The sequence below is a fragment of the Mesorhizobium silamurunense genome, assembly GCF_014843905.1.
GTDB lineage: Bacteria > Pseudomonadota > Alphaproteobacteria > Rhizobiales > Rhizobiaceae > Mesorhizobium > Mesorhizobium silamurunense.
The window spans coordinates 1-55061 of the sequence record NZ_LPVS01000082.1 but is presented as its reverse complement, the minus strand read 5'-3'; the positions used below and the strand labels follow the sequence as shown (position 1 = coordinate 55061).

56 protein-coding genes, 3 tRNA genes and 2 pseudogenes (1 of these 61 running past the window's edge) are annotated in these 55061 nt (G+C 62.9%); 31 read left to right on the top strand and 30 right to left on the bottom strand.

The features are described from left to right. Positions 1–3264 carry the 5' portion of a YhdP family protein gene (locus AU465_RS23985; protein ID WP_192253847.1) on the bottom strand. The gene continues 147 nt to the left of window position 1, outside the view, so only the first 3264 of its 3411 coding nucleotides appear in the window; its start codon is at positions 3262–3264; its stop codon lies beyond the left edge, outside the window. Between the two features lie 97 nt (positions 3265–3361). Between AU465_RS23985 and AU465_RS23980 the strand changes: the two genes are divergently transcribed. The 8 genes from AU465_RS23980 (at position 3362) to AU465_RS23945 (ending at position 10680) form a co-directional block, all read left to right on the top strand. Beyond that, positions 3362–3829 carry a peroxiredoxin gene (locus AU465_RS23980; protein ID WP_192254036.1) on the top strand — a complete coding sequence of 156 codons (468 nt, stop codon included), beginning with the start codon at positions 3362–3364 and terminating at the stop codon, positions 3827–3829. Between the two features lie 179 nt (positions 3830–4008). Beyond that, positions 4009–5289 (top strand): M23 family metallopeptidase, encoded by a 1281-nt coding sequence (locus AU465_RS23975; protein ID WP_192253845.1) that lies wholly within the window; start codon positions 4009–4011, stop codon positions 5287–5289. A gap of 140 nt (positions 5290–5429) precedes the next feature. Further along, the gene (locus tag AU465_RS23970) at positions 5430–6866 is read left to right on the top strand and encodes an FAD-binding oxidoreductase (protein WP_192253843.1); all 1437 of its coding nucleotides are present in this window, start codon (positions 5430–5432) and stop codon (positions 6864–6866) included. Continuing rightward, positions 6863–7597, top strand: coding sequence for a FadR/GntR family transcriptional regulator (locus tag AU465_RS23965; RefSeq protein WP_192253841.1), 735 nt, complete (start codon positions 6863–6865; stop codon positions 7595–7597). Before AU465_RS23970 ends, AU465_RS23965 begins: the two co-directional genes overlap by 4 nt. Positions 7598–7599: 2 nt before the next feature. After that, entirely contained in the window at positions 7600–8034 is a 435-nt protein-coding gene (locus tag AU465_RS23960) for a VOC family protein (protein ID WP_192253839.1), read from the top strand. A 68-nt stretch (positions 8035–8102) separates the two neighbouring features. Then, positions 8103–9155 carry an ABC transporter substrate-binding protein gene (locus AU465_RS23955; RefSeq protein WP_192253837.1) on the top strand — a complete coding sequence of 351 codons (1053 nt, stop codon included), beginning with the start codon at positions 8103–8105 and terminating at the stop codon, positions 9153–9155. Then, a complete protein-coding gene (locus tag AU465_RS23950; RefSeq protein ID WP_192253835.1) occupies positions 9155–9928 on the top strand; it encodes an ABC transporter ATP-binding protein in 774 nt (257 codons plus the stop codon). Before AU465_RS23955 ends, AU465_RS23950 begins: the two co-directional genes overlap by 1 nt. Further along, positions 9925–10680 (top strand): ABC transporter permease, encoded by a 756-nt coding sequence (locus AU465_RS23945; RefSeq protein WP_192253833.1) that lies wholly within the window; start codon positions 9925–9927, stop codon positions 10678–10680. Before AU465_RS23950 ends, AU465_RS23945 begins: the two co-directional genes overlap by 4 nt. A 322-nt stretch (positions 10681–11002) precedes the next feature. On the opposite strand, the pseudogene AU465_RS23940 reads toward AU465_RS23945, so the two are convergent. Next, positions 11003–12175: pseudogene (locus AU465_RS23940) on the bottom strand (M24 family metallopeptidase). Between the two features lie 209 nt (positions 12176–12384). On the opposite strand from AU465_RS23940, the gene AU465_RS23935 reads away from it, so the two are divergent. From AU465_RS23935 to AU465_RS23915, 5 genes are all read left to right on the top strand, one after another. Next, positions 12385–13551 carry an ROK family transcriptional regulator gene (locus AU465_RS23935; protein ID WP_192253831.1) on the top strand — a complete coding sequence of 389 codons (1167 nt, stop codon included), beginning with the start codon at positions 12385–12387 and terminating at the stop codon, positions 13549–13551. Further along, entirely contained in the window at positions 13548–14312 is a 765-nt protein-coding gene (locus tag AU465_RS23930) for an ATP-binding cassette domain-containing protein (protein WP_192253829.1), read from the top strand. Before AU465_RS23935 ends, AU465_RS23930 begins: the two co-directional genes overlap by 4 nt. Before the next feature lie 40 nt (positions 14313–14352). Next, positions 14353–15393: a sugar ABC transporter substrate-binding protein gene (locus AU465_RS23925; RefSeq protein WP_192253828.1), complete on the top strand. Its 1041-nt coding sequence runs from the start codon at positions 14353–14355 to the stop codon at positions 15391–15393. Positions 15394–15513: 120 nt separating this feature from the next. Continuing rightward, complete coding sequence (locus AU465_RS23920; protein WP_192253826.1) at positions 15514–16509, top strand: ABC transporter permease; 996 nt, start codon at positions 15514–15516, stop codon at positions 16507–16509. Between the two features lie 13 nt (positions 16510–16522). Continuing rightward, positions 16523–17293: an SDR family NAD(P)-dependent oxidoreductase gene (locus AU465_RS23915; protein WP_192253824.1), complete on the top strand. Its 771-nt coding sequence runs from the start codon at positions 16523–16525 to the stop codon at positions 17291–17293. A gap of 22 nt (positions 17294–17315) precedes the next feature. Here the strand turns inward: AU465_RS23915 and AU465_RS23910 are convergent. Beyond that, positions 17316–17391, bottom strand: a tRNA-Val gene (locus tag AU465_RS23910). 218 nt (positions 17392–17609) lie between these two features. On the opposite strand from AU465_RS23910, the gene AU465_RS23905 reads away from it, so the two are divergent. Beyond that, positions 17610–17686: transfer RNA gene (locus AU465_RS23905), tRNA-Asp, on the top strand. 15 nt (positions 17687–17701) lie between these two features. On the opposite strand, the gene AU465_RS23900 is transcribed toward AU465_RS23905, so the two are convergent. From AU465_RS23900 to AU465_RS23885, 4 genes are all read right to left on the bottom strand, one after another. Further along, complete coding sequence (locus AU465_RS23900) at positions 17702–17845, bottom strand: hypothetical protein (RefSeq protein ID WP_192253822.1); 144 nt, start codon at positions 17843–17845, stop codon at positions 17702–17704. Between the two features lie 241 nt (positions 17846–18086). Further along, positions 18087–19838, bottom strand: coding sequence for an adenylate/guanylate cyclase domain-containing protein (locus AU465_RS23895; protein ID WP_192253820.1), 1752 nt, complete (start codon positions 19836–19838; stop codon positions 18087–18089). Between the two features lie 57 nt (positions 19839–19895). Continuing rightward, on the bottom strand, positions 19896–20135 hold the full coding sequence (locus AU465_RS23890) for a hypothetical protein (protein WP_192253818.1): 240 nt from the start codon (positions 20133–20135) through the stop codon (positions 19896–19898). Further along, positions 20132–20605, bottom strand: coding sequence for a hypothetical protein (locus AU465_RS23885; RefSeq protein WP_192253816.1), 474 nt, complete (start codon positions 20603–20605; stop codon positions 20132–20134). The genes AU465_RS23890 and AU465_RS23885 overlap by 4 nt, the downstream gene beginning before the upstream one ends. A gap of 395 nt (positions 20606–21000) precedes the next feature. On the opposite strand from AU465_RS23885, the gene AU465_RS23880 reads away from it, so the two are divergent. Continuing rightward, a complete protein-coding gene (locus AU465_RS23880; RefSeq protein ID WP_192253814.1) occupies positions 21001–22347 on the top strand; it encodes an NAD(P)/FAD-dependent oxidoreductase in 1347 nt (448 codons plus the stop codon). Between the two features lie 222 nt (positions 22348–22569). After that, complete coding sequence (locus AU465_RS23875) at positions 22570–22773, top strand: hypothetical protein (RefSeq protein WP_192253812.1); 204 nt, start codon at positions 22570–22572, stop codon at positions 22771–22773. Between the two features lie 68 nt (positions 22774–22841). On the opposite strand, the gene AU465_RS23870 is transcribed toward AU465_RS23875, so the two are convergent. The 5 genes from AU465_RS23870 to AU465_RS23850 form a co-directional block, all read right to left on the bottom strand. Beyond that, on the bottom strand, positions 22842–22940 hold the full coding sequence (locus tag AU465_RS23870; RefSeq protein WP_192253810.1) for a putative RiPP precursor: 99 nt from the start codon (positions 22938–22940) through the stop codon (positions 22842–22844). A gap of 218 nt (positions 22941–23158) precedes the next feature. After that, positions 23159–23404, bottom strand: coding sequence for an exopolysaccharide production repressor protein (locus AU465_RS23865; RefSeq protein WP_192253808.1), 246 nt, complete (start codon positions 23402–23404; stop codon positions 23159–23161). Between the two features lie 340 nt (positions 23405–23744). Next, positions 23745–24674 carry a ribokinase gene (gene rbsK, locus AU465_RS23860; protein WP_192253806.1) on the bottom strand — a complete coding sequence of 310 codons (930 nt, stop codon included), beginning with the start codon at positions 24672–24674 and terminating at the stop codon, positions 23745–23747. 5 nt (positions 24675–24679) lie between these two features. After that, positions 24680–25132, bottom strand: coding sequence for an RbsD/FucU family protein (locus tag AU465_RS23855; protein WP_192253804.1), 453 nt, complete (start codon positions 25130–25132; stop codon positions 24680–24682). 27 nt (positions 25133–25159) lie between these two features. Beyond that, the gene (locus AU465_RS23850; protein ID WP_192253802.1) at positions 25160–26218 is read right to left on the bottom strand and encodes an ABC transporter ATP-binding protein; all 1059 of its coding nucleotides are present in this window, start codon (positions 26216–26218) and stop codon (positions 25160–25162) included. Between the two features lie 276 nt (positions 26219–26494). Between AU465_RS23850 and AU465_RS23845 the strand changes: the two genes are divergently transcribed. The 3 genes from AU465_RS23845 to AU465_RS23835 all read left to right on the top strand — a co-directional run bounded on the left by AU465_RS23845 (position 26495) and on the right by AU465_RS23835 (position 30314). Then, positions 26495–28171, top strand: coding sequence for an ABC transporter substrate-binding protein (locus AU465_RS23845; protein ID WP_192253799.1), 1677 nt, complete (start codon positions 26495–26497; stop codon positions 28169–28171). Between the two features lie 107 nt (positions 28172–28278). Further along, a complete protein-coding gene (locus tag AU465_RS23840; protein WP_376774894.1) occupies positions 28279–29388 on the top strand; it encodes a carbohydrate ABC transporter permease in 1110 nt (369 codons plus the stop codon). A gap of 8 nt (positions 29389–29396) precedes the next feature. Next, positions 29397–30314, top strand: a complete 918-nt coding sequence (locus tag AU465_RS23835; protein WP_192253795.1) for a carbohydrate ABC transporter permease — start codon at positions 29397–29399, stop codon at positions 30312–30314. Positions 30315–30404: 90 nt separating this feature from the next. Here AU465_RS23835 and AU465_RS23830 read toward each other — a convergent pair whose 3' ends face one another. The 3 genes from AU465_RS23830 to AU465_RS23820 all read right to left on the bottom strand — a co-directional run bounded on the left by AU465_RS23830 (position 30405) and on the right by AU465_RS23820 (position 32179). Next, a complete protein-coding gene (locus tag AU465_RS23830; protein WP_312891305.1) occupies positions 30405–30767 on the bottom strand; it encodes a hypothetical protein in 363 nt (120 codons plus the stop codon). Between the two features lie 99 nt (positions 30768–30866). Further along, positions 30867–31610: a creatininase family protein gene (locus AU465_RS23825; RefSeq protein ID WP_192253793.1), complete on the bottom strand. Its 744-nt coding sequence runs from the start codon at positions 31608–31610 to the stop codon at positions 30867–30869. Positions 31611–31615: 5 nt separating this feature from the next. Continuing rightward, positions 31616–32179, bottom strand: a complete 564-nt coding sequence (locus tag AU465_RS23820) for an SIS domain-containing protein (protein ID WP_192253791.1) — start codon at positions 32177–32179, stop codon at positions 31616–31618. A gap of 186 nt (positions 32180–32365) precedes the next feature. Between AU465_RS23820 and AU465_RS23815 the strand changes: the two genes are divergently transcribed. After that, entirely contained in the window at positions 32366–33388 is a 1023-nt protein-coding gene (locus AU465_RS23815; RefSeq protein WP_192253789.1) for an aldo/keto reductase, read from the top strand. An 84-nt stretch (positions 33389–33472) separates the two neighbouring features. On the opposite strand, the gene hupB is transcribed toward AU465_RS23815, so the two are convergent. The 4 genes from hupB to clpP form a co-directional block, all read right to left on the bottom strand. Next, complete coding sequence (gene hupB / locus AU465_RS23810; protein WP_027166452.1) at positions 33473–33745, bottom strand: DNA-binding protein HupB; 273 nt, start codon at positions 33743–33745, stop codon at positions 33473–33475. A gap of 196 nt (positions 33746–33941) precedes the next feature. Then, on the bottom strand, positions 33942–36353 hold the full coding sequence (gene lon / locus AU465_RS23805) for an endopeptidase La (protein ID WP_192253787.1): 2412 nt from the start codon (positions 36351–36353) through the stop codon (positions 33942–33944). A 276-nt stretch (positions 36354–36629) separates the two neighbouring features. Next, entirely contained in the window at positions 36630–37904 is a 1275-nt protein-coding gene (gene clpX / locus AU465_RS23800; RefSeq protein WP_059185169.1) for an ATP-dependent Clp protease ATP-binding subunit ClpX, read from the bottom strand. A 294-nt stretch (positions 37905–38198) separates the two neighbouring features. Further along, positions 38199–38828 carry an ATP-dependent Clp endopeptidase proteolytic subunit ClpP gene (gene clpP, locus AU465_RS23795; protein WP_192253785.1) on the bottom strand — a complete coding sequence of 210 codons (630 nt, stop codon included), beginning with the start codon at positions 38826–38828 and terminating at the stop codon, positions 38199–38201. 345 nt (positions 38829–39173) lie between these two features. Between clpP and AU465_RS23790 the strand changes: the two genes are divergently transcribed. Continuing rightward, the gene (locus tag AU465_RS23790) at positions 39174–39767 is read left to right on the top strand and encodes a hypothetical protein (protein ID WP_192253783.1); all 594 of its coding nucleotides are present in this window, start codon (positions 39174–39176) and stop codon (positions 39765–39767) included. A gap of 65 nt (positions 39768–39832) precedes the next feature. On the opposite strand, the gene AU465_RS23785 is transcribed toward AU465_RS23790, so the two are convergent. Then, complete coding sequence (locus tag AU465_RS23785; RefSeq protein WP_040969488.1) at positions 39833–40036, bottom strand: DUF3126 family protein; 204 nt, start codon at positions 40034–40036, stop codon at positions 39833–39835. A gap of 146 nt (positions 40037–40182) precedes the next feature. Beyond that, the gene (cysE, locus tag AU465_RS23780) at positions 40183–41031 is read right to left on the bottom strand and encodes a serine O-acetyltransferase (protein ID WP_192253781.1); all 849 of its coding nucleotides are present in this window, start codon (positions 41029–41031) and stop codon (positions 40183–40185) included. A gap of 119 nt (positions 41032–41150) precedes the next feature. Here cysE and AU465_RS23775 point away from each other — a divergent pair, with 119 nt between their 5' ends. Next, positions 41151–41753, top strand: a complete 603-nt coding sequence (locus AU465_RS23775) for an HD domain-containing protein (protein WP_192253779.1) — start codon at positions 41151–41153, stop codon at positions 41751–41753. A 6-nt stretch (positions 41754–41759) separates the two neighbouring features. Here AU465_RS23775 and AU465_RS23770 read toward each other — a convergent pair whose 3' ends face one another. The 3 genes from AU465_RS23770 to AU465_RS23760 all read right to left on the bottom strand — a co-directional run bounded on the left by AU465_RS23770 (position 41760) and on the right by AU465_RS23760 (position 43855). Then, entirely contained in the window at positions 41760–42527 is a 768-nt protein-coding gene (locus AU465_RS23770; protein ID WP_192253777.1) for an alpha/beta fold hydrolase, read from the bottom strand. 15 nt (positions 42528–42542) lie between these two features. Further along, positions 42543–43055 (bottom strand): DUF192 domain-containing protein, encoded by a 513-nt coding sequence (locus tag AU465_RS23765; protein ID WP_192253775.1) that lies wholly within the window; start codon positions 43053–43055, stop codon positions 42543–42545. Positions 43056–43261: 206 nt separating this feature from the next. Next, entirely contained in the window at positions 43262–43855 is a 594-nt protein-coding gene (locus AU465_RS23760; protein WP_192253773.1) for a cold-shock protein, read from the bottom strand. Positions 43856–44113: 258 nt separating this feature from the next. On the opposite strand from AU465_RS23760, the gene gloA reads away from it, so the two are divergent. Together gloA and AU465_RS23750 are read left to right on the top strand one after the other, a co-directional pair. Continuing rightward, the gene (gene gloA, locus AU465_RS23755) at positions 44114–44554 is read left to right on the top strand and encodes a lactoylglutathione lyase (protein ID WP_246506343.1); all 441 of its coding nucleotides are present in this window, start codon (positions 44114–44116) and stop codon (positions 44552–44554) included. A 105-nt stretch (positions 44555–44659) separates the two neighbouring features. After that, on the top strand, positions 44660–44947 hold the full coding sequence (locus AU465_RS23750) for a DUF2218 domain-containing protein (protein WP_192253769.1): 288 nt from the start codon (positions 44660–44662) through the stop codon (positions 44945–44947). A 64-nt stretch (positions 44948–45011) separates the two neighbouring features. On the opposite strand, the gene AU465_RS23745 is transcribed toward AU465_RS23750, so the two are convergent. Together AU465_RS23745 and ilvA are read right to left on the bottom strand one after the other, a co-directional pair. Beyond that, positions 45012–45584, bottom strand: a complete 573-nt coding sequence (locus AU465_RS23745; RefSeq protein ID WP_192253767.1) for a DUF1697 domain-containing protein — start codon at positions 45582–45584, stop codon at positions 45012–45014. Then, positions 45581–46837 carry a threonine ammonia-lyase IlvA gene (ilvA, locus tag AU465_RS23740; protein WP_192253765.1) on the bottom strand — a complete coding sequence of 419 codons (1257 nt, stop codon included), beginning with the start codon at positions 46835–46837 and terminating at the stop codon, positions 45581–45583. The genes AU465_RS23745 and ilvA overlap by 4 nt, the downstream gene beginning before the upstream one ends. A 234-nt stretch (positions 46838–47071) precedes the next feature. On the opposite strand from ilvA, the gene AU465_RS23735 reads away from it, so the two are divergent. Both AU465_RS23735 and AU465_RS23730 read left to right on the top strand, forming a co-directional pair. Beyond that, positions 47072–48157 (top strand): alpha/beta hydrolase, encoded by a 1086-nt coding sequence (locus AU465_RS23735; protein ID WP_210325227.1) that lies wholly within the window; start codon positions 47072–47074, stop codon positions 48155–48157. 106 nt (positions 48158–48263) lie between these two features. After that, the gene (locus tag AU465_RS23730; RefSeq protein ID WP_192253763.1) at positions 48264–49427 is read left to right on the top strand and encodes an alpha/beta hydrolase; all 1164 of its coding nucleotides are present in this window, start codon (positions 48264–48266) and stop codon (positions 49425–49427) included. A 19-nt stretch (positions 49428–49446) separates the two neighbouring features. On the opposite strand, the gene ade is transcribed toward AU465_RS23730, so the two are convergent. After that, positions 49447–51258 carry an adenine deaminase gene (gene ade / locus AU465_RS23725; RefSeq protein ID WP_192253761.1) on the bottom strand — a complete coding sequence of 604 codons (1812 nt, stop codon included), beginning with the start codon at positions 51256–51258 and terminating at the stop codon, positions 49447–49449. Positions 51259–51421: 163 nt separating this feature from the next. Between ade and AU465_RS23720 the strand changes: the two genes are divergently transcribed. From AU465_RS23720 to AU465_RS23710, 3 genes are all read left to right on the top strand, one after another. Next, positions 51422–51634 carry a hypothetical protein gene (locus AU465_RS23720; RefSeq protein WP_192253759.1) on the top strand — a complete coding sequence of 71 codons (213 nt, stop codon included), beginning with the start codon at positions 51422–51424 and terminating at the stop codon, positions 51632–51634. 91 nt (positions 51635–51725) lie between these two features. After that, the gene (locus tag AU465_RS23715) at positions 51726–52391 is read left to right on the top strand and encodes an outer membrane protein (RefSeq protein WP_192253757.1); all 666 of its coding nucleotides are present in this window, start codon (positions 51726–51728) and stop codon (positions 52389–52391) included. 408 nt (positions 52392–52799) lie between these two features. Then, positions 52800–52885 (top strand) — tRNA-Leu (locus AU465_RS23710). Positions 52886–53261: 376 nt separating this feature from the next. On the opposite strand, the gene AU465_RS23705 is transcribed toward AU465_RS23710, so the two are convergent. From AU465_RS23705 to AU465_RS23695, 3 genes are all read right to left on the bottom strand, one after another. Next, on the bottom strand, positions 53262–53447 hold the full coding sequence (locus AU465_RS23705) for a hypothetical protein (protein WP_192253755.1): 186 nt from the start codon (positions 53445–53447) through the stop codon (positions 53262–53264). Further along, positions 53444–53605, bottom strand: a complete 162-nt coding sequence (locus AU465_RS23700) for a hypothetical protein (protein ID WP_192253753.1) — start codon at positions 53603–53605, stop codon at positions 53444–53446. Before AU465_RS23700 ends, AU465_RS23705 begins: the two co-directional genes overlap by 4 nt. A 296-nt stretch (positions 53606–53901) precedes the next feature. Beyond that, the gene (locus tag AU465_RS23695; protein ID WP_192253751.1) at positions 53902–54300 is read right to left on the bottom strand and encodes a hypothetical protein; all 399 of its coding nucleotides are present in this window, start codon (positions 54298–54300) and stop codon (positions 53902–53904) included. Between the two features lie 123 nt (positions 54301–54423). Between AU465_RS23695 and AU465_RS23690 the strand changes: the two genes are divergently transcribed. After that, a complete protein-coding gene (locus tag AU465_RS23690) occupies positions 54424–54651 on the top strand; it encodes a helix-turn-helix domain-containing protein (protein ID WP_376774892.1) in 228 nt (75 codons plus the stop codon). Positions 54652–54867: 216 nt separating this feature from the next. Continuing rightward, a pseudogene (locus AU465_RS36715) lies at positions 54868–55061 on the top strand (hypothetical protein); the annotation flags it as partial.

Genomic DNA, 55061 nt, shown 5'->3' with positions numbered 1-55061 from the left:
GAACAGCGGCAATTCGCCAAAAATGCGGTTCAGCCCATAGACCGGCATGAAGGTGCCGGTCATGTCCATATTGTTGTTCTCGTCGTAAAGCGTGCCCTGGAAAGTGGTGCCGATGCGCGGACCGCGCAGCAGGCCGTTTGCCAGTCTGAGATAGCCGGATCCCTTGTCGATCTCGGCAAAGCCGCGCTCGAACTGCACCCTTGAGGTGTCGATGTCGGCCTTCACCGCCTGGTTGAGGCTGCGCGTGTCGCCGGCCGGCCTGGTTGACACGATCGAAGCGAGCTTCGGCTCGTTCACAACGTAGAAATTGCTGGCGTCGACCTGGCCCTTCATCGGCCCGTCGGCGGCGCCCGCGAGCGACAGCGTGATCGCCCCGCCCTCCATATGCTCATAGATGTTAAGGAAGCGCAGGATTGCTCCGGCATCGTCCGATTTCATCCTGAGCGACCGGCCGCTGTCGCCGGTTGTGTTCCTGATCGTGATCGCGGCGCCCGAACTCGCCGTCGCGCTGACATCGAGGCCATTCACCCGGGAACCAGCTGCGCTGTAATCCAGCTTCAGGTTCGACAAGACCTCGTCGTGGAAGCCTGCCAAGGACTTCACGTCGGCGCTGACCGAGATCGCGCCGGCGCCGGCGCCTTTTGTGGCCGTGTCGACGTCGGAGGTGAACTGCTTGATCAGCGAGCGGGCGTCGAGCGACTCGCCGCTGACATCGACCGCGTAGCCCTTGCCCGACCGCTTGACCGCGACGGCGACGTCGTCGCCCCTGTTCAGCGCGACCTTGCTGAAACGCGCCTGCGACAGCGCCCCGTTGACCAACGTTACGTCGCCGTCGACGGAAAAGCTCTTCCCTTCGAGGTTGAAATCCGACAGCGTGGTGGTGCTGCCCGACTTGGCCATGGTGAAGGTGGCCTTGGCGGGAATGCCCGCCCCCTTGCTCCACCCGACCCAAGGAATGTCGAGCCGGGCGTTGGTCAGGTCGGCCGAGACGTTCTGGCTGCCCTCGCCGCTCTTGTCGATCGACACCTTGATGGTCCCGGAAAGCAGCGGCGAGAGGCCCGGCATCGTCGCGTCGCGCGTCTTGTCGTCGAGCACGAGCGCCACCTTACGGCTGCGCGGCGGCCCGCTGTCCTCGAGCGGCTCGACCAGATCGAGCTCGGCCGGAATGCCGTTCAGCTTCGCCTTGGCCGATATCACCGCGCGGTCGGGGCTGACGGTGATCGACCCGTCGGCCTCGGTCACCGTCTGGTCCTCGAACGGCTTGGCTAAAGAAAGATCCTGGTAGTCCAGCGCCACCAGCCAATTGAGCTTCGAGGTGTCGACGCCGGAGGTCAGCGGGATGTCCGCCCGGACATGACCGGTAACGGTGCCCGTCAGGTCTTCCGGCACCAGGCCGACATGGCGCATGGCATTGATCGGCTCGTACGAGGCGAGCTCCGCAATCGCCGACGCCTCGCCCGCAACATCGATGTCGAGCGCGCCGATAACCGGCGAATGGTTTGCTTCCTTAACCGTCAGCGTGCCGCCGCTTGCCGCCACAGTGCGGCCGCTCGGCATATAGACGCTGCCCGAAGACAGTCTGATGTCGACGTCGTTGCCATGGAAGGCGACCACACCGACCGCGTCGCGGATCGGCGGAATGCGGCCTGCCGTGTCGAAGCGCGAGCCCTCGACCTGGAAGCGGCCGAACACCTCGTCGCCGGAAAGCGGTACGCCGTTGCCGAGCCGCCCCGGTACGACCTGGAACTGCAGGTTGGCGTCGACCACACGGCCGCCGAACAGATTGTCCAGCACCCAAAGCCGCGCGTTGCGGGCCGAGAACCATGGCCACAACTGCTTCACATGCGAGACCGGCATGTCGTGGACGTTAAGCGAAAGCGACACACCCGGCGGCCCGTTGTCGATAAAGGCGAGCGAGGCCGTGCCCAATACCTCGCTCGAACCGCCGGAGCGGACGCCGATCTGCTCGGCGACGAGCTTGCGGCTCTTGGTCTGATAGACGCCGGCGATGCGGGCGAGGAACTGAAGCGCCGGCTCCGGCGATTCCGACGGCGCGAGCGTCGAGCCGTCGCTGACCAGGTCGTAGCGATAGGACGGCTCTTCGCCCGCGACCGCCGGCTTCGGCCCGATCGAGCCGGAAAAATCGAAAGTCGAGCGACCGGTCTTGATCAGCAGCCTGTCGATCGAGATCTTGTTCGACCCGGCAACAAGCGTGGCATTGGCATCGACGTCGGCCGGCAGCAGCCCGCGCGAGCCGAGATCGAGCACCGAGCCGCCGAGCGACAGCGAGGCGGTCAGCCGCGACGGCGTTTCGCCGGACGCTTCGGCGCCCGAAAGCTTCAGCGCAATCGAACCGAGCTTGCCGCCCTGGGCAGCGGAGTTTCCGCCGCTGGAGCTTCCCTGAACCGGGGTTCCACCGGCTTCCGCCACCTCGAGGTTGGCGTCCAGCGATGCGATCCGCCTCACGCCCGGATCGCGTGCCGTGGAGGCGGTCAGGCTGACATGCCGGCCGTCGACGTTGGCATCGGACGAGAGTTCCATGCTGCCCGTGCCGGTCTGCGCAACCGTGGCCTCGGTGACGGTCACACGCTTGACCGATCCGCCCGCCGGCAATTCGAACTCGACGTTGCGCAGATCGACCTGCCGCATCGAATCCTCGCGGACCGCGTCTAAGGCTTCGTTGACGCCGGAAAACACCGCCGCCGACACTTTCTCCGGATCGACGAGACCGTCCTCGTTGCGCAGCGCCGCCGTCCAGTCGCCGCCGCCGGACGGCATCGCGGCGACCATGATGTGGGCATCGGAGAACCTGGCGCTGGTCAGCCGGACCTCGCCGGACAGCAGCGGCAGCAGGCGCATCCCGAAGCGGACGCGCCCGACTTCCGCCATCGGCTTGCCGTCGGCCGTCTTCAGGCTGACATCGCTCACCTGCAGCGCGACGAAGCTCGAACCGTCGAGCGTCAGCCGCGCCGGTCCGACCGCGACGTTGACATCGACGCCGGCGAGCTTCTCGATGGCCGTCTCGGCTTCGGCGCGAAGCCGCTCCGTGCCGATGCCCGACGAGCCGAGCACATAGATGCCGCCTGCGGCCAGAAGCACCAGCGCGCAGAGTCCGGCGAACACCCGGCCGATGACGCGAAAGCGGCGGCGCACCGAAGCACGGCCGAGCGGCGGCACGCTGCATGCGGACGGAAACGCTCCCAGGTCGGTGATCTCGTCACGCCTGAACCTGATCTTCTCGTGCTGCGGTTGCTCCTGGTCCAAGCAATATTCCGTTGTAAACGAACTCGTCGTGGACGAATCCCCGCCTCACGTTATATCGATGCTCGATGCGCGCGTAACCTCGGACAAGGGCATCGATATGGCTGATCTCGACGTGGGCGACGTTGCGCCGCAATTCGATCTTCCGCGCGACGGCGGCGGCTCCCTCAGCCTTGCCTCATTCCAGGGAAAGCCTGTCGTACTCTACTTCTATCCGCAGGACGACACCACAAGTTGCACCAATGAGGCGATCGGCTTCTCGCAGCTCAAGCCGGAATTCGAGAAGGCCGGCGCCGTGGTCATCGGGCTGTCCCCCGATAGCGTGAAGAAACACGACAAATTCAAGGCGAAATACGATCTCACCGTCGATCTTGTCGCCGACGAGGAGCGCAAGGTGATCGAGGCCTATCATCTGTGGGTCGAGAAGACGATGTATGGCCGCAAATACATGGGCGTCGAGCGCGCCACGTTCCTGATCGGCAAGGACGGCCGCATCGCCCGCATCTGGCGCCAGGTGCGCGTCAAGGGCCATGCCGAAGAAGTGCTGGCGGCGGTGCGCGCGCTCTAAAGCGGGAAAGCCAAGCTTTCGCGGCATCACCGAACGGTTTTTGCCGGCCTCTCCCTGCCGCAACCCGCCACCCGCATTGCGGGAATTGGTTACGCCGACATTGCGGCCAGCAAAGCTTTGTTAACCCTAATAATGTGTAATCGCGGCTGTCGTTGGAGTCGTAACGAAAGCTCGGTCCCGTGAATCCAAACGGTCAGTCAGCGGTATTCGGCAGGCGCAAGGAGCCCCATACGGTCATCATCGCCCGGGGCAGCGAGATCAGGCATTTCACCATCCGTCCCTGGCTTGCCGCGTTCATTGGATCGGCGCTCGCGGCGATCGCCATCGGCTATCTGCTCGCCACCTCCTACCTGGTGCTGCGCGACGACCTGATCGGCGCCACGACCGCCAGGCAGGCGCGCATGCAGCAGGCCTATGAGGATCGTATCTCCGCGCTTCGCGCCCAGGTCGACCGCATCACCAGCCGCCAGCTTCTCGACCAGCAGCTCATGGAGACCAAGGTCAGCGAGCTGCTGGCCAGGCAGACCCAGCTCAGCCAGCGTCATGGGCGGCTCGGACCGATCCTCGAACGCGCCGAAAACGAGGTCGGCGATGTGCCGGCCGCGGCCGATACCGCGACGAAACCCGACGAGCATGCCGACGCAACCGGCAGCCTTTCGCAGGCTCCGACCTACTCCGTCGCTAGCCTGAGCGCCGGCGACACCAGGCCCTTCTCGCTATGGTCGACACGGTCCGATCCACTCGACAACGAAACGGCCGCGGATCGCGCCGACAAGCTTTTCGTGTCGATCAACGCATCGCTCAAGGCCATCGAGAACCAGCAGCTTACCCGCATCACCACGCTCGCTGACAATGCCTATAGGAATGCCGATGCGATCTCGCAGGCATTGGAGGCTGCAGGCTTGCCGGTCGACGCCGAGCTCGACAAGAACGATGTCGGCGGACCGCTCGTCCCGCTCGACTCCTCGATGATCTTCGACAGCAAGGTCAAGGAGCTGGACGAAGCTCTTGATGCGCTAGATCAAGTCAAGAAAGAGGCGCGCAAGCTGCCGCTCACGAATCCTGCCCCCGGCCATACGGTGACCAGCCCGTTCGGCGTGCGCACCGATCCGATCCTCGGAACGGCGGCGTTGCATACGGGAATGGATTTCAGGGCTCCGATCGGCATGCCGGCCAAGGTCACGGCCGCCGGCGTCGTCACCAAGGCGGGCTGGAACGGCGGCTACGGTCGCATGGTCGAGGTCGACCACGGCAATGGTTTCGCCACGCGCTACGGACATCTCAGCGAAATCGACGTCACCGTCGGCCAGAAGCTCGCCGCCGGCGACGTGATCGGCAAGACCGGCAGCAGCGGCCGCTCGACTGGCCCGCACCTCCACTACGAAGTGCGCCACAACGGCGAAGCGGTCGACCCGTTGCGGTTTCTTGCCGTCGGCAAGAAGGTCGCGCAGTACCTTTAGCGCGCGCCGTTCGCCGCGCGCCGGAGATCTCCTTCAAATCCATCCACAGTTCGACTGGCAGCAGTTGCCCTGGATTGACTCGGCCCAAGTTGTAGGATGATATGTATCACCCTATCGCCTGACATCGATTTGAACCGCCGATGACCATTCACAGCCTCTCGCCGGACATTCTCAGCGCCTTCGAAGGCGCAGTCGGACGGAGCGGTCTCACCACAGACGCTGCCGGAATGGCGAAATACCTCGGCGATTGGGCGGGCGACTATCGTGGCGGCGCCCTCGCGGTGCTGCGCCCCGGTTCGGCCGCCGAGGTGCAAGCATTGATGCGGCTTTGCAGCGAGCTCGGGCTCGGCGTCATTCCGCAGGGCGGCAACACCGGGCTGGTTTCAGGAGCCATCGATACCAACTGCGCCGGCCTGGTCGTCGTCAGCCTGGAGCGGCTGAACGCCATCCGCCGGATCGATCCTGACAACTTCACGCTTCAGGCCGATGCCGGCTGCGTTCTCCAGACGATGAAGGACGCCAGCGAGGCCGAAGATTGCCTGTTTCCGCTGGCGCTCGGCGCGCAAGGCAGCTGCCAGATCGGCGGCAATGCCGCGACCAATGCCGGCGGCGTCAACGTGCTGCGCTACGGCATGGCGCGCGATCTGATTCTCGGCCTGGAAGTCGTTCTTGCCGATGGCGAGCTGTGGAACGGCTTCTCCGGCCTGCGCAAGAACAATAGCGGCTATGACCTGAAGCAGCTTTTCATCGGCTCGGAAGGCACACTCGGCATCATCACCGGTGTCGAGGTCAAGCTGTTCCCGAAGCCGGCCCAGGTCGAAACAGCCTATCTCGGTCTCTCCTCTTTCGAAGCGGCAATGACGCTCTTCAACCGGGCGCGCCGGGCCTGCTCCGATCTGATCTCCGCTTTCGAGATCATCGGCGCGGAATGCGTCGAGCTTGCCCGGCTGATCGAGCCTGGAATGACGGCGCCGGTCACGGCACCTGCCCAGGCTCTGATCGAATTGTCATCGGGGCCGACAATCGACCTAAACGGCATACTGGCCGGCTTCCTAGCAGATGCCATGGAAGAAGGTCTGGTAACCAACGCGGTCCTCGCGACCAGCGGCGCGCAGGCAAAGAGCTTCTGGGCGATCCGCGAAAAGCTGGTCGAAGGCCAGGCGAAGCGTGGCTATCATGTCCGCACCGATCTGTCGGTGCGTATCTCGGACATCCCTGCCCTGATCGAGCGCGCCCGCCGCTTTGTGGCGATCGAACATCCTGGTTGGATTGCCCTCGCCTATGGCCATGCCGGCGACGGCAACATCCATTTCAACGTGCTGCCGCCGCTCAGTCTCGGTGCGACCGAAGCTCGAGCGCGCGGCATAGCGGTCACGGCGGGACTATACGACATTGCAGTCGATCTCGGCGGCTCGATCAGCGCCGAGCACGGCATCGGCCGCAGCCGCCGGCGCGAATTCTGGGACGCGCTCTCGCCAACGCATCGCCGCATGGTCACCGCACTAAAGACCGCGCTCGATCCCAAGGGGCTTGTGAATCCCGGCTGCCTGCTGCCTTCGACGGAGACTTTTTCATGAAGCAAAGACTGGCCGCCATCGGCACCGTCGAAACTTTGCCGCACCGGGTCGCGGCCTTCCTCAGCCGCGAGATAGAATCCGGCGAATTGAACCCGGGCACGCGCCTGCCGACCGAACAGGAGCTTTCCGAGAAATTCGGAGTCAGCCGCAATGTGGTGCGCGAAGCGATCGCCCAGCTCAGGGCCGACGGCATCATCGAGGCCCGGCAAGGCATCGGCGCCTTCGTGCTGGCGCCCGAGCAAAGGGCCGCCATCCGCATCGACCGTGAGGCACTCAAGGACACGCACAATATGGAGCGGCTGTTCGAGCTGCGCTGCATCCTCGAAGCCGAATCCGCAGCGCTTGCCGCGGCGCGGCGCAAGCAGGAGCATCTCGACTCGATCAAGGCGGCGCTCGACCGCATGGGCGGCGAGGAGCGTTGGGAAGAAGGCAGCATCGACGCCGATCTCTTGTTCCACCGCGAGATCGCCCGCGCCACCGGCAACAGCTACATCCACACCTTCATTTCCTTCGTCTGCGAGCAGATACGCCACTCGATCCACTACGCCCGCCTCACCAACCCGCTGCACGACTTGGTCGAGGTCAATGTCGGTGAGCATGTGCGCATTTACGAGGCGCTGGTGGCGGGCGATCCGGCGGCGGCGGAAGCGGCGATGCGCGCCCACATCGTCGGCGCCGCCAACCGCGTCGGCGTGAAGCTGCCGACCCGTAAAATCAGCGGAGCGAAATAGCCATGCCGGCGAGCGTCACCCGCATCTCCGACGTCTGCCTGCTCGTCGAAAACATCGAGCGGACAGTCGACTTCTATGTCGGGAAACTCGGCTTTCGCCTGCGCCGCCGCGCCGAAGGCTTTGCCGATTTCCAAGGCGAGGGCGTGACGCTCGCCGCCTGGGAACTCGACCACATCAACCGTCACACCGGCGTATCCAACCTTAGATCGCCGCGTCACGCCCACAAGATCTGCGTCGCCGTCCAGCTCGATAGGCCGGACGATATCGACCGCCTGCATGGCGAGTTGAGCGCCAAGGGCGTGCCCTTCTACGGGCCGCCCGAAAACTACGTCTGGAACGCGCGCTGCGCTTATTTCACCGACCCGGACGACACGCTCTGGGAGCTCTACGCCTGGCTCGACGGCGGCCCTGGCGACTACCACCACGAACAGCCGTAGACGACGCCGAGCCGGAGGGGAGCGGCGCTTGGAAAGAAGAGACAAGAAGTCTGCAACAGGAGCGAAAAATGAGTGGGAACCGAGACTACGAACTGAACCGCCGCACTTTCGTGAAAAGCGGCTTCGCAGCTGTCGCGGCCGCCTCGGCCGGCATGCAACTGATGCTGACGCCGGGCGCCAGAGCCGCCGGCAAGGTGGTTATCCAGTATGACTGGCTAATGTCCAACGGCCAGATCGGCGACATCGCGGCCGTCGCCAACGGCTATTTCAAAGATGCCGGGCTGGAGGTCGAATTCAGCCCCGGCGGCCCCAACGCCTCGACGGTGCCGCCGGTGATCTCCGGCGCTGCGCAACTCGGCCAGTTTTCCGAAACGCCGCAGCTCTACTCAGCACGCGCCAGCGGCGTGCCGGTGAAGATCATCGCCTGCGGCTTCCGTACCGGCCCTTATGCCTTGACCTCGAAACCGGCGAAGCCGATCCGCAACGTGGCCGATCTCAAGGGCAAGAAGATCGGCATCCAGCCGACGGCGCGCTTCGTCATCGACGAGATCCTGGCCAAGAACGGGATCGACCCCTCCGAGGTCACCATCGTCAATGTCGGCTTCGACAAGGGCCCGTTGGTACGCGGCGATGTCGATGCCATCGGCGGCTGGATCACCAACACCCAGGCATTGAGCGTCGTCGGCGACGACCGCATCGACCTCCTGGTGCGCGACCTCGGGCTTAGTTCCTACGCCGACGTCTATTTCGCCACTGATGCGGCGATAGAGAAGGGTCCCGAGACGCTGGCGAAATTCATCGGCGCCGTCGGCAAGGGCTGGGGCTGGGTTCACGCCAACCCGCAGGAAGCGGTGAAGAAAATGGTCGCCGCCTATCCGGAAATGGATCTCGGCTGGGAGGAAAAGACCGTCAACCTGGTGCTCAAGCTCTCCTTCGACGGTGCGACCGCCAAGGATGGCTGGGGCACGTTCGACCCAGCCTCGATCGAGGAGCAATTGGCATTGCTCGACAAGGTTGGCCAATATCCGAACGGGCGCCCGGCCGCCAAGGATGTCTACACCACCAAGATCCTGGAACTTTCGGCCACCGACCGGCCCAAGCTCGACGCCCCTGCGGCCTGATGGCGAACGCGATCGAAGCCAACAAGCTCGATGTCGGCTATGGCGGCCGGCAGACGGCCGTCAAAGTGCTCGCCGGCCTCGACCTCACCGTCGCGGCCGGCTCATTCCTGTCGATCCTCGGCCCGTCCGGCTGCGGCAAGTCCACCCTACTCCGCGTGGTGGCGGATCTGCTCGATCCGCTCGGCGGCACGATCAGCGTGCTCGGCGGAACGCCGCACGCGGTGCGCTCGCGCCGCGACGTTGGCTTCATCTTCCAGGATTCCACTTTGCTCCCCTGGCGCACGGTGCGCGACAATGTGCGGCTGCCGCTCGGTGTCGGCCAGCGCAGCCTGACGCGCAGAATAGAGGACCGCAGCACGGAACTGATGGAACTGATGGGACTTGGCGGTCTCAGTGAACGCCTGCCGCATCAGCTTTCCGGCGGCCAGCGTCAGCGTGTTGCGATCGCCCGCGCACTGCTTGGCGAACCAAAACTGCTTTTGATGGACGAGCCCTTCGGCGCGCTGGACGAGATCACGCGCGACCGGCTCAACGACGAATTGCTGGCTCTCTGGCGGCGTACTGGCACGACCATCCTTTTCGTTACCCATTCGATCGCCGAGGCCGTCTACCTTGGCGAGCGCGTCATCGTGCTTGCCGCCAATCCGGGCCGCGTGATGAAGGACCTCGACATGCGGCCCTTCAAGCAGGAAGGCAACCGCTGCAAGCGCGAGGATGCCGCGATCGTCGCCGCCATGGCGGAACTGCGCGCCGCGCTGGAGCGCGCATCGTGAGACCGGCGCCGCTTTCCCCGCAAATGACCATTGCGCTGCCCGTTCTGGGCGCCGCTTCGATCCTGCTTGCCTGGCAGTACGTGCTGCCGCTGCTGGGCGTCCCCGCCTATATCGTGCCGACGCCGACCGCGATCTTCGGCGTCTTCCAGAAGAATTTTCCGCTTCTCATCGACAATCTGAGGCCAACGCTGATCGAGGCGCTGGCCGGCTTCGTCACCGGCAATCTGGCCGCCGTGCTGCTTGCCGTGCTCTTCGTGCACAGCCGCATCCTGCAAGCAGCCTATTTCCCGATTGTCCTGTTCTTCAACACCATCCCGATCCTGGCGCTCTCGCCGATCATCATCCTGATCTTCGGCCTTGGCATGACCCCGAAGATCGTCATCGCCGCGGTGATCTGCTTCTTCCCGACGCTGGTGAACATGATCCGCGGCCTGGACTCGGCAAGCGACAACGAGCACGAGCTTTTCCGGGTGCTGTCGGCGACGCGCTCGGAGATTTTCTGGAGCCTGCGCCTGCCACGCGCCCTGCCTATGCTGTTCTCCTCTCTCCGCATCGCCTCCGCGACGGCCGTGATCGGAGCGATCGTCGGCGAATGGATCGGCTCGGACAAAGGCCTCGGCGCGCTAATCATCCAGGCGACCTTCAACTACCAGTCCGACCGCCTCTACGCTGCGATCGTGCTCTCGTCGTCGCTATCGATCGCGCTGTTCTGCATCGTCGTGCTAATCGAGCGCCGGACCATCAGATACTGAACAAGCGCGCCACCCGGTCCGTGCAAAACCCTCACGAGCCGGTGTTCGCCTTGGTCAGTCCGATTGCACGGCCAGAAACCGGATCGCCGCCGAAGCCAGGGTCGCGACGCCTATCTTCAATGCCGCCTCATCGACACGAAACCCGGGATGGTGAAGCGGATAAACCGATCCGACCTCCTCGTTGCGGATTCCAAGCCGAAAATAGACCGACGGGCGTCTCTGACTGTAGTAGATGGCGCCGGATCTCGATCATCTGGTCCAGAATGCCGGGATCGATATTGGCCGCAACGGCGCTCCCGGCAGGGCCGCCATCGCCTCGCCCTCAGGGTTTGACATGAATCTCTCGCGGGAACTTGGTCAAGGTCTCGTGGCTGGTTTCGGTCACCAGGATGGTCTCGCTGATTTCGATGCCCCAACCATCCATCCACATGCCGAGGATGGAATGAACGACGTTGCCGGGGCGTAAGCACGGTCTTGTCGCCGGGCCTGAGGCTGATCGTGTGTTCGCCCCAATCCGGCGGATAGGCGACGCCGATGGAATAGCCGATGCGCGATTCCTTCTTCAGTCCGTAGCGTTGGATAATCTTGCGCCACGCAGCCTCGACTGCTTCGGCCGATGTTCCCGGCCTCACCGCGTCGAGTACCGCATCCATGCCCTCGATCACTGCCTTGGCGGTGTCCGAGACACGGGTCGGTGTCTTCCCCAGCTGCATCGTTCGTGCCAGCCCGGCCGCGTAGCGGCGGCAGACGCCGGCGAGTTCCAGCGCAATCGTCTCGTTGTCTCCAAACCGCCTGTCGCTCCACATGATGTGCGGAGCCGAAGCATTCTCGCCGCCGAGGATCGTCGGTGGAAGGGCACGCCCGCGAAATCCGGGCTGCCGGCGATCTGCGCCGCCTGGATGGAGGCAATGGCATCGCATTCGCGAACGCCCGGCGCGATGACTTCAAAAGCCCGCGCGACGGCAGCTTCGGCGAGAGTCGACGCCTTGCGCAGATAGGCGATCTCGGGCGCGGATTTGACCGCGCGGATCCAGTTCACCAGGAGATCGGCATCATGCCATCTTGCGTTGGGAAGCCCAGCGACAAGCCGGGCATGCCCTTTTGGAGAGAAATAATAGGCTTCGTGTTCGATGCCGATGTGCCTGTTTCCCCAGCCCTTGTCGACGATCCAGTTGGCGATCCAGTCCATCGGGTGGCGGTCGGCCCGCTGAACATGGTCTTCCGGGAAACCGACCACATTCTCGGGCTTCATCCAGGCCGTCAGAAGACCGCCTGCCGCATCCATGGCGCAGCCGATCCAGACCGGTTCGGCCTCCTCGATCGGAACCAGCACCACCTGCGGCGTGTAGAACGACCAGCCATCATAGCCGGTGATGTAATGTTGGTTGGCAACGTCGTTGACGGTCAGCAGTTCGAGACCACGCTTGGCCATCTCGGTGCGGATCTTGCGAAGCCGCTGCTGGTATTCGGCGCGGGCAAACGGCAGTTCGATCATTTCTGCTCCATGCTTGTTGGATCAACGGTTGCTGGTGCCGTTCACCATTGAGGCGGCTTCAACATGGAGGCAATCAGCCAAGGCCGCCACGTCGACAGGTCCTACCAAGGCTTGTCCTTTCTTGAACCCTCGGCCCAAACTTATTTTTGAATTCCATTTGACTGAATAAATCTTCTCTGCGAACCTTGCGTCAACTGGGAGCGCAAGCCATGGCGTTGCGGGGAACCAATCAGGAGTTCGGGCGGCCGTACAACCGGCGCATCGTGCTTGAGTCCATCCGCCGCTTCGGCCCCATCGCCCGCGGCGAGATCGCCCGGCATGTCGGCCTCACTGTCCAGACCGTATCGACCATCGTGCGCGAATTGGAGGAGCAGGGTTACATCCTGTCGGTTCGCGAGGAGCCGAAGGGCCGCGGCCTGCCGCCGACCACACTGCGCATCAATCCGGAAGGTGGTTTCGCCGTCGGCATCCACCTCACCCCGCTCGGCATCGACGCGGCGCTGATCAACCTCAGCGGCGACGTGATCGAGAGCGCGCATCGCGAGGCGCCAAACGCCGCTCCCGACGACGCCTTCGATGCTATTGGCGCCATGGTCACCGAACTGACCGGCCGCCGCTCGGCTGGCCGCGTCATCGGCATCGGCATGGCGCTTCCGGGACCGTTCGGCGTCGAACCGATGAGCTTCGTCGGACCGACCACCATGGCAGGCTGGCAGGATGTTCCGCTGCGCGAGCGGCTGACCGCCGTCACTGGCCTGCCGGCCTTCTTCGAGAACGACATGGCGGCCGCCGCAATGGGCGAGCGCCTCTACGGCATCGGCGCAAAGCACGCCGAATATTACTATCTCTATTTCGGCTTTGGCCTTGGCGGCGCCATGCTGCATGACGGCAGCGTGCTGCGCGGCGCCTGGGGCAATGCCGGCGAGATCGGCCATGTCCCGGTCGTCCCGGGCGGCGAGCCCTGTCCCTGCGGCAACCGCGGCTGCCTCGAGCGCTACATCTCGCTGGAAGCGCGCGGCCGCTGGAGCGGCAACGATGCCGACTGGGTGGCCGGGGTCGCGCCGATCTTTCGCAACGCGATCGCCACCATCGAGAACCTCTTCGACCCCGAGACGATCGTTCTCGGCGGACTGGCCTCGCCTGCCCTGCTCGAGCGGCTGGCGGCATCGGCGGAGCCGCTCCACAATTCGGTCTCGGCCCGCAGGGACCGACGGATATCCCGCATCCTTGTGGCGCAGGGCGGCCAGCACACGGTGCTGCGGGGGGCGGCGGCGCTTGCCGTTTCGGGTGTGCTTTCGCCGCGCTTCGGCCAGATCTTCACCGCCAAGCGGCAGAGCGAGGGCGACCTTCTGAAAGGCGGAGACATCGCGGCATGAGCGAACCCCTGCTGGTCCTCGACAACATCGCCAAGAACTACGGCGCCATCCAGGCGCTGCGCGGCATCAGCTTTTCGATCGGACGCGGCGAGGTCGTGGCCCTCCTTGGCGACAACGGCGCCGGCAAGTCGACGCTGGTCAAGATCATCGCCGGCGGGCTGGAGCCAACCTCGGGCCGCATGCTGTTCGAGGGCAAGGAGTTCCTCGCCAAATCGCCCGCCGAGGCCAAGGCCGCCGGCATCGAGACGGTCTATCAGGACCTCTCGCTCTGCACCAATGTCGACGTGGTGGCCAACTTCTTCATGGGCCGCGAGATCACCCGCAAGGTGCTCGGCGTTCCGGTACTCGACGAGCGCGCCATGGAGGCCGTGGTGGCCAAGGCGCTGGCCAATGCCGGCACGCGCATTCCCTCGCTGCGCACCAAGGTCGAGCATCTCTCGGGCGGCCAGCGGCAGGCGATCGAGCTCAACCGCTTCGTCCATTGGGGCGGCAAGCTGGTGCTGCTCGACGAGCCATTCGCCGCGCTCGGCGTCGAGCAGACGCGGCGCGGCCTCGACATGATCCGCCAGGTGGCGAGCCAGGGCATCGGCGTCGTCATCATCACCCACATCATGCAGCAGGCCTTCCAGGTCGCAGACCGGATCGTGGTGATCCGCCAGGGCGTCGTGGCGGGCGATGTAGCGCGCAACAAGACAAGTCCCGATGCGGTGATCAACATGATCACCGGGGAGACGCTCGCCGGTGCCGGACCGGCGGGCTGAGGGACAAATGAGGGGTCCGGCGAGAAGAGGAGCGAACGACATGAAGCGAATGCTATTTTCTGTCTTCGGTATCCTGGCACTGGCCGTTGCCACGCTCACGCCGGCATTCGCCCAGTCCAAGGGTACCGTCTATTATCTGGTGCCGACACTGCTCGATGAATTCCAGACCGGCTCGGTGAGCGCGCTGGAGCTGTTCCTGAAGCAGGTCGGCTATGACTTCAAGACGCTGAACGCCGACAACAAGACCGACGCCCAGCAGTCACAGATGAACGACGTCATCGCGCTGAAGCCGAAGGCGATCATCCTTGCGGCGGTCGATTTCAATGCGCTGAAGCCGTCGGTCGAGGCGGCCCGCGCCGCCGGCATCCCGGTGGTCGAATTCGACCGCCAGATCACATCCACCCCCTCCGACTTCACCTCGGTCGCCGGCACCGTCGAGATCGGCCATGTCGCCGCCGACCAGGCTGAGAAGCTGCTGAAGGCGAAGAACGGCTCGGTGAAGGGCAAGATCCTGCAGGTGTTGGGCGATCCCGGCGATCCCTACACGCTCGATATCCAGAAGGGTTTCGAGGAGAAGATGAAGGCGTTCCCGGACGTCAAGATCATCTCGCTGCCGGCCATGCAGTGGGAAGCGAGCAATGCCGGCACCATCGTTGCCGACCAAATGCTCGCCAATCCCGATATCGACCTGATCTTCAGCCACGCCGCCCATCTATCGGTCGCCGGCGTAGCCTCGCTGGAGGCCGCCGGCAAGAAGCCGGGCGATGTGATGCTGATGAGCTCGAACGGCGCGCCCGTCGGCCTCGACCTGATCCGTAAGGGCTGGCTCAACGTCGAAGTCGAGCAGCCGCTTTACGCGCAGGCGGCGGCGGTTGCCATGTTCATGGACAAGGTCGTCAACAAGCAAGAGATCAAGCCCGGCTACTATGACGTGCTTGGCCTGAAATCGGTGGTGACCAAGGAAGCCTGGGGGCCGAACATCAAGATCCCCGGTGCCGCGATCACCAAGGAAAACGTCGACAACCCGGCCTTCTGGGGCAACCAGAAGCCGCCGACGGACACGGTGAAGTCAGTCGAATAAGACCGCGAGGATCGCTCCGGGCCACAATCGGTTCGGAGCGCCCCTCAAAAGCCGCGTGCGCGCATTGAAGCGCGCGGGACGCTGCAACACCTTGAACCTGCGCACCAACCGGATCAGCTCATGAACCCCCGCACCCGCCACGCTCTCGAGCTCGTTCTCGACAACCTCGTCTGGTTCATGCTGGTCTTCGTGCTGGTGGTCTTTTCCCTGCTCATTCCGAACTATTTCCAGCTCGGCATCTTCGCCAACATCATCGAAGCCTCCAGCGTGCTCGGCGTGATGTCGATCGGCCTGGCGCTGGTCATCATCGCCGGCCACATGGACCTGTCGGTGGAGTCGGTCGCGGCGCTCAGCGCCATGGCGGTCGGCATCCTGTTCTGCTCGTCGGGTATCGGCCTCGGCGTGCAGCTGCATCCGGAATGGCTGATGGTGCCGGTTTCGCTGCTGCTTGCCGTTCTCGTCGGCGGCATCATCGGCGCCTTCAACGGGCTCCTGATCGTCAGGGTGAAGATGAGCGCCTTCATCATCACGCTGGCGTCCTACATCTGGGTGCGCGGCCTCGTGCTGGTCGTTTCGGGCGGCCGCTCGGCACAGGATCTTGCGCCGGCAATCCGCTGGTTCGGCATCCAGCGCCTCGCCGGCCTGCCGCTCACCGCCTGGATCGCCATTGCCTGCTACGTCATCTTCTCGCTGATCATGGCCAAGACGCCCTTCGGCCGGCATCTGGTGATGATCGGCGGCAACGAGACGGCGACCTTCCGAGCCGGCATCCGCGTTAACCGTAACCTGATCATCGCCTTCGTGCTTGCCGGCGCCATCGCCGGCCTCGCCGGCTGGCTGCTTGCCATCCGCACCTCCGGGGCGACTGCCAATCTCGGCGTCGGCCTGCTCTTCAACGCCTTCGCGGCCGTCGTCATCGGCGGCGTTAGCCTCAAAGGCGGCGTCGGCACCTTGCCCGGCGTCTATGCCGGTGTGCTGCTTTTGTCGGCCATCAACACCGCCATCAACCTCATGGGCCTGCCGGCCAACTTCACCCAGGTCATCCACGGCCTGCTGGTGCTGGCGGCCGTGCTGCTCGACGCTTTCAAGCAAACCATTCGCCAAAGACTCGCATGACTGGACGGCTCGCATGACTGGACGCATCGAAGGCAAGGTGGCAGCGATCGTCGGCGCCGCGCGTGGCATCGGCAAGGGCATAGCCCAGCGCTTCGCCGAGGAAGGCGCAAAACTGGTCCTTGCCGACAGCGAAGCCGAAGCCGGCAAGGCGAGTGCCGACGAGTTGGGTGCCGCCTTCATCCACACCGACATTTCGAAAATGGCCGACGCGGAAGCAGTGGTCGCATTGGCGCTGCAGCGTCACGGACGCCTCGACATCATCGTCCAGAACGCCGGCATCTACCCTTGGCAGCTCATCGAGAACACCAGCCCGGAGGATTGGGACCGCGTCATGGCGGTCAACCTGCGCGGCAGCTTCAACGCCGCGCGTGCCGCGCTGACGCCGATGAAGGCTCAGGGCAGCGGCCGCATGCTCTTCACCTCCTCCATAACCGGCCCGCAGGTGAGCAGCCCCGGCCATGGCCATTATTCTGCGAGCAAAGCCGGCATCAACGGCTTCATCCGTGCCGCGGCACTTGAGTTTTCCGGCTACGGCATCACCGTCAACGGCGTCGAACCCGGCAACATCCTGACCGAAGGCATGAAGCTTCACCGCGATGCCGCCTTCATCAAGAGCATGGAGGACGCCGTGCCGCTCGGGCGCCTCGGCACGCCGCGCGACGTCGCCAACGCCTTCCTGTTCCTGGCCTCGGACGACGCCAGCTACATCACCGGGACGACCATCGTCGTCGACGGCGGCCAGCTCCTGCCCGAAGGCCAGGATTTCCGCCTGACGCCGCCGTGATTCTTGATTGGTGCCGGGAAACTGGTGGGCGATGACGGGCTCGAACCGCCGACATCTTCGGTGTAAACGAAGCGCTCTACCAACTGAGCTAATCGCCCGCTCCGGGCCGGACCTTTAAGCAGTTAGAGCTCTGTTCGCAAGGCCCAATGAACAGCCGGCGCACCCGTTGTCAGGCGGATTTCCCCGATGCCGGCGCACTTGTCAAAAAACCTTCTGCTGATTGCTGTTATGCTCGCATGCCGCGCTTGACACCCGCAAACGAACCCCTTATCCAGCGCCCCAACGACGAACACGCCTGACACGTGCTCGTCTGTGCGCGGGTGTAGCTCAGTCGGTTAGAGTGCCGGCCTGTCACGCCGGAGGTCGCGGGTTCGAGCCCCGTCACTCGCGCCATTTCGTTTCAATGGCTTAGCCGTTTTTGGCGAAGTCAGTTTCAACTTTTTCCCCTCCGAGTTTCAACTTTTTGTATTCGTTGCGTTCATAGCCGAGCAGTTTGCGACCCTTGCGACGGGATTCATCTGCCGCGCGAACTGCCGCCAGATTGACCGGCATACAGGTCCTCTGCAGAGCTTTGTTCTCGTCGATGGAATTCCCCATCTTGGCCGAAATCGCCTCGACCGATGCGCCGCCCGCATATGAGTGACCACCCCTGACATGGCGCGGGATCGCTTGTACGGCGCCCTATGGCGATTTGTCCACCTCGTTAGCGCGCGAGGGCCGACGCCACCTACGGTGCGGTCTTTGCGATCTCGGTGCGTTCCCAACTCACGATCGATGCGCCAGCCTGGCAGCGCTATTCCGGCAGCCCAGCCTTTCGCAAACCTTCTGCAAGCAGAGCCATATCGGCCGCACGCCTGATTGAAACGACGTCGGCGAGATTGGAAATTCGTTGGCCAGGATCGAGGGCGAGAATTCGGCTCACCACCTTTTGCGCGTCCTCGGTTCGGCCAGCGTGAGCATAGCTTGCAGCCGCAAAGCGCAACGACGCCAAAAAGTCCGGCTTTTCCCGCAACGACCTTTCCGCCCAAGATGATGCCTCCTCAAATCGACCAGCTAAGAGATGAGCCACTGCAACCGCATTCAGCATATCGAACATGAACGGGTCGACTGGGCTCATGCGTATCGCAGTGGCGAGGTGCTGGAGGGCGGTTTCCGTATCGCCGAGGTCGGCTCTGACCCAGCCGCTGAATAGCCACGCAGTAGCCAGGTTCGGATTGAGCGCAAGCGCGCGATCAATGAAGGCTGCCCCGCTATTGTAGTTGCCCACGACAAACGCGAGCGCTTCCCCGCCGAGTGAGAGCGCAACCGCGTCATCCCTGCCCAAATCCACTGCCTTCAGAGCCAGGCGTTCTGTCTCGACGGTTTCCTGCTCACGATCGGCCATCCAGCCGTTCGCCTTGCGCATGACGGCACACAACGCGGCCATGCCGTATGCCGAGGCGAATTCAGGGTCGAGTTCGATGGCCTTGTAAAACAACTGAAGGGCGTTTGCGTTGGATTCCCTGGTCAACTGATGAAGACTTGCTATCCCGCGCAGATAGTAGTCGTAAGCGTCAAGGTGCTCGGTCGGCTTGCGCTTGGCCCGCTCGATCTCTGCCTGTTCCAGCTTCGGACCGATCGCTCCGACGACGCTCCGGGTCACTTCCTCCTGCAGGTCAAAAACGTCCTCCAGCCCGCCGTCGAAACGGTCGGCCCATAGATGTGCTCCCGTTGTCGCGTCGATAAGCTGCCCGGTGATGCGCACCCTGCTCGCCGCCTTGCGCACGCTCCCTTCAAGCACATAGCGCACACCAAGCTCGCGCCCGACCTGCTTGATGTCCACTGCCCGGCCCTTGTAGGTAAAGCTCGAGTTGCGCGCGATGACGAACAGCCAGCGCGTCCGGGACAGCGCGGTGATGATCTCCTCCACCATGCCGTCAGCGAAGTAGCCCTGCTCGGGGTCGCCACTGAGGTTGTCGAATGGCAAGACCGCGATGGACGGTTTTTCGGGAAGCGTCAGCCTCTCCCTTGTCGAGAATACCGAAGTTGGTTTTGCTCGACTGACCTGATAGGCGCGCACCGCCTCCACGATGTTGTGGACCTGATGGCTACCGAGGTCGGTGTAGGCATAGTCTAGTTTGCCCTTGACCTGCTCGTAGACATTGCTCGCGACGCAGACGCCGCCAGGTTCTGCAAGCTTCTCGAGCCGCGCGGCGATGTTCACGCCATCACCGTAGATCGTATCGTCCTCTGCAATCACGTCGCCCAAATTCACGCCCATGCGGAAAGTCATGCGCTTGTCTTCGGGCAAACTTGCATTGTGAGCGGCCAATCCCTCCTGGGCTTCGACCGCACACTGCACCGCGTGGACTGCGCTGGCGAATTCGACAAGAAGGCTGTCGCCAGCGGAACCGACGATGCGTCCGTGCGACTCTGTGATCTTGGGCTCGATCACTTCGGCGCGAAGCCTCTTCAGATGCGCAAGCGTGCCAACCTCGTCGGCTCCCATGAGGCGGCTGTAGCCGACGACGTCGGCAGCAAGGATTGCGGTGAGGCGTCGCTCCATGCTTGTGTCCTGCCTCTTCCGTAGGTCGAAGCTCCGGGCAGCGAGCGTATTCTAGTCCTACCTCGAATGCGAGCGTGCAGTGCCGGCGCCTTCGGTGTCTTTGCGAGCATTGTGCTCCTCCTGTTCGAGTTTGAAATTACGCCCGCTCGCGATGGCGGCGGATAACGCGGCAGTAGCGCTCCGCCAGGCGAACAACGTGGATACTGTCTGCCATGCCCTCGAGATGAGCGGCGTCGAGTTCATCCGTGGGAACGGCGGCACCTCCGGCGTGGGGTTGAGAAAGGCTTCGATCGTCAAGCGCTTCTCACCGGCCGCCCCCTGAGAGAAGGCACTGCCCACGCCGACGGCCATTTTTTTAAGCGCGTATAGTCGTCAGCCGTTCGGATAGTAGCCGCCGTCGGCACCGTCACCCATATAGGTTCCCTGGCCGGTGGCATTCTGAAGCCGCTGGTCCACCGCATTGATCTGCCCCAGCGCCGAACGTCTCCGGAAGTCAGCGCGGTAGGCTGGATGGTATCCGCCTGCTGCATCAGGTCGCGGGCCTGGTCCTGCGTGATCTTGCCGGCCTCCCTGGCCTGACGGATACCCTGCTTCACGCTGAGCAACTGCTCTACCGCCGCCCGCGCCGCCGGATCCGTCGGCACCGATGCAGTGGTTGTGGTGTCGACCTGTGCCCTGTGGTGACGGTGCACAGCATAGGCGCTCGAAAGCGGTATGGTGGCGAAGATCGATGCGGCCGCAATGATTTTCGGCATGAAAGAGCTCATGATGGCATCTCCCTATGATGGAGGAAGCGGTAAAGCCGCTCTCCGAAATGGGCCGTCTGGTCGCGTCGTGTCACGGTGTGGGGGCATGCATCGCCGGCGGTTCTCGGCCCGCGACGAGATATAGAGGCCACCCCGGCGTTGAGACGGAGGTGGAACGCAAACGTTATCCGATGTGATCGAGCGTTGAATCGTGGCTGCACATACGCTGGCTTCCCCGTCTGTTTGGGGCGAATACCGGGCGCCGCTCATTTAATGCATGTTGCGCAAAAGTGTGCAGCGGTCTTGCGAAACGACATGCTTTAGGCAGCCTGTGCTCTACCTTCCCTTGAACTGCCTCAAGAAAAGATGGTGGCCAGTGGCCATAGCTGTCGTCGTCTTTTTTCAGGATGCGCCACTTGCCTGCTTTCCCGTTCTCCGAAGCGAACCCAATTCAATATCCCGGTCCCCCGCCGAAAAGTTCGGACGTGGTGATTATCGGCGGCGGCGTTATCGGCGTGACGACAGCGCTTTTTCTTGCGCGGCGCAACATCTCGGTGACGCTGGTCGAAAAAGGACGGATTGCAGCCGAACAGTCGTCCCGCAATTGGGGATGGATCCGCAAGCAGGGACGCGATGCGGATGAGCTGCCGATCGTGATCGAGGCATCCGGTCACTGGCGGCGGTTGGCTGAGGAATGCGGCGAAGACATCGGCTTGCAGCAGACAGGCGTGACTTACCTGGCAAGTTCGGATGACAAAATGGCCAGCTTCGAAAAATTCATGAAGATCGCCGCCGCCCATGAGATCGATACTCGACTTCTGAACGCGCGGGAAACCGCGGATCTCATCAAAGGCATGTCGCGCAGTTTCAAGGGCGCGATGACGACACCTTCCGACATGCGGGCGGAGCCTTGGGTGGCCGTGCCAGCGCTCGCTCGACTTGCTGCCCGCAAAGGCGTCAAGATCGTAGAGAGCTGCGCGGCGAGAACCTTGGAAATCTCGGCCGGCAGGGTCAGCGGTGTATGGACCGAGGCGGGTCACATCGAGACGTCCAGCGTTCTGCTCGCGGGCGGTGCGTGGTCTTCCCTCTTCCTGAGAAGGCATGGCGTTTCCATTCCCCAGCTCAGTGTCAGATCGACCGCCGCGGCAACGGAGCCGATGCCTGAAATCTATGCAGGCGCCGCGGCAGAAGAGCATATCGCTTTCAGACGCCGACAGGATGGCGGATACACGCTCGCCCCGGGAGGCAGTCATTTGCTCTATCTGGGCCCTGACGCATTCCGGCACGCAACGAAGTACCTTCCCGCCCTCATGGCCAATCCTTTCGGGTCACGTTATTCGCCGGCCGCACCTGCGGGTTACCCGGATAGCTGGTCGACGCCGCGTCACTGGACGCCGGATTCCCAAAGTCCCTTCGAAAGGGTGCGGGTGCTCAATCCGGCTCCCGAACGTTCCGGTCTCCGTTCGATCGAACGCAATTTCCGGCGCCTGTTCCCGCAGCTCGAGTCGGTCCGCCTGAAGGCAAGCTGGGCAGGCATGATTGACGCAATGCCTGACGTCGTCCCCATAGTGGATCGCGTGCAGGCGATCATCGGCCTTGTCGTCGCAACAGGCATGAGCGGTCACGGCTTCGGCATCGGGCCGGGAATCGGTCGCATCGTCTCCGACATGATTCAGGGAAACGAGATCGGGCACGATCTAACCCGATTTCGCCTGTCGCGCTTTTCCGACGGAAGCGCTATTCGACTGGGCCCGGCTCTCTAGCGGCATCGCGTTGGATCGCGGGTTCCCGAAAACAGCGATGCCGTGCCCGCATTTTTTCGATCTTCGAAGCTCAACTGTTCCGCCACCCACTGCCGCCGACCGTGAGCGAGGTTTGCGCCCTGTCTCGCGGACCATGACCGCCAAACCTAGCGCTCGCCCGATCTCTCGGAACCATTCTGTACCTGTCTCGTTCCGCACAGGGGCCAAAGACCGGAGAGACAGATGGCTGTAAGATGTCGCGTTTCGATTGACGACGCCAGGGATGTGGACGAGCTCGCGTTCCAGGAACTGCCGCGGGTGGGTGAAAGCGTTTCGATGCCGTTCGAAGGGTCGAACACGGACCTTCGCGTTCTGCGCGTCGTGCATATGCCCGGCAGCGAGCAAGGTGCTGCGACGATGCTGGAACTGACCAGCAAGATCCTCTAGAGCAATTCCAGCAAAAGTGTGAAACGGTTTTCCGTCCGGGATTGCGGCAAAAGAAGATAAAGCGGCATTCATTCGCCCAATATGACGCCGGAGGCGACAATCTGGGCGGTTCGCGCGGTGAGCTTCTCGCGCTTTACAAGCGTGGGCTTTTGATAGGGCTTTTTCATCTCACCATTCCGGAACCGGCGCTGCCTTGTGTTTGGTCAAGACAGTGAACGCGCGCGCACCGGTTGCGTTCCTAAAAGCGGGTTGATGGCTGAATTCGACAAGTGGTGGGCGCGCGGGGTTGCGAGCAAGCATGTCACCCAAGCTGCGCAGCGGTTTGGGACAACGATATGCACCTGGCGGGCGTAAGCACGCGTGCCCCGACTGCGCTCGAAACCAATTAGCGCGGGCGCGCCTGATGGACCTGTGGCGTGGAACTTGCCGATAGCAAGTCTGCCTCAGGGCCTTGCGATCCCCGTTTGTAAATCAGCCGGACCACCAGTCCGACGTATCCGATCTGAAGAATGATCATCGTAAGGATGGCCCAGCCGAGCGCCTTCCAGACCGAGCCGGTCTCCAGCTCAGCCCAGATCGCCGTGATGAACGACGTTGCGAACATGCCCACCAGAAATTGAGGAAAATACATCGGCACAGCATCCAATGCTTCGGCGTTTCAGCGGCCCTTAACTCAACCGGTAAAGAGTCCGCCGCCCCATTCGCGGAGCGGCGGAGCCCCCCAAATTTGCCCCCCGGCTACCGGGCGCGGTCCGCCCCGGCATTGCTGACAATGCAATCGTGATGCCAGACACGGTGACCCATTACGGGACACTTGTGCCGTCGACGCAAGGCGTTGGCGCCAAATAATATTAACCGTGGCTAATATGCCACCATTTGCTCGTAAGAGACCGGATTGTGAGAGTTGTGGCGGGATGCCGCCTGGCGCGATGCTGGTGACGCCGGTGAGGCCGCGCGCGAGGCTGGCGACTTCAATCCTTCGCCAGCAGCGCCTCGACTTCCTGGAGCGTCGGCATGGACGGCGCGGTGCCCGGACGGGTCACCGAAATGCCGGCGACGGCGCAGGCAAAGCGCACCGCCTCCAGCGGCTCGACGCCCTTGGCAAGGGCAGCCGCCAGGCCGCCGTTGAAGGCATCGCCCGCACCTGTGGTTTCGACCACTGTGCCGGCATTGACGGCTTCGACATGGTCGGAGCGGTCCTTGGTGTGCAGCAGCGCGCCCTTCTCGCCGAGCGTCACGATGACGGCGCCCACCCCCTTCGCCAGCAGACTGTCGGCGGCGCGGCGGGCATCATCGATCGAAGAGACCGTAATGCCGGTCAACCCTTCGGCTTCGGACTCGTTGGGTGTGACGTAGTCACAGAGCGCGTAGATGCTATCCGGCAGCGTGGCTGCGGGCGCCGGGTTGAGAATGGTCGTCACCCCTGCCCCGCGCGCGATCTCGAGCGCCTTCAGCGCCGCGTCGATCGGCTGCTCGAGCTGGGTGACGAAGACGCCGGCCGAGCGGATCAGGCCGACATGGGCCTCGATATCGGCGGGCGAGATCAGCATCGCCGCACCCGGGCTGACGATGATGGCGTTGTTGCCGCTGCCCTCCTCGACAAAGATGTAGGCGGCGCCGGTATAGCTGTCCGGCGTGTCGATCACGGCGCTTTTCACGCTCGCCGCCTTCCAGATCTGCTTGGCCATGTCGGCAAAGGCATCGACGCCGAGCCGGGTCAGAAAGGTGATATCGGCGCCGAGCTTGCCGGCCGCGACCGCCTGGTTCGAGCCCTTGCCGCCCGGCCCGAGCTTGAACGAGTTGCCGAGGATCGTCTCGCCCATGCGCGGCTGGCGGTCGGCGCGATAGGCGGTGTCGGCGACGAAGACACCCAGGATGACGACAGGCTTGCCGACGGCCATCTCCTTTACTCCGCATCCGGCGGAATGACGCCTTTGCGGAAGGCAAAGCAGCCATAGAAGCGGCGCTCGCCGGTCTGGATGACGCAGTACGCCTTCTTGGCGCGCTCATAGAAGGCGTAGCGCTCGATCGAGATCATCGGCCAGGACTTGCCCTCGGCCGCGTCGATCTCCTTCTGCACCTCCTTCTGCACCGGCGGGATCTCGTTCGGCTTGCCGACGATCTCCATGCGCGCGGCCGCGTCGTTGACGAAGCTGTCCAGCGGATAGAGCGACAGCACCGCCTTCGCCACCTCGGCCGCCGGCGCATCGATGCGCAGCAACCTGCCAAGCACGGTCTGCTTCGCAACGGAGTCGGATGGAAAATTGGTGTCGGCGATGATCAGGTCGTCGCCATGGCCCATCGCCCGCAGCGCCTGAAGCACGTCGGCATTGAGCAGCGGATTGATCCCTTTGAGCATGGTTTCCTCTCGGAAGTCTGTTTGCGGTCAGAGACGCTTGCCGGTCCCTGCGTCGAAGAGATGGACGTGGTCGAGCCGCGGCCTGAGCTTCAGCGTATCGCCGGGCTTGAAGTCGTGACGCTCGCGGAAAAGCGCCACCATCTCGCCCTCGCCGAAGCGTACAAACACCAAGGTCTCCGAACCCGTCGGTTCGACCACCGAAATCGTGGACGCCACACCGTCGGGATGGATTTCCAGATGCTCCGGGCGCACACCATAGACGACGGCCTGTCCGTCCTCGGTCGCGACACCGGCGGGCATTGGAAAGGCTGAACCCGCTATGTCGACCACGGGCTTCGCACCCTTCTTCACCGTGCCCTTGAGCAGGTTCATCGCAGGCGAGCCGATGAAGCCGGCGACGAACAAATTGGCCGGCCGGTCGAACAATTCCAGCGGCGCGCCGACCTGCTCGATGCGGCCGTCGCGCATCACCACGATCTTGTCTGCCATGGTCATGGCCTCGATCTGGTCGTGGGTGACGTAGATAGTTGTGGTCTTCAGCCGCTGGTGCAATTCCTTGATCTCGGTGCGCATCTGCACCCGCAGCTTGGCGTCGAGATTGGAGAGCGGCTCGTCGAACAGGAACACCTGCGGATTGCGTACGATGGCGCGGCCCATGGCGACGCGTTGGCGCTGGCCGCCGGAAAGCTGGCGCGGATAGCGCTTGAGATAGGGATTGAGGTCGAGGATGTCGGCCGCCCGCTTCACCCGCTCTGCGACCACTGCCGGATCGGTGCCGCGCAGCTTCAGCGCGAAGGCCATGTTCTGCTCGACCGTCTTGTGCGGGTAGAGCGCGTAGTTCTGGAACACCATGGCGATGTCGCGCTTTGCGGGCGCTAGGTTGTTGACGACGCGATCGCCGATCGAAATCGTTCCGCCGGAGACCGTTTCCAGGCCCGCCACCATCCTCAGCAGCGTTGACTTGCCGCATCCCGAAGGACCGACTAGGACGACGAACTGGCCGTCGGAGATATCGACGCTGACCTCATGCAGAACCTTGACGGTTCCGAAAGCCTTGGCCACATTGGTGATCGCTACTTGAGCCATCGTCTCCCCTATCTTTTCGGTCAAGCTAGCCATTGCCAACGGCAAGGGCAAGTCGGTATCTTATCGATAAAAAGCCATGCTTGTTGACAAGGTAATCGATTACGCGAATAGTGGCGAGTGCCAATCCGAGAGCCGGTCCTTATCCGGGAAATCGGATCTCCTGGCGATGCAGAGTGGGGTCCCGCGTCCCCATATGGTATAGGAGAACCGTAGACGTTTCGACGTCAACAGATTGGCAATTCAATTCACGACTGAAGTTCTGGGAGGAACCTTGAGATGAGAGTCGATCTTTACGAAAAACTGGTGCGCGCCGGGGCGACCCGCCGCGATGTGCTGAAGGGCGCGGCCAGCATGGCCGCACTCGCCGCGGCGTCCGGCGCCGGGCTCGGCGCGCTGACGAAGCCGGCCTCCGCCGCCAGCGAGCTGCGGACAAAGATCCTGCAGATCCCCGGTGTCGGCAAGGGTCAGCCGACCGATGCCGATTTCCAGAAGGTCGGCGAGCTCTGCCTCGAAGCAACCAAGGCCAATGTGAAGGAAGGCGAATTCGCCGGCGTCGAACTCACCTTCATGGGCCTCAACAATCAGAACCTGCACAACGTGCTGTTCCGCGGCTTCCTGAAGCCGTGGGAGACCTATACCGGCGCCAAGATCAACTGGATCGACCTGGCGCAGGCCGACTACAACCCGCGCCTGCAGCAGGCGATCGCCACCAATACAATCGATTTTGATATCGTAGAGATGGGCGCGCCTTTCGAAGGCGACGTCTGCGGCAAGGGCCTCACCTCCGAAATGCCGGACTGGGTCAAGAAGCAGATCGATATGGACGACCTCGTGGCCTATCTGAAGCCGCCGGTCGGCACCTGGAACGGCAAGCAGTATCGCGTGACCGTCGACGGCGATACGCACAACTTCAACTACCGCACCGACGTCTTCTCCGACTCCGATCTGGCAGCAGCCTGGAAAGCCGACAGCGGCGACAAGGCAGGCCTGACGGAATGGAGCGTGCCGAAGACCTGGCAGCAGGTGCAGGCCGTCACCAAGTTCCTCAAGGGCAAGCAGATGAAAGGCCAGGACGTCTATGGCTATCTCGACGCGCCCAAGCCATGGGGCGGTTTCGGCTTCTACTTCCTCGGCAGCCGCGCCAGCGCCTATGCCAAGCATCCCGACGACAAGGCATGGCTGTTCGATCCGGATACGATGAAACCGCGCGTCAACAACCCGGCCTGGGTGCGGGCGATCCAGGACGTGATCGACGCGCTGCCTTTCGAACCGCAAGATCAAATCAACGCCGACCCGAACCAGACCTGCTTCTCCCAATTCCTGGGCGGCACTGGTTCGATGCTGGCTTGGTGGGGAGATGCTGGCTCGAATGCGAAGACCAATGACTCCTCAGTCGTCGGGGACGTCACCGGCTTCTCGATCCTGCCGGGTTCCGACGACGTCTACAATTCCAAGACCGGAAAATGGGACAAGCTCGCCAGCGGCCCGAACTATGCGCCGAACTGCGCCTATCTCGGCTGGGGAGTCTATGTCATGGCTCGCGTCGACAGCGACGAGAAGAAGAAGAAGGCGGCATGGTCGGCGGCGGCCCATCTTGGCGGCAAGGACCTGTCACTCTGGTGCGCGGCGTATCCGTCGGGCTTCCAGCCCTACCGCAATTCCCATTTCGACATCCCGGAGTGGGTGGCGGCCGGCTACGACGAGGCTTTCATCAGCTCGTATCTCAAGTCGGAAGCCGACAGCTACAACCATCCGAACGCGGCGATCGAGCCGCGTATCCCCGGCATCTTCCAGTACTACAGCGCCGCCGAGGATATCCTGGCCAACACCTTCGCCGGCAAGATGAAGTCGCAGGAAGGCGCCGACGCTATCGCCGCCGCCTGGGAGAAGCTGACCGACCAGATCGGCCGCGAGAACCAGATCAAGCTCTACAAAGCCTCGCTCGGCATGTAGGCTGTTTCAGGAGAAGTCGCGGCCCGGCGACACCTCGTCGCCGGGCCGCATCTTGACCGGCGCTGGCCGGTCATTCGGACAAAAAGGCGAGAGGCGTGGCTGAACAGATTTCGACCGCGAATGCGTGGCCGGCAAATTCCACACCGGCCGATCTGATCCCGCCCGGCCGCAAGCGCCTCGGCTGGGCCTTGATAATTGCCGCGACGCTCGTGCTGCTGGCGATGATCGTGGTGCAGATCCTCTACACGACCTCAGTCGACACGGTTGGCTTCGATACCTGGCGTCCCGTGGTCTACGCCTACGTGGTTTGGGGCATGGCGCTCGGCGCCTGGCAGGTGCTGACGCGCGGCGAGGATGGCCAGCGTGCCCTGTTCCTGCTGCCGGCGCTGCTCTTCACCATCGCCATGGTGATCTTCCCGACGCTGTTCGGATTCTACATCGCGCTAACGGACTGGAACCTCAGTTCCTTCGCGGGCCGCAAGTTCAACGGGCTCGACAATTTCTGGCAAATGCTGGCCGACCCCTACTACCGCAACGCGCTGTTCAACATGGTCCTCTATGTGCTCGCGGTGCTGGTGGAATATGTCATCTCCTTTGGGCTGGCGCTGCTGCTCAATGCGCAGATCCGCGCCCGCAAATTCTTCCGTGTCGTCTTTCTCTTGCCCCTCATGCTGTCGCCAGTCGCGGTGTCGTGGATGATCGGCAAGTCGCTGATGGAGTATCGCTTCGGTCCGGCCGCGACGTTGGCGCGCACGCTCGGCTGGGACAATCCCGCCTTCTTCTCAAATCCGATCACCGCCCGCATCTCGATCATGGTGCTGGACGCCTGGACCTTCATCCCGTTCATGATGATCATGCTGCTGGCCGGCCTGCAGGCGATGTCGCGCGAGGTGATCGAGGCGGCGCGCGTCGACGGCGCGACGACATGGCAGACCTTCTGGCAGGTCACCTTCCCGCTGATGCTGCCGGTGTCGGTGACGGCGGTGATCCTGCGCATCATCTTCAAGCTCAAGCTCGCCGACATCATCATCACGGTGACGTCTGGCGGCCCCGGCGGCGCCACGGACTCGGTTTCCAGCTTCATCTATCGCGAATATCGCGACCGTTCGAATGTCGGCTACGGCACTATGCTCGCCATGTTCTACCTGATCATCATCGTCGTATTCGTCACTTGGCTGCTGAAGCTCGCCAGCCGCTTCGTGCGCAACGTCAACTGAGCGGCATCATGAGCGTCCAGACCACCGACTACACCGTTTCCGATATCCGCTCGCCGGCGGCCTTCATCACCAGCCGCGTCTTCATCTATGGCGCGCTGGTGTTCTGGTCCTTCGTCTGCCTGTTCCCGATCTATTGGACGATCACCACCTCGTTCAAATCGGCGGTCGACGTCACGCAAGGCCACCTCATCCCCTTCGTCGACTTCCAGCCTGACTGGAAAGGCTGGCGCTCGCTCGGCCTGTCGCCGGATTCGATCTTCCAGACCTCGACCGTGCGTGACGAGTTCCTGAAACGCTTCATGAACTCGGTCATCACCTCGGTCGGCGCGTCGAGCCTGGCCATCATCATCGGCAGCCTCGCCGCCTATGGCCTCACCCGCTATCGCTATCACTTCGCCTGGTTCAAGAACGAGGACATCTCCTTCTTCTTCCTCTCGCAGCTCATCCTGCCGCCGGTGGTGCTGGCGCTGCCCTTCCTGGTGCTCTACCGGGAAGTGGCGCTGCTCGACACGCGCATCGGGCTTGTGCTCCTCTACACGCTGATGGTGCTGCCGATCGTCATCTGGATCATGCGCGATCAGTTCAACTCCATTCCCGTCGAGCTCGAGGAGGCAGCCCTTGTTGACGGCCTGACCATCTGGGGCGCCTTCTTCCGCATCGTCATGCCGATAGCGCTGCCCGGCATGGTCGCCGCCTTCATCCTGGCGATGGTGCTCTGCTGGAACGAATATTTCTTCGCCGCTCTTCTGACGTCGACGGATGCCAAGACGATCCCCGTCATGGTGGCAAGTCAGACCGGCTCGCAAGGCATCAACTGGTGGTCGATGGCGGCGCTTGCCACGGCCGCCATCGCACCGCTGGCGATCATCGGCATCGCGCTCGAACGCTACCTGATCATGGGCATGACGGCCGGTTCGGTGAAGTAGGAGGCGATCCCCGCCAGCGCCCTGATCGGCAGTTGATCATCGGGTGTAGGGGCCGAGCGCCATGGGGGCGAGCACGCCGCGAGTTTTCACCTACATCGCCTCCGACGGCGCGAAAAAGCAGTTTTCGTGTTCCTCTGTCGGATGCAGGCAGATGTGGAAGTTGTCGTCCCCGGACGGAATGACACTATCGTAGGGAACGAAGTATCGGTCTGGATGGGTGACTTTCTGATGGTCACCCGGCCGCAATATGATCACGTAGCCATCAGCCTGCGGCGTTACGGTCATGCTAGGAATCCTGCCGCACTCGCCTGTCAATGGATCGCCGTGACAGCAGGCCGGCGGATAAGTCCAGCCGCTATCGGCATTGTGCGCAAACGCCGAAACATTCTGAAGTACTGCGGCCGTGGCGATCACGCCTGCCAAGGTTGCCCGTCGTTTTCCGACCGCGTGCACCGAACACCTCCAAGGGGCTCAGCGGCGAAGTTGGAGTTATTATATATTATTCGCACTTGCTAATATATAGAACGAAGGTGCTTCCTGATGTGGTGCCAGCTAACCCGTAAGCGTCGCCCGCAGGTGGTCAAGGATCATCGCGACGCCCTTCTGCCCCAGCTCAGCCGAAGCCTCCGCGGCGCTCTTTGTGTACCAGCCCGTATTGTCCGCGAAACGGCCGGCGTCCACCGCCTCGGGGCATAGCGCCAGCATGAGCGATGTCTCGCCGATGCCGGCGTGGTCGAACGGGTATTTGCCGTTCATCGCCGCCGGCATCAGCGGATGCACCTGCACCCAGTTGAAGACGTTCTCGCCCTGGGCATGGCCGGCATAGTAGTCGGCCATCTTGTCGGAGCCCCACCAGCCCTCGCCTCGCTCGTTTTCCAGGAAACGGAAGATCGCCTGCCGGCCGGCGGTCTTGAAGGCGAGGTCGGTCGGCATGCCGGCGACGAAATTCTCGGTCTGGTGATGGATGATGGCGTGGATGCTGCGGAAGCCGATGCGCAGCAGGCCGTAGAACAGCTCCTCGGCGAAAGGCGCCAGCACCGGACCGCCGACCTGCACCGAGCCGCTGCCTTCCGGCGGCGCCACGGCATAGCTCGCCGCGCCATAATAGAAGGGCGGCAGCATGACGATATCCCTCTCTTTCTCGAAGAGTTCCAGCGTCTTGATGACGGCGAGCGTGTCCATGCCGACCGCCATGTGTTCGCCATGGTATTCGAGCACGCCGAGCGGCAGCGCGACCGGCCAGTTCTCCTCGATCGCCTTGCGGATCTGGTGCGGCAGCATCAGTTCATAGCGCATGTCCTCTACTCCATGTTGGTGTGCCGTGCGCGCATGGCCTCAGGCGTTGCGCCGGTCAGCGCCTTGAGCTTCAGCACCATCACTTCGAACAGCAGGAACAGCGCGCCCTCGAACAGCGAGCCCATCGGCAGCACCGAGCTACGGGCTGCGCCCTGGTCGCTGGCCATGGTCTGGGCCGGAACGAGCAGCGTGAAATCGGCAAGCTTCGCGGCACTGCCGGCCGGTTCGGCGGTAAGCAGCAGCACCTTCGCGCCGGCGTCGCGCGCAACGCGCATCAGGGTCAGGACCGTGCTGGTCTCGCCCGGTCCGGAACTTGCGAGAAAGATGTCGCCTTTCGCCAGCGGCGGTGTGGTCATGTCGCCGACAACCGCGGCAGGCAGGCCGAGATGGAAGAGCCGCATGGCGAAGCCCTTGACCTGCAATGCTTCGCGGCCGCAGCCATAGACGACGATCTTGCCGGCGCCGGCGAGCATTGCGCAGGCGGCGACCCGGCCGTCATCGATGCGCCGCACCACGGCGCCAAGCTCGTCCAGCGCGATCTCGAACATCTCCGGTCCGGCCTGCGTCATGGCTGTTCATCCTGTCTGCCGAAGCCTGATTAGGCGTGCGGCGTTGCGGTCGCGTTTGCCGCGAAACACTTGTTTTTGTTCATGCTATCACCGCGAAAATTGGTGTCCAACGAGCCTCGGCGCTTTTGCAGTGCCACCGGCGTGATAGTGTCATGTCAGACAAATCGATCCGGGACATTCGAGGCTATGAAGACACGGCATTTCGACCGCATCGGCAATGGCGGCATCACCTTCACCGAACTCGGCTTCGGCACCGCGCCCCTCGGCAATCTCTACCGCGCCGTCTCCGATGAGGACGCCAATGCCACACTGGAAGCGGCATGGAAGACCGGCTGCCGCTATTTCGACACCGCCCCGCTCTATGGCCTCGGCCTCTCTGAAACCCGGCTCAACCCTTTCCTGCGCGGCAAGAAGCGCGACGACTATGTGCTGTCGAGCAAGGTCGGCCGCCTCATGCGCGTCTCTCCCCCCGACCAGCGCACCGGCATCGGCAAGTTCTTCGAGACGCCCTCGCGCCGGGAAGTCTACGATTACAGCTATGACGGCGTGATGCGTTCCTTCGAGGCATCGCTGGAGCGTCTCGGCGTCGATCGCATCGACATCCTCTATGTGCACGACGTCGACATCTTCACCCATGGCAGCAAGGAGGCGTCGGACAGGCGCATCGAGGAGTTCATGTCCTCGGGCTATTACGGGCTGCTCTCGCTGCGCGACCAGGGTGTGATCAAGGCCTTCGGCGGTGGCATCAACGAATGGCAGGTCTGCCAGACGCTCGCCGAACGCGGCGATTTCGACCTGTTCCTGCTCGCAGGCCGCTACACGCTGCTCGAGCAGGAAGCGCTGGCTACCTTTCTGCCGCTCTGCGAGCAGCGCGGCATCGGCATCATTCTCGGCGGCCCCTACAATTCGGGCATCCTGGCGACGGGGCCGACACCCGGCGCTTTCTACAACTATACCGAAGCGCCAAAGGACGTGCTCGATCGCGTGGCGCGCATCGAGGCGGTCTGCAAGCGCCATGGTGTGCGGCTGATCGAGGCCGCGCTCCAGTTCCCGCTGCGGCATCCTTGCGTGATGTCGGTGATCCCCGGCGGCCAACGGCCGGCAGAGGTCGAAGCCAACCGCGCGCTGCTCGACGTCAAGATCCCGGCGGCCCTGTGGTCGGATCTCAAGCAGGAAGGCCTGATGCGCGCCGACGCGCCGACCGCCTGACTGCAGATATCCTGCCGCCGCCGGGCACACAAAAGAAAAGCCGGGCAAGCCCGGCTTTTCTGGCTTCTCTGTTAAAAAAAGGTCTTAGTTGACCGCGTCCTTGAGGCCCTTGCCGGCCGAAAACTTCGGCACGGTGCGCGCCGGAATCTTCACTTCCGCGCCGGTCTGCGGGTTGCGGCCGGTCGAAGCAGCGCGTTTTGACACGGTGAAATTTCCGAAGCCGACAAGCCGGACATCGCCGCCCTTCTTCAGTTCGCCAGTGATCACGGAGAACACCGCATCGACGGCGGACTGCGCATCAGCCTTCGAAATGCTTGCGGAGTCGGCGACAGCGGACACCAGTTCGTTCTTGTTCATCAAAATTCCCTTCCATGAGAAAACCGGAACGTACGACTCATCCGGCAGGAAACGGACTTTAGAAAGAAGCGTCCCGGAACCCAAGCCGAAAACCGCGGAATTCCGGGCTTTTTTCTACTTTTTCGGAGATTTTTCACATGAAAAAGCCGGGCTGGAAGCCCGGCTTTCTCTTTGTGCGCTGCAACGTTAGAACATACTAATGAGCGAGCGATTTCCCGGCATCGTCGCCGGCATCCACGCCGGCCGGCGGATTCACCGGCTCTACCCACTCGATCGGCTCCGGCATCCTGACCAGCGCCTGCCTCAGCACCTCGCCGACCCGCGAGACCGGAATGATCTCCATGTTGTTCTTCACATTGTCCGGAATCTCCGCCAGATCCTTGGCGTTGTCTTCCGGGATCAGCACCTTCTTGATGCCGCCGCGCAGCGCGGCAAGCAGCTTCTCCTTCAGGCCGCCGATCGGCAGCACCCTGCCGCGCAGCGTCACCTCGCCTGTCATCGCCACATCGGCCCGGACCGGAATGCCGGTGAGCACCGACACGATCGCCGTCACCATCGCCACACCCGCCGACGGACCGTCCTTGGGCGTCGCGCCTTCCGGCACGTGGACGTGGATGTCGCGCTTATCGAACAGCGGCGGCTCGATGCCGAAATCGATGGCTCGCGAGCGGACATAAGAGGCCGCCGCCGAGATCGATTCCTTCATCACGTCGCGCAAGTTGCCGGTCACCGTCATGCGGCCCTTGCCGGGCATCATGACGCCTTCGACCGTCAGCAGCTCGCCGCCGACTTCCGTCCAGGCGAGACCGGTGACGACGCCGACCTGATCGTCGGCCTCCACCTGACCGAAGCGGAAGCGCGGCACGCCGAGATAATCGGCGAGGTTGTCCGCCGTGATCTTCACCGTCTTCTTCTTCGTCTTCAGGATCTCGGTCACCGCCTTGCGCCCGAGCTTCATCAGCTCGCGCTCCAAGCTTCTGACGCCGGCTTCCCTTGTGTAGGTCTGGATGATGCCGCGGATCGCATCCTCGCCGACCGAGAACTCGTTCGGCTGCAGCGCGTGATCGCGGATCACCTTAGGCATCAGGTGACGCTTGGCGATCTCGATCTTCTCGTCCTCGGTGTAGCCGGCGATACGGATGATCTCCATGCGGTCCATCAGGGGCGCAGGGATGTTCAGCGTGTTCGCCGTCGTCACGAACATCACGCTCGACAGGTCGTATTCGACCTCGAGGTAATGGTCCATGAACGTCGAGTTCTGCTCCGGATCGAGCACCTCGAGCAGGGCCGACGACGGATCGCCGCGGAAGTCCTGGCCCATCTTGTCGATCTCGTCGAGCAGGAAGAGCGGGTTGGACTTCTTGGCCTTCTTCATCGACTGGATGACCTTGCCGGGCATCGAGCCGATATAGGTCCGCCTGTGGCCGCGGATCTCGGCCTCGTCGCGCACGCCGCCGAGCGCCATGCGGATGAACTCGCGCCCCGTGGCCTTGGCGATCGACTTGCCGAGCGAGGTCTTGCCGACGCCGGGCGGGCCGACGAGGCACAGGATCGGTCCCTTGAGCTTCTTCTGGCGGCTCTGCACGGCGAGATATTCGACGATGCGCTCCTTGACCTTGTCGAGGCCGAAATGGTCGGCGTCGAGCACGTCCTGGGCGAAAGCGAGATCCTGCTTGACCTTGGAGTTCTTGCCCCATGGGATCGACAGCAGCCAGTCGAGGTAGTTGCGCACGACGGTCGATTCAGCCGACATCGGCGACATCGACCGCAGCTTCTTCAGTTCGGCTTCCGCCTTCTCGCGGGCCTCCTTGGAGAGCTTGGTCTTCTTGATGCGCGCCTCGATCTCGGCAGCCTCATCGCGGCCGTCCTCGCCCTCGCCGAGCTCCTTCTGGATCGCCTTCATCTGCTCGTTGAGGTAATACTCGCGCTGCGTCTTCTCCATCTGGCGCTTCACGCGCGAGCGGATGCGCTTCTCCACCTGGAGCACGGAGATCTCGGCTTCCATGAAGCCCATCGCCTTCTCGAGACGCTCCTTGATAGAGAGCGTGGCGAGCATCTCCTGCTTCTCGGGGATCTTGATGGCCAGATGCGAGGCAACCGTGTCGGCGAGCTTGGAATAGTCGTCGATCTGGCTGGCGGCACCCACCACTTCGGGCGAGATCTTCTTGTTCAGCTTGACGTAATTTTCGAAGTCGGTGACGACCGAGCGGGCAAGCGCCTCGATCTCGACCTCTTCCTCCTCCGGCTCGACCAGCGCCGTGGCGCGGGCCTCGTGGAAATCGGCGCGGTCGGTGAACGAGACGATCTTGGCGCGCGAGGCGCCCTCGACCAGCACCTTCACGGTGCCATCGGGAAGCTTGAGCAGCTGCAGCACATTGGCGAGCGTGCCGATGTCGAAAATGGCATCGGGCTCAGGATCGTCGTCGGCTGCGTTCATCTGGGTGGCGAGCAGGATCTGCTTTTCCTGACCCATCACTTCTTCCAGCGCCTTGATCGACTTTTCACGCCCGACGAAGAGCGGAACAATCATATGCGGAAACACCACGATGTCTCGCAGCGGGAGAACCGCGAAGACACCGTCGCCGGAAGCCTTTGATATTTTGGCCATTGTCCAACCTTTCATGTCGCAGCCGCTAATTTTAGCCAACCGCGAATCTCATATTAACGACCGAGCGTCGTTCCGCCTACCACCGTTTGTGACGGGAGTTTTACAGCACAGAATTCGGCACTTCGGCCTTCCGCTGTTAGGTGGATGCGGGCGGTGCAAAGATCAAGGGTCAACATGGTCGCTCGGTCCACTCCATCGCCAGGCGGCGCATCCCTCACAGCAAAACGGCGCCGCACGGGCGCCGTTCCATGAAAAATTGCCGGATCAGCAGTCATCTCAGGCGCTGACGTTGCCCTTCTTTTCCTTCTGCTCGGAATAGATGTAGAGCGGCCGGGCGTTGCCCGAGACAACCTCTTCCGAGATCACCACTTCGCGCACGCCTTCCAGCGCCGGAAGCTCGAACATCGTGTCGAGCAGGATCGCCTCCATGATGGAACGCAGGCCGCGCGCGCCGGTCTTGCGCTCAATGGCGCGCTTGGCGATCGCCGACAGCGCGTTCTCATGGAAGGTCAGGTCGACATTCTCCATCTCGAACAGCCGCTGATACTGCTTGACCAGCGCGTTCTTCGGCTCGGTCAGGATCTGGATCAGCGCCGGCTCGTCGAGATCCTCGAGCGTCGCCAGAACCGGCAGGCGGCCGACGAATTCCGGGATCAGGCCGAATTTCAAGAGATCTTCCGGCTCGACCTGGCGGAACAGGTCCCCGGTGCGGCGATCCTCGGGCGAAGCCACGGTGGCGCCGAATCCGATCGAGGTCTTGCGGCCGCGATCCGAGATGATCTTGTCGAGCCCGGCAAAGGCGCCGCCGCAGATGAACAGGATGTTGGCGGTGTCGACCTGCAGGAATTCCTGCTGCGGGTGCTTGCGGCCGCCCTGCGGCGGCACGGAGGCGACGGTGCCTTCCATGATCTTCAAGAGCGCCTGCTGCACGCCCTCGCCCGACACGTCGCGGGTGATCGAGGGGTTGTCCGACTTGCGCGAGATCTTGTCGATCTCGTCGATATAGACGATGCCGCGCTGGGCGCGCTCGACATTGTAGTCGGCCGACTGCAGCAGCTTCAGGATGATGTTCTCGACGTCCTCGCCGACATAACCGGCTTCGGTCAGCGTCGTGGCGTCGGCCATGGTGAAGGGCACGTCGATGATGCGGGCGAGCGTCTGGGCGAGCAACGTCTTGCCGCAGCCGGTCGGGCCGATCAGCAGGATGTTCGACTTCGCCAACTCGACGTCGTTGTTCTTTCCGGCATGCGCGAGGCGCTTGTAGTGGTTGTGCACGGCCACCGACAGCACCCGCTTGGCGTAGGGCTGGCCGATGACATAATCGTCGAGGACCTTGAGGATCTCCTGCGGGGTCGGCACGCCCTCGCGCGACTTCACCATCGAGGTCTTGTTCTCCTCGCGGATGATGTCCATGCAGAGCTCGACGCATTCATCGCAGATGAAGACGGTCGGACCGGCGATCAGCTTGCGCACTTCGTGCTGGCTTTTGCCGCAAAACGAGCAATAGAGCGTGTTCTTTGAATCACCGCCGTTGTTGCTAACTTTGCTCATTTTTCTGTCCTTTCACCGCCTGCCCGCCGATGGTCTGGCCGCGTCGGCGTCTCACCAATCTATCGCGGGAATCCGCCACCGCCAGTGTCCCGGCTCACACAGCGCATTCCGTACGAAACACAATCAGAAAACGCGACAATGATTCGCAGCAACCCCATGCAAAGCTAAGCCGTCGAAAATCAACATAGCCTTAACGTAGGCAATCCCGAACCCTGAGGGAACAGGCAATTGTGGCCGAAATGCCGCAAGCCGCGCCAAAAGCGCGTTATCCCGCCATCCAGCTGCCATCAGGGCCTATGCGGCGGCCGCCTCAGCCGGCTCGCGCGACGAAATGACCTTGTCGATCAGACCAAAGTCCTTGGCCTCGTCTGCGGTCATGAAATGGTCGCGGTCGAGCGTCTTTTCGATCTCGTCGTAGCTTTTGCCGGTGTGCTTGACATAGACCTCGTTGAGGCGGCGTTTCAGCTTGATGATGTCCTGCGCGTGACGTTCGATGTCTGACGCCTGACCCTGGAAGCCACCGGAAGGCTGGTGGACCATGATGCGGGCGTTCGGGGTGGCAAAGCGCATGCCCTTCTCGCCGGCGGTGAGAAGCAGCGAGCCCATCGAAGCCGCCTGGCCGATGCAGAGTGTCGATACCGCCGGCTTGATGAACTGCATGGTGTCGTAGATCGCCATGCCTGAGGTGACGACGCCACCTGGGGAATTGATATAGAGGTTGATTTCCTTCTTGGGATTCTCCGCCTCGAGAAACAAAAGCTGTGCACAAACCAGCGTCGCCATCCCGTCCTCGACCGGACCGGTGATGAAGATGATGCGCTCTTTCAAGAGCCGCGAGAAAATGTCGTAGGCGCGCTCGCCGCGATTGGTCTGTTCGACCACCATCGGAACGAGGTTCATGTAGGTTTCGACGGGGTTCTTCATGGACTATCCCTTTTCGAGATGGGATTCCGGCGCCGCGAGATGAGCAAGTCGGGCAGAATCGGGTTTTAGATCGTTAGGATGTAAATAGGATGCCGGCTCACCCTAGCGCAAGGCCGCCCCTCCTAGCCATCTGGTCAAGTCGAATCAAGCGCTGCGAACGACGAAATGGCCGTGATGGGTCACAGAAATGCCCCTGCCCGAAATACCGGGCCGCGCATACGCGGCGAAGGTAGCAATTTCTTAACCGCGCCGCTTAACGACAAGCCCTGAAACAGCTTTGCCGTATTGGACCTTCCGCTACATTCATGCGTTGAACTGGCGTCCTTTTTCAACGGGGGAAATGTCATGATCCGCAAGAGCTCCGTATCCTTGGGCGCGGCCAGCCTCGCAATGCTTGGCGCCGTGTCCGAAACCGCTGCCGGCGGCCGGGCTCTCGAATGCTACGAGCCGGTGCGCCGACCAGCGCTTTACGACACGGTCTATGAAGACGTGATGGTCAGCCCTGGCGGCCAGCTCGTCGATTATGACCCGCCGATCTACGGCACGACCGAAAGCATTGAGCAGATCGCCCCGCCTCGCGTCAGCTATGAGGTGGTGCCCGCCGTCACACGCACCGTCTATCACACGCTCAAGGTGGACGATGGCGGCTATGCCTGGGAATGGCGCGTCATCCACGGCCGCAAGGTGCTGTGCAAGGTGTGGCGCAAGGCGCGCTACGCGCGGGTCGCCGAAACCGTCATCGTCGAGCCGGAGCGCGTCCGGCGCGTCGTCCTTCCGGCCGAATATGAAGGCGTTGCCCGCGAGGTGCTGGTGCGGCCAGGAGAGCGGCGCATCACGGAAATTGCGCCCTCATACCGGACGGTGGCGCGTCGGGTGGTGGTGCGGGAAGGCTCGACCCACTGGCGGCGGGTGCACATCCCGCGGCGTTGCGTGGACTAGCCCGGAAATCCCACAGGGGTGTTTCCGACCGGGGCGGTATGGCGAGCCCGGCCGGAAAAGTCGGTTCAGGCCAGATCGACGTCGAGGATCGCCATCGAGAAATTATAGTCGCCGTCGTCTTCGTCCTTGAAGACGATGCCGAGGAACTCGTCGCCGACATAGACCTCGGCCGAGTCTTCCTTGCGCGGGCGCGCCTTCACCTGCAGCTTGGGATTCTGGAAGACGCGTTTGAAATAGGCGTCCAGCTTTCTGATTTCGTCCGGCTTCAAAAGTCTTCTCCGAATGCGGCTGTTCGTTGGAACGCGCTTCTGACACGCCGACGATGGCGATGTAAAGGCAAGCCGGCAGCATAACACGGGACAACCGGCGCCTGAAATGGTGGCCGGATTCCGGCCGCAGTCGATAACGGCCGGATTCAGATGTCGAAGCTGACGACGTGATCCATCGTCTGCGAGGGCAGGAGCTGGTCCATCTGTCGCGAAGGCTGGTCGCAGCCGGTCTCGCCGACGACACGCGCCGGCACGCCGGCGACCGTCTTGTTGTGCGGCACGGGCGACAGCACCACCGAGCCGGCCGCGATCTTCGAGCAGTGGCCGATCTCGATATTGCCCAGGATCTTGGCGCCGGCGCCGATCAGCACGCCGCGGCGGATCTTCGGATGGCGGTCGCCGCTGGCCTTGCCGGTGCCGCCCAGCGTCACGCCATGCAGGATCGACACGTCGTCCTCGATAACGGCCGTCTGGCCGACGACCAGGCCGGTGGCATGGTCGAGGAAGATGCCCTTGCCGATGCGGGCGGCCGGATTGATGTCGGTCTGGAACACCGAGGATGAGCGGCTCTGCAGGTAGAGCGCGAAGTCCCTGCGGCCCTGGTTCCACAGCCAGTGCGCCAGCCGATGCGTTTGGATGGCATGGAAACCCTTGAAATAGAGCACCGGCATGATGAAGCGGTCGCAGGCCGGGTCGCGATCGTAATAGGCCTGGATGTCGACGCGCACCGTTGTGCTCCACTCCGTATCGTCGGCAAGCATGGCCTTGAACGTCTGCCGGATGAGGTCGGAGCCGATGTCCTGATGCGCCAGGCGCTCGGCCAGCCGGTGAATGACCGCTTCCTCCAGGCTCTCCTGGTTGAGAATGGTCGAATAGAGGAACGCTGCAAGCAGCGGATCGCGGTTCACCGCTTCCATCGCCTCATCGCGGATCGAACGCCAGATGGGATCGACCGGCTGCACCATGCTGGGGCGCGCTATCGTTACGCTGTTCATCGACGGTCTCCGGCCTGCTCGTTCTCCGGCGCACATATAGGCCATATCATAGCACGGTTGAACTCAATTTTCCTTAGTGCTTTGTCAAATGGACTTGGTTCATCGAAATTCAACCCGCAATGGAAAACGAACCCTTGATCGACGAAGCCCTGAAAAGCGAGCTTTCCGCCCTCTATCGGGCCGCGGATCGGCACTACCACAGCCTCGCCCATATCGAGGCCATGCTGGCGCTGGCCGCGAAGTACAAGAGCCTGCTCCACGACCCGGACGCCGTTGAGGCGGCGATCTGGTTCCACGACGCCGTCTATGACAGCCGCGCCAAGGACAACGAGGCCAAAAGCGCGGCGTTGGCCGCGAAAAAGCTCTCCGGCCGCATCAGCCCCGAGCGCCTCGCACACGTCGCGGTGATGATCAACGCCACCGCCACGCACCAACTGCCGCCGCTCGGCGATGAGCATGCCGCCTATGACGCAGCCCTGTTCCTCGACATAGACCTGGCGGTCCTCGGCGCCGAACCGGATGCCTTCGATGCTTATGAAAAGGCGGTCCGACGCGAATATGGCTGGGTCGAGGAGCCGATGTGGCGCGCCGGCCGCGCTGCCGTTCTGAAGAGCTTCCTCGATCGCCCGCACATCTTCCACACCGCGGAATTCCGGAAGCGTTTCGAGCCTCGGGCGAGGCAAAACCTGAAAAGGTCGCTGGCCGCGCTCGAAGCCGGATAATGTCGCTCAGAGTGGGTTTTCGGCGTAGAACTCCAGCACGCGCTGCTTGAAGCTCTTGTCGCCGACGGCGAGCATATGGTCGCGGCCTTCGATGTGGAACGCTTTTGCGTTGGGCATCAGGACGGCCAGTTCGTCGGGTGAGCCGGCGATGTCGTCTTTGGTCCCGACGGCGATCAGGGCCGGCTGGGCAATGCGCGCGACATCCTCCTCGCTCATGGATGCGCGCGAGCCGACGATGCAGACGGCGAGCGCCCGGCGGTCGCTGCGCGTCTGGTCGGCGAAGGCGCGAAACGAGCGGCCGCGCGCATGGCCGATCGTACCAGGATCCTCGGCCAGAAGCGCATCGGCGATCGGGTCCCAATCGCCGACGCCATCGACAAGGCCGACGCCGAGGCCGCCGAGCACCAGCGTCGCCACCTTGTCCGGATTGGACAATGCCATGAATGCGGATACCCGCGCGCCCATCGAATAGCCCATGACATGGGCGCGTTCGATGCCAAGATGATCGAGCAAGGCGGCCGCGTCCGAAGCCATCCTGGCCGGCGTGTAGTCGGCCTCCTCGTAGCTCTTGGTTGAAGAGCCGTGGCCGCGATTGTCGAAGGCGATGGCGCGGTACCCGGCGTCGTTCAGCGTCTTGAACCAGCCGGGCGAGACCCAGTTGACGTAATGGCTAGAGGCGAAGCCGTGGATCATCAGCACCGGATCGCCCTGCCCGGACGCCGGCTGGCGGTCGAGGTAAGCGAGTTCGAAGCCGTCATGGGAAAAATATTGCATTTGGCGCTGCCGAGGTCAGTTGGAACCGGCGCCTGCGGCCTTGTCGATCGCCGGGTGGCGCAAAACGTCTCCATCCGCGAGACCGTCCCTGGCGGCCGTTCCCGCCTTCAGCTCGAGCACGAAGCTTACGGGCTGCCCCGGGGAGATGATCGCTTCGGATTCCGGTTCGCCGCGCTTGATGGCCTTGATCCTGCCGTCCTGGCCGACGAAGACCAGGTCGAGCGGCATCGGCGTGTTCTTCATCCAGAAATTCACCTCGCCAGGCCTCTCGAACACGAACAGCATGCCGTGATCGTCGGTCATGTCCTTGCGGAACATCAGCCCGGCCTCGCGCTCGTCGGAGGTGTCGGCGATCTCGATGGAGAAGGAATGCTTGCCGGAGCCGGTCACCGCGACCAGCGGCGTCGGATCGACCGGCAGCATCATGGCCTGGCCGTCCGCCGAACTCGGCTTCAGGGCGCTGAAAGTGGCGGCCAAAACGATGGCGGCGGAAAGCGCGCCTGCAGTCAGCCAGTTACGATAAGCCATATGATACCTCGTCCAGGGCTCGTCCTAGACCATGGTCCAGGCGAGTGGAACCGGTTTTTCGGACACGATCGGCCTTTGCACCGGACAAGGGCTATCGTGTCGGGAAAGCCTATTGCATGTCTCCCAAAAGCGCGAAGCGGTTTTGGGAGAACGACATGCACAAAGACCTAAAGCGCGTCGCATGAATCCGTTTTACGCGACGCGCTTTAGTGCGAGACCGGCAAGGTGCCCATATCGGGGTGAATTTCGGCGGCCATAAGGCCTTTGTCGCCGCGGCCGAAGCGAACCAGAACGACCTGGCCGGGTCTCAGTTCGGTGATGCCGTAGCGCCGCAACGTCTCCATATGGACGAAGATGTCCTCGGTGCCCTCGCCCCGGGTCAGGAAGCCGAAGCCCTTGGTGCGGTTGAACCACTTCACCAGCGCCCGCTCGAGCCCGCTCTCCGCCGTCACGGTGACATGCGTCCGCTGCTCCTGCTCCGCCGGATGCACCGCTGTCGAGGCGTCCATCGAAAGAACGCGGAAAGCCTGCAGGCCACGCTCGCCCTGCTTGACGAGGCAGACGACGCGGGCGCCTTCCAACGCGGTCTGGAAGCCGTCCCTTCGAAGACATGTCACATGGAGGAGAATATCACCCGAGACGCCGTCGTCCGGAAGAATGAAGCCGTAGCCCTTGGCCACGTCGAACCATTTGATAGCGCCGGCGATTTCGACAAGCTCGGCGGAGTCGCCGCCACTGTCTCGCGTCAAGGCGTCGTCAAGGCTTCCGTCCCGCCTCGTGAAAGAGGCTTTTTCCCCCATAAGAATGCCCCCTTTTCAACTGCAACCGCTACTGATTCTTGCCATCAGATTAACACCGCGGCTTCCGGGGTGTGCAAGACCTGACGTGCCTTTTTTCACCGTTGAGCACCGGAAAGCCTTAATTGTTGTTTGCCGGCACCGCTTGACGCGCGACGGCGCGGCCCTGAAATCGACCGATCCGTCCGTTTTGTCCGACGATTGCCCTTTGGCGGAGCGGCTCCTATGGTGCGCCGCACGCAACGTTCCGAGGAGCCCGATATGCGCTATCTTCACACCATGGTCCGTATCGCCGACATTGATCGATCGCTCGATTTCTACTGCAACAAGCTCGGCCTCAAGGAAGTGCGTCGCTACGAGAACGAGCACGGACGCTATACGCTGATCTTCCTCGCCGCGCCCGAGGATGAGCAAAACGGCATTGCCGAGAAGGCGCCGCTGGTCGAGCTGACCTACAATTGGGATCCGGAAGAGTATAAGGGCGGCCGCAATTTCGGCCACCTTGCCTATGAGGTCGACGACATCTACGCCACCTGCCAGAAGCTTATGGACAATGGCGTGACCATCAACCGGCCGCCGCGCGACGGCAACATGGCTTTCGTCCGCTCGCCGGACGGCATCTCGATCGAGCTCTTGCAGAAGGGCCCTGCCAAGGCGAAGGCCGAGCCCTGGGCCTCGATGCAGAACACGGGAAGCTGGTAATCCCAGGGAGGCTTCACCTGGCGCTTCACCAGGCAGCGCCTATCTATTCGTGAGTGGCGCCAGCCTGGCCAGGCTGGCGCTTTCTTGATCCGCCGGGAGAATTTCATGCCGACCAGCCGCGCCGATGTCGCCACCGAACATGCCAGCCGCTATCTGCAGCAGCTCTGCAAGCATTGGTCGCACAAGTTCCCGGTCGAGTTCGATCCGCATCACGGCGCCATCCAGCTTTCGCTCGGCCGCACCGTGATGGATGCCGACGACAAGGCTCTTCATATCGCGGTTGCCGCTGACGACGCTGCCTCGCTCGAGCGCCTGGAAACCGTGGTCGCCGACCACATCAAGCGCTTCGCCTTCCGTGAGGAGCTGACCTTCGACTGGCAGCAGGTCGCCTGAGTCCGGAGCAATTCCAGGAAAAGTGCCTCGCGGTTTTCCGTCCGGAATTGCGCAGAATGAATAATCAGCCGCCGGCCTTGCCCGCAATTTCGAGCAGGGCAAGGACGCTCCGCCAGTTACGCGCCGTGCCCGGCACCTTGAGCGTGCGCGGGATGAGATTGGCGAACACCGATTTGCCGAGCCCTTCCGGCGCGTGCAGGTAGAGCACGTCGCCCTTGATCTCGAAACGCTCCGGGCCGGTGCATTTTTCCGCAAGCCGCTTGGTCTCTTCCGCGGTCGGCTCGCGCTCCAGGGCATAGGCATGCAGCTTGGTCGGCTCCCCGGCCACTTCCGGATAGGGATTGTCTGCCACCAGCCGCTCGAACCAGCCGGCATCGCGCACCATGATGCGCGAATTGAAGCCCCATTTCTTCTCGAAGGCCGCTTCGAGCTGCTTCGTCAGCGAGACAGCATCGCCCTTTTTCGCGCGAAACACCACGTTGCCGCTCTGCACGTAGGTCGCGACGTCGGTGAAGCCGAGGCCTTCGAAGAACGACTTTAGCTCCGCCATCTTGACGATGCGGTTGCCGCCGACATTGATGCCGGAAAAAAGCGCGACGAAGACGGCTCCCTTTTCACTCGTTTTTGGCCCGCTCATATGATGAACCCCGCCAGCGTTTCGTTGTCGGTAATGTCCTGATACTGCACGCCCTCGGCGTCGAAATTGGCCTTCAGCAGATCGAAATTGCGCCGGTCCTTGGTCTCGATGCCGATCAGCACCGAGCCGAAATTGCGCGCCGACTTCTTCAGATACTCGAAACGCGCGATGTCGTCGTCGGGGCCGAGCATTTCGAGGAAGTCACGCAGCGCGCCCGGCCGCTGCGGGAAGCGGATGATGAAATACTTCTTCAACCCCTCGAAACGCAGCGCCCGCTCCTTGACGTCCGGCAGGCGCTCGAAATCGAAATTGCCCCCGGAGACGACCGCGACGACGGTCTTGCCCCTGATCTCCTTGCGCGAAAAATCCTTGAGCGCATCGATCGCCAAGGCACCGGCCGGCTCCAGCACCACGCCCTCGACGTTGAGCATCTCGATCATCGTCGCGCAGAGCCGGTTTTCCGGGACGAGCCGGACGGCATCGGCGGTGAACTCCTTGAGATGGCGCAGCGGCTCGCGGCCGATCTCGGCCACCGCCGCGCCGTCGACGAAATTGTCGACCTTGGCGAGCTTGACCCGCTTGCTGCTGGACAGGCTCTCGCGGAGGCTCGGCGCGCCCGCCGGTTCGCAGAAGACGAAGCGCGTGTCGCGGTGCCGGTCCGCGAAATAGTGCGTCACCCCGGCGGCCAGGCCGCCGCCGCCCACCGGCAGCATGACGATGTCGGGCATGCGCCCGCCAGGCATCTGGGCCGCGATTTCATAGGCAACCGTCGCCTGGCCCTCGATGATGTCCTTGTGGTCGAAGGGCGGCACCATATGCGCGCCGGCGGTTTCGGTGAATTCAAAGGCAGCACGATAGCAATCGTCGAAGAAGTCGCCGACCAGCCTGATCTCGACGAAGTCGCCGCCGAACAGCCGCGTCTTGTCGATCTTCTGCTGCGGCGTCGTCACCGGCATGAACACGATGCCTCGTTTGCCGAAATGCCGGCAGACGAAGGCAAAGCCCTGGGCATGGTTGCCGGCCGAGGCGCAGACGAACAGCTCGGCGTTGTTGCCGGCAGCGAGCGCCTTGCGGAAGAAATTGAAGGCTCCCCTGATCTTGTAGGAGCGGACCGGGGTCAGGTCCTCGCGCTTCAGAAGAATGCGGGCGCCGGTCTTCTTCGACAGGTAATCGTTCTCCTGCAGCGGCGTTTCCGGAAAGATCTCGCGGATCGCCTCGGCGGCGGCGGCAACACGGGAGGAGAAACTGTTCATGAGGCAACCGGGTCCGGGATCACGTGGTTCGCGGCCCAAGCCTATTGCATAGTTTGGTTTTTGCGGCCACCGATGCGGCCGCCCCAGGCTTAGATCGCTTTGGCTTTCGCGCAACAGTGCCGGAGCCGTCGCCGGCCGCCGAGCAAATTTCCGCTGGACACGACTTACTTCCGCCGCACTTCGCCTGTCCGGGAGGTTCGCGAGGGGGGATGGCCAATTGGGGCAGGAGCGGATTTGTTCGACGTGCATGTGAAGACGCTTTTGATCATTGCCCTGGCTCTGTCGATCGCAGGCTGCGCAGGGCGGCAGACACAGGAAATTCTGGGCAGCGTCGTCGTACCGACGACGGCGACCGAGATTGCCGGCAATCACTCGATCTTCATCACCACCACCCGCAAGCGCTCCGACGATCCGAACAAGGTCTTCGACGGCGAACGCTCGGCGACGCTGAACTATGCCCGCGTCAACGTCACGGTGCCGCCGGTCCACCAGACCGGCCAGATCGAGCGGCGCTCGCGCGGCAAGTCGAACGACCCGACCAAATATTTCATGGCTTCCGAGGTCGTCGGCTACGACACGCAGCCGAAATTCGCTGGCGCGCTCAACGCCGATATCGATGCGCGTGGCGGCCGCGTCATGGTCTTCGTCCATGGTTACAACACAGGCTTCGACGACGCCGTCTACCGGCTGACCCAGATCGTCCACGATTCCGGCTATCCCGGCACGCCGGTGCTGTTCTCCTGGGCTTCAGGCGCCAAGACCACCGACTATGTCTATGACAAGGAAAGTGCCGCCGCCGCCCGCGACCAGCTGGAAGTGACGCTGAGGATGCTCGCGCAGACAGGTGCGCGGCGCATCGACATCGTCGCGCATTCGATGGGGACCTGGGTGACGATGGAGACGCTGCGCCAGATCGCCATCACCGGCGACCGCGACCTCGGCGGCAAGCTCGGCGACGTCGTTCTGGCCTCGCCCGACATCGATGTCGATGTCTTCAAGAGCCAGATGCGCCGCTACGGCAAGCCCGACAAGCCCTTCATCCTGCTCCTGTCGGACGACGACCGCGCGCTTCGGCTTTCCGGCCTGATTGCCGGCTCACGGCCGCGCGTCGGCGACTACAGGGACGCGGCCGATCTCGCCTCCTATGGCGTCACGGTCGTCGACCTCTCCAAAGAGAAGGGCAGCGACAGCTTCAACCACACCAAATTCGCCGACAACCCGGTGCTGGTGAAGATGATCGGCCAGCGGCTGCGCGAGGATGATGGCTTTGCCAGCGACCGCGACGTCACCGACCGCATCAGCCAGCTCGCCACCCAGTAACCGTGTTCACGCGGTTGCTGGCCTGCACCGACTTTGAACTGGACCGGGCTCGGCTCTGGCTTTATCGAAGTGGCAGGAGAGGTTTGCCGCCCTTGGGGGACCCCGGGTGATCGTGCGTTCGAAGATCGTCCTTGGCCTTGCCTTTGCGCTTGTCCTGTCGGGCTGCGCCGGGCGGAGCGCGCATGACCTGCTCAGCCGGACGGCCGTTACGGTCCCCGCATCGGACATAGCGGCCAAGCACGGGATCTTCGTCGCCACGACCCGCCAGCAGGCGACCAAGGACCCGCGGCAGGTTTTCGATGGCGACCGTTCGCTGACCACCAGCTATGCCCGTGTCGATGTCACGGTTCCAAAGATCCATCAGGTCGGCGCGATCGAGCGCGCCAAGGGTTCGGCCGACAGCAATCCGGCCAAGCAGTTCACCGCCACCGATGTCGTCCACTACGGCGACGCTTCGCAATTCGCCAAGGCGGTCGGCGCCGATATTGCCATACGCGGCGACCGCGCCCTGGTCTTCGTGCACGGCTTCAACAACGGCTTCGACGATGGCGTTTACCGCCTGACGCAGATCGCGCACGACACGAACTATCCGGGCACGCCGGTGCTGTTCTCGTGGGCATCGAGCGCCAAGACGACCGGCTACATCTATGACAAGGACAGCTCCACCGCCGCGCGCGACGACCTCGAGGCGACGCTGAGGATGCTTGCCAAGTCACGCGCCAAAAGCATCGACATAATCGCCCATTCGATGGGGACCTGGCTGACGATGGAAGCTTTGCGTCAGCTCGCCATCACCGGCGACCGCGATCTCAACGGCAAGCTCGGCTATGTCATCCTCGCCTCGCCCGACATCGACGTCGATGTCTTCAAGAAGCAGATGATCCGCTACGGCAAGCCCGACAAGCCGTTCGCCATCCTGCTCTCGGGCGACGACCGGGCGCTCAAGCTGTCCAGCTTCATTTCCGGCGACAAGCCCCGCGTCGGCGACTATGGCAACGCGGCTGATCTCGCCAATTACGGCGTGACGGTTGTCGATCTGACCCAAACCAAGGGCGGTGACCAGTTGAACCATGCCAAGTTCGCCGACAATCCGATCCTGGTGCAGCTGCTCGGCAATCGCTTGCGTACGCCTGCCGGCCTTGCCTCCGATGAGCCCGATCCGACGCAGCTCAATAATATCGGCCAGGGTCTCGGCAAGGCGGTCGGCTCGGTCGCCGAGGTGGTCATCACCACGCCGTTCAAGGTGCTGACCATCGCCACCGGCGGATGATCAGCTGACGCCGCCCCGCTCACACAAATAGATCGACCTTCTGGAACGTCGTCACGTCGACAAGGCCGACGTCTGAGATCCTAAGCTCCGGGATAACCACCAGCGCCAGCAGCGAATGCTGCATATAGGCGTTGTTGAGCGAGCAACCGACCTTGCGCATCGCCTCGGTCAATTGCTCGGCTTTGGCCGCGACGATCTCGGCGCGTTCGTCCGACATCAGCCCGGCGATCGGCATCTCGACCAGCGCCAGTTCCTTGCCTTTGGAATAAAGCACGACGCCGCCGCCAACCTCGCCCAGCCGGTTGACCGCTAAAGCCATGTCCTCCTTGTTGGTGCCGACGACGATGATGTGGTGAGCGTCATGCGCCACGCTCGAGGCCATGGCGCAGTCGTCCATGTAGCCGAAGCCAGAAACGAAGGCGTTGGTGACGCCGCCCGTGCCCCTGTGGCGCTCCACCAGGGCAATCTGGCAGATGTCGTTGCGGCGGTCCATGGCGACCAGCCCGTCCTCGACCGGCAGGTCGGCCTCCAGCGCCCGCGTCGGCGCCTGGTTCTCGATCACGCCGATCACCCGCGCCCGCACCTCGTTGGCGCCCTGAGGTGCGGCGATGTCGAAATCCGCCGCCTTGAGCCTCTTGCCGAGCTTGACCGTATTCTTCGCCGTCTGCGGATAATCATAGGCCGGAATGTCGATCTCGAGCTTGCCGGCCTTGGCCAGCCTGACGCCGCGGCCATAGACCTCGTCTATTGCCATCTGGGCGAGATCGGAGACGATCAAAAGATCGGCCAGCCGACCGGGCGCGATCGAGCCGATCTCGCGCTCCAGCCTGAAATGCTGGGCGGTGTTGAGCGTCGCCATCTGGATCGCCGTCACCGGCTTCAGGCCCTGGCTGATGGCGTGCCGCACCACGCGGTCCATATGCCCTTCATGCACCAGCGTGCCGGAATGGCTGTCGTCGGTGCACAGGATGAAATTGCGCGGATCGACGCCGCCTTCGGTGACCGCCTTGATCTGCGCCGCGACGTCGTACCAGGCGGACCCCAGCCTCAGCATCGCCTTCATGCCCTGGCGCACGCGCGCGATCGCGTCCTCCGCGCGCGTGCCTTCATGATCGTCCTCGGCGCCGCCGGCGACATAGCCATGGAACGGCAGGCCGAGGTCGCGCGAGGCATAGTGGCCGCCGACCGTCTTGCCGGCCTTGATCGTCTCGGCGATCTCGCCCGACATCACCGGATCGTTGGCGGCGACGCCCGGAAAGTTCATCACTTCGCCAAGGCCGATGATGTTTTCCCAGGTCATCGCCTCGGCGACGTCGGCGACCGTAAGCTCGGCGCCGGCATGTTCCAGGCCGGGCGCCGAAGGTACGCAAGACGGCATCTGCACATGCACGTTGATCGGCATCGCGACAGCCTCGTCATGCATCAGGCGGACGCCCGGCAGGCCCAGCACATTGGCGATCTCGTGCGGGTCGATGAACATCGAGGTGGTGCCGTGCGGGATCACCGCGCGGCAGAATTCCGTCACCGTCACCATGCCGCTTTCGACATGCATGTGCGCGTCGCAAAGGCCTGGCACCAGATAGCGTCCGCCGGCATCGACCACCTTGGTCCCCTGCCCGATCGCGTGGCCGGCATTCGGCCCGCAATAAGCGAAGCGCCCGGCGGCAATCGCAATGTCGGTGCCGGGGATGATCTCGCCCGAATGGACATTCACCCACCGGCCGTTGCGGATCACGAGATCGGCGGGCTTGCGCCCCATCGCGACGTCGACCAGATGCGTCGCCACCTCGGTCCAGGGCTTGGGTTTTGTTGGATTGGTGCGGCTCGCCATGACGGACTCCTGTTTGCCCGACTGTGCCAAGCGGGCGCGGTTTTGACCAGTTGGCAAAACTGGTTTGTTTTTAAGGCAGACCCAGTTCTCGATATCTCTCCTCCGGCAGGGCGAAAATCGCGTAGACTGAGCGCTCAGGCTGCCGTTCGGGGTGCAAAAAGAGATGGCACAGGCGATCCGGTTGGCAATTTTCGTGCTGTCGGCATGTTGCGCCGGCCTGGCCTTCTTCACCTTGCATTCGCTCTGGGCATGGGCCGTGCCGATCGCCATCTTCATCGCCGGCTCGTTACTTGCCGAGTACGCTTTCAGCCATCTGGCCTCGCCCGAGGAGAAACAGCGCGATCTGGAGGATCGCGTCCGCAACCCGCCGACGTAAACCACTGTTGCAGGAATACAATTCCGTTTCCGGGCGAATAACGCTAGGTTGCGCCGAGGAGTTTTTCGAAACCGCCATTTCGGAGCGCTCGATGGGTCGCCTGACGCTTGCCAGTGCCGGCTTTTTCGCCTTGCTGTCCGGGTCGACCTTGGCCGCTGACGCAGGCGCCGACCTGCCCATGACCGCGCCAGGCTTCGACTGGACGGGTTACTATGCCGGCCTCCAGGCCGGCTATGGCTGGGGCTCCTCCGACATCTCCGGCACCGAAGGCGAGCCGTTCGCTGCCTCGCCCGATCTCGACGGCGGCTTTGTCGGCGGCCATGTCGCCGGCCTGTGGCAGTTCAGCCAGGCGGTGATCGGCGCGCGGGCCGAGCTCAACTATTCCTCGACCGACGGTTCGGCCCTGCTGGGCCCCGGAAATTCTGTTGGCACCGACATCAAATGGTTCGGATCGGTCAATGCCGAGGCCGGCTTGGCGGTCGATCGCTGGCTGATCTACGGCGTTGGCGGCGTCGCCTTCGCCAGCATCGAGACGTCGCAAGAGGCCGGACCCAGCTTCGCCAAGACCCACACAAGCGCCGGCTGGACGATCGGCGCCGGGGTCGACTACGCGCTGAGCAACAATATCGTCGTTGGCGCGCAATACCGCTACTACGATTTCGGCAAGGAGCATTTCGACGTCCCGGACGACTTCTCCGACCGCGACCAGGACGTGAAGCTGCACACGCTGGGCGTGAACTTCAGCTACAAGTTCTGAGAGGAATGAAGGCCGGCGCCCGCAGGGGGCGGGGGAATGGGTAGGGCCTGATAGACGCCGGCCTCGGCAGATCAAATCTGCCACGTGAATAATCTAGCGTATGCCTCCGGAGGCGTAATTCCGCGATCGCGCCACTATCCAGGATCAGCCGAAGCGATCTTTCCGGCTGGCGTTGCCTGAGGCCCTCTTCCAGCCGTCCCAGGCGGGCTTTTTGCCATCGCAAGTGCGCATTCAGGCGGGATGTTGGCTAGAAAAATGCCGATAAGCTCGGTTCGGATAGTCTCCCATGTCTAACACCGCCAATTGACGCTGCAGCGCCGGTTTTACGCTGTCGTGCTTCACGGAAGGACAGCATGCCCTCAAACATGGCTTGACGGCTTCCGGCTGGCATCTGAAAAGGGCTCGCCTGCGGACGTGGCGGAATTGGTAGACGCAAGGGACTTAAAATCCCTCGATCTCTGATCGTACGGGTTCGATTCCCGTCGTCCGCACCACGTTGAAATTCCTAGACAATTCGCCTCTCACCCTACGTCGGGGCTACCCTAGTAAAAGCTGACGTGGGTAGCCGTATGGGTAGCCGAGACACCAGAAACGCCCGAGACGAAGCCGATGTTGAAGCCTGGGGGAATCGCCATCGCGCTAATGGGAAGCGCCCGCTACGTTGCCGCAGCGAGCGCTCCAGTGGCCCCGTTGCCCCTCGACGGCAAGACGGTACGCCTCGCTTAGCTGGATAATAAGCTCGCGCCGGTTGAGGCTCTGCATATTCAAGCTGCGTGACTTTTGTGCCACATAAGAAAGCCCGCCACCGTGAGGCAGCGGGCCAATGTGATTTGTGCGGGTTCTTCTGCAACCCGCACAATCGGTGCACCTTCACCCGTTCATTTCGCGGGCATTGGCAAGAGCGTTCAGCCCTTCACTCATTGCGATGGCATTGGCATCATCGAAGCGCCGCCTGAATTCGGAAGCGACCTCCCGCAATTTCGCAGGAGTCAATCGCCGCAGCAGATGCAGGAATTCTGCTTCGTCGCTGTCGGGCATTTCGGGCACCGTGCTCATAGCGACACCAGCACTTCCTGCGACTGGAGATCGTCGCTCCACATGATCGTTTCGCCATCGGCGACAAGCTCTGGCTCGTCGCCCGCGTCCTGCTCGCCATCGAAGAAAGCGGTATCGGCAACGCCCGCCGCCAGCGCATGCTCTTGGTTGACCGTCACAGTCCAGCCGAGCGAGGCCTCGTGCTCGTCGCCACTGTCCTCCAGGTCCGAGTCGTCCCCTTCGCGTCGTCATCTGAGCCGCCGGCAACTGGCCCGCGTTCTGTCCAGCCCAGATAGGGTTCACCGTCGGCGGTGTCCTCCAGATCGCAATCGGCCTCCATGAGATCCAATGCGGTGATCAGCGACATGGCGCGGTCTAGTAGGTCGTTCAGGCGTTTCTCAACGGAATTGGCGCCATTGGCGAGGATCGACGCCTGCAGGCATGCCGTAGGGCTTTAGAACGGGCGTGTGGGCGTTCATGACCTTGCCCCCGTCAGAGCGAGGGCGTGGACGTAGAGCGATGTTTGTTCAACATCGAGAATGCCGCTGACCAGATACTGAGCGGCGAACTCCACAGGCGTCCTTGCCGGCGCTGCCAGCATGGTCGCCTCAATGACGGCCATGGCGTCGAAGATCCGGGAGCGCTCGTCTGGCATGTCGTCATCAATCGAAGCATTCAGGCCCTGCCATTGGCGCAGTAGGCTCATGACGTGGTCGTCTGTGCCGGCAGATGGTAGCGCCGCCGCAGCCGTCCCTACGGCGGGAACAGACGCTATGGCGCCAAGCAGGGCGCGGCGGGAAAACCGCCCGACGATGATGGTAGGCTGGGCAGCGGGCATGGCTTCGCCGGCGGCCGGAACATGGGTGTTCGGCATGATTTCGTCCTTTCAACGAAAAGCGTTTACCATTCTTGTAAAGCGTTAAACTAAACAAGTGTCAACGAAATTCGTTTGTGGTAGACGGTTTTCGCGGAACAGGAGATGCAGCAGGAAATGTCTATGACGCCTTCACAGTCGCGAGCAGCACGAGGCCTGATAGACTGGTCGCAGCAGGAGTTGGCCGGCCGATCCAACCTCAGCGAGAGCACAATTCGCGATTTCGAAAAGGGGCGCCGTGTCCCGTCAGTCAACAATCTGGCGGCAATGCGCGCTGCTCTCGAATCCGCTGGCGTCGAGTTCATCCCCGAGAATGGCGGGGGCGCTGGGGTGAGGCTGAGGAAGGTGTGATTTCTGCGCTGGCCTGACAAAAAATAAGGGGCCTTAAACGCGAAACCCCAAGCCGGAGCCTGGGGTGTGCTAGGGACGTATCCCGTCGCGGTGATAGCGTTTATATGATTGAGTCCGGCTAAAAAGTCAAGGCGGGGAAACGTGCCTATTAGGTCCGCGCTTTATGTCGACGGGTTCAATCTTTACCACTCTGTAAAGGACCTAAACGAGGATTTCTTGAAGTGGTGCAATCTTTGGCGGCTCGGGGAAATCATCATCCCTTCCGTCTCAGAAAAGCTTGTAAAAGTTGTTTTTTGCACCGCCTACTACCCTGGAGATCCACAAAAGCGCTGGCGGCATGAACAGCTTATGAACGCTCTGCGTAACCGGGGCAAAACCGGTGGCGGCCGCGGCGTTATGACTCGGGGGTA

What these genes read in the sequence shown, in the direction of transcription:
- AU465_RS23970 (WP_192253843.1), top strand. Translation starts at nt 5,430, where the DNA reads ATGACCATTCACAGCCTCTCGCCGGACATTCTCAGCGCCTTCGAAGGC.
- clpX (WP_059185169.1), bottom strand. Translation starts at nt 37,904, where the DNA reads ATGAGCAAAGTTAGCAACAACGGCGGTGATTCAAAGAACACGCTCTAT.
- AU465_RS23885 (WP_192253816.1), bottom strand. Translation starts at nt 20,605, where the DNA reads ATGAGCTCTTTCATGCCGAAAATCATTGCGGCCGCATCGATCTTCGCC.
- AU465_RS23715 (WP_192253757.1), top strand. Translation starts at nt 51,726, where the DNA reads ATGGGTCGCCTGACGCTTGCCAGTGCCGGCTTTTTCGCCTTGCTGTCC.
- AU465_RS23955 (WP_192253837.1), top strand. Translation starts at nt 8,103, where the DNA reads ATGAGTGGGAACCGAGACTACGAACTGAACCGCCGCACTTTCGTGAAA.
- AU465_RS23705 (WP_192253755.1), bottom strand. Translation starts at nt 53,447, where the DNA reads ATGAGCACGGTGCCCGAAATGCCCGACAGCGACGAAGCAGAATTCCTG.
- AU465_RS23965 (WP_192253841.1), top strand. Translation starts at nt 6,863, where the DNA reads ATGAAGCAAAGACTGGCCGCCATCGGCACCGTCGAAACTTTGCCGCAC.
- AU465_RS23870 (WP_192253810.1), bottom strand. Translation starts at nt 22,940, where the DNA reads ATGAAAAAGCCCTATCAAAAGCCCACGCTTGTAAAGCGCGAGAAGCTC.
- cysE (WP_192253781.1), bottom strand. Translation starts at nt 41,031, where the DNA reads ATGAACAGCGTAACGATAGCGCGCCCCAGCATGGTGCAGCCGGTCGAT.
- AU465_RS23900 (WP_192253822.1), bottom strand. Translation starts at nt 17,845, where the DNA reads ATGCCGGTCAATCTGGCGGCAGTTCGCGCGGCAGATGAATCCCGTCGC.
- AU465_RS23915 (WP_192253824.1), top strand. Translation starts at nt 16,523, where the DNA reads ATGACTGGACGCATCGAAGGCAAGGTGGCAGCGATCGTCGGCGCCGCG.
- hupB (WP_027166452.1), bottom strand. Translation starts at nt 33,745, where the DNA reads ATGAACAAGAACGAACTGGTGTCCGCTGTCGCCGACTCCGCAAGCATT.
- AU465_RS23770 (WP_192253777.1), bottom strand. Translation starts at nt 42,527, where the DNA reads ATGCAATATTTTTCCCATGACGGCTTCGAACTCGCTTACCTCGACCGC.
- AU465_RS23720 (WP_192253759.1), top strand. Translation starts at nt 51,422, where the DNA reads ATGGCACAGGCGATCCGGTTGGCAATTTTCGTGCTGTCGGCATGTTGC.
- AU465_RS23865 (WP_192253808.1), bottom strand. Translation starts at nt 23,404, where the DNA reads ATGTATTTTCCTCAATTTCTGGTGGGCATGTTCGCAACGTCGTTCATC.
- AU465_RS23820 (WP_192253791.1), bottom strand. Translation starts at nt 32,179, where the DNA reads ATGACGCAGGCCGGACCGGAGATGTTCGAGATCGCGCTGGACGAGCTT.
- AU465_RS23825 (WP_192253793.1), bottom strand. Translation starts at nt 31,610, where the DNA reads ATGCGCTATGAACTGATGCTGCCGCACCAGATCCGCAAGGCGATCGAG.
- AU465_RS23835 (WP_192253795.1), top strand. Translation starts at nt 29,397, where the DNA reads ATGAGCGTCCAGACCACCGACTACACCGTTTCCGATATCCGCTCGCCG.
- AU465_RS23855 (WP_192253804.1), bottom strand. Translation starts at nt 25,132, where the DNA reads ATGCTCAAAGGGATCAATCCGCTGCTCAATGCCGACGTGCTTCAGGCG.
- AU465_RS23930 (WP_192253829.1), top strand. Translation starts at nt 13,548, where the DNA reads ATGAGCGAACCCCTGCTGGTCCTCGACAACATCGCCAAGAACTACGGC.
- AU465_RS23960 (WP_192253839.1), top strand. Translation starts at nt 7,600, where the DNA reads ATGCCGGCGAGCGTCACCCGCATCTCCGACGTCTGCCTGCTCGTCGAA.
- AU465_RS23920 (WP_192253826.1), top strand. Translation starts at nt 15,514, where the DNA reads ATGAACCCCCGCACCCGCCACGCTCTCGAGCTCGTTCTCGACAACCTC.
- AU465_RS23750 (WP_192253769.1), top strand. Translation starts at nt 44,660, where the DNA reads ATGCCGACCAGCCGCGCCGATGTCGCCACCGAACATGCCAGCCGCTAT.
- AU465_RS23845 (WP_192253799.1), top strand. Translation starts at nt 26,495, where the DNA reads ATGAGAGTCGATCTTTACGAAAAACTGGTGCGCGCCGGGGCGACCCGC.
- AU465_RS23875 (WP_192253812.1), top strand. Translation starts at nt 22,570, where the DNA reads ATGGCTGTAAGATGTCGCGTTTCGATTGACGACGCCAGGGATGTGGAC.
- lon (WP_192253787.1), bottom strand. Translation starts at nt 36,353, where the DNA reads ATGGCCAAAATATCAAAGGCTTCCGGCGACGGTGTCTTCGCGGTTCTC.
- AU465_RS23980 (WP_192254036.1), top strand. Translation starts at nt 3,362, where the DNA reads ATGGCTGATCTCGACGTGGGCGACGTTGCGCCGCAATTCGATCTTCCG.
- AU465_RS23935 (WP_192253831.1), top strand. Translation starts at nt 12,385, where the DNA reads ATGGCGTTGCGGGGAACCAATCAGGAGTTCGGGCGGCCGTACAACCGG.
- AU465_RS23850 (WP_192253802.1), bottom strand. Translation starts at nt 26,218, where the DNA reads ATGGCTCAAGTAGCGATCACCAATGTGGCCAAGGCTTTCGGAACCGTC.
- AU465_RS23815 (WP_192253789.1), top strand. Translation starts at nt 32,366, where the DNA reads ATGAAGACACGGCATTTCGACCGCATCGGCAATGGCGGCATCACCTTC.
- AU465_RS23790 (WP_192253783.1), top strand. Translation starts at nt 39,174, where the DNA reads ATGATCCGCAAGAGCTCCGTATCCTTGGGCGCGGCCAGCCTCGCAATG.
- AU465_RS23765 (WP_192253775.1), bottom strand. Translation starts at nt 43,055, where the DNA reads ATGGCTTATCGTAACTGGCTGACTGCAGGCGCGCTTTCCGCCGCCATC.
- ade (WP_192253761.1), bottom strand. Translation starts at nt 51,258, where the DNA reads ATGGCGAGCCGCACCAATCCAACAAAACCCAAGCCCTGGACCGAGGTG.
- gloA (WP_246506343.1), top strand. Translation starts at nt 44,114, where the DNA reads ATGCGCTATCTTCACACCATGGTCCGTATCGCCGACATTGATCGATCG.
- ilvA (WP_192253765.1), bottom strand. Translation starts at nt 46,837, where the DNA reads ATGAACAGTTTCTCCTCCCGTGTTGCCGCCGCCGCCGAGGCGATCCGC.
- AU465_RS23745 (WP_192253767.1), bottom strand. Translation starts at nt 45,584, where the DNA reads ATGAGCGGGCCAAAAACGAGTGAAAAGGGAGCCGTCTTCGTCGCGCTT.
- AU465_RS23925 (WP_192253828.1), top strand. Translation starts at nt 14,353, where the DNA reads ATGAAGCGAATGCTATTTTCTGTCTTCGGTATCCTGGCACTGGCCGTT.
- rbsK (WP_192253806.1), bottom strand. Translation starts at nt 24,674, where the DNA reads ATGGCCGTCGGCAAGCCTGTCGTCATCCTGGGTGTCTTCGTCGCCGAC.
- AU465_RS23775 (WP_192253779.1), top strand. Translation starts at nt 41,151, where the DNA reads ATGGAAAACGAACCCTTGATCGACGAAGCCCTGAAAAGCGAGCTTTCC.
- clpP (WP_192253785.1), bottom strand. Translation starts at nt 38,828, where the DNA reads ATGAAGAACCCCGTCGAAACCTACATGAACCTCGTTCCGATGGTGGTC.
- AU465_RS23950 (WP_192253835.1), top strand. Translation starts at nt 9,155, where the DNA reads ATGGCGAACGCGATCGAAGCCAACAAGCTCGATGTCGGCTATGGCGGC.
- AU465_RS23895 (WP_192253820.1), bottom strand. Translation starts at nt 19,838, where the DNA reads ATGGAGCGACGCCTCACCGCAATCCTTGCTGCCGACGTCGTCGGCTAC.
- AU465_RS23695 (WP_192253751.1), bottom strand. Translation starts at nt 54,300, where the DNA reads ATGCCGAACACCCATGTTCCGGCCGCCGGCGAAGCCATGCCCGCTGCC.
- AU465_RS23760 (WP_192253773.1), bottom strand. Translation starts at nt 43,855, where the DNA reads ATGGGGGAAAAAGCCTCTTTCACGAGGCGGGACGGAAGCCTTGACGAC.
- AU465_RS23690 (WP_376774892.1), top strand. Translation starts at nt 54,424, where the DNA reads ATGACGCCTTCACAGTCGCGAGCAGCACGAGGCCTGATAGACTGGTCG.